We start from the raw sequence: 57,671 nt of genomic DNA, 5'->3' as shown, positions 1-57,671 counted from the left end.
TTATAAATAATTTATGTTGCGAAAGGCTTTTTGATGAAGCTTTCAATTTGTACTGATGTTATGGCCAGTTTATCGTTTGTCGAGATGCTGGATAAATGTGTAGCCCTTGGGATTGAAGGTATTGAGATGACGGGTGGTGGCTGGTCCAGAGCCCCCCATTTTCGTGCAGATGCATTGTTGGCGGATAAGGGATTGTTAAAACAAAAGCTGCACGAAATTAAAGTGCGTGGTTTGGAAATTGCTGCTTTAAATTGTTCGGCAAATCCATTGGATCCAGGGGATATGGGAAAACGTCATTTAAAAGAAATGGAAGATACCATCCGTTTGGCTGGTGAAATTGGCGTAAAGAAAATAGTAACAATGTCAGGACTGCCAGAGGCCGCACCTGGGGATACCGTGCCAAACTGGCTTGTCTATACCAAAAGTTGGCCTAATGAGATGCCAGAGCGTGATCGTTATCAATGGGAAGAACGTGCGTTTCCACTGTGGCATCACTTGGTGGAACTGGCCGACACGGTTGGAGTAGAGAAATATGCGTTGGAAAATTTTTCTGCCATGCTGGTTTGGAATCCAGAAACGCTCTTTCGTTTGCGCAATGCTGTTGGGCCAAAAATTGGAATGAATTTAGATCCTTCACATTTGATATGGATGGGGGCAGATCCGATTGCCGCAGCACGGGCGTTGGGGGATGCAATTTATCACTGTCATGGTAAGGATACGCGCATTGAACGAGGCCTGGCAGACGTAAATGGACTTTTGGAGCTTAAAGAGGTCACAGATGTCGCTAATCGCAGCTGGAATTATGTAGCGGTGGGTGCTGGAAAAGATTTGCAATGGTGGAAAGAGTTTTTTTCAGTTGTAAGAATGGTTGGGTATAACGATTGGGTCAGTCTGGAAATGGAGGATTTTACCATGTCTACAGATGCAGGTATTCAGACCTCTGTTGATGCGTTAAAGGCAACAATTAGTCGCTAAATATTTTATAGCTTTTATAGTGGGGAAACTGGCAATGGCCATTGATAAGAAACGGTTTTGTTTAAATCGTAAAATTGCACCTATGTTGGATATTCCAACCTTTTTCAAACTGGTTCACGAAATTGGACTCAATAAGGTTGAGTTACGTAACGATATGCCCAGTGGCAAGGTTACAGACTCATTAACCCATCAGCAAGTTAAGGAATTGGCCAACTCGTACGATATTCAAATTATAACGATCAACGCAATTTATCCTTTTAATCGTTATGATGATCAGGTACGTAATTTGACCCTATCTATGCTTAAAGAGGCACAGGCGTTGGATATCAATGCTGTTATTTTATGTCCATTAAATGAAGGTGTTTCAATACCTCAGGATAAAATTATCTATGCATTGCAAGAGTTAGGAGAATTGTTTAAACAATATGGCATTGCAGGACTTGTTGAACCGCTTGGTTTTCCAGAAAGCTCTTTGCGCTCTGCATTTCAAGCTCAGGAACTTATAAAACAAGCTAATGTTCCTTTTAAATTAGTTGTTGATACGTTTCATCAATATTTATACCCAGACTCTAAACAAGATATGCAAAAACTGGATGTAAATTCCATTGGATTGGTGCATTTGTCAGGGGTGAAGGCTGATTGTACAGTGCAACATCTTCAAGATGAGCAACGCGTTATGTTATCCCAAGGTGAAAAATTAAATAGCTGTGAGCAAGTCAAAATTCTGGAAGCAAAGGGGTATCAGGGAATATACGCTTTTGAGCCTTTTTCATCAGAACTAAACCATTGGGATTACGAAGATATCAAGCGTGAAGTTACGCAAAGTATTCAGATGCTTCAATCTTATTGCGCGTAATATTATATTAATTATCCTAGGATAAGCAAACGAGGTCTTTTCCTTAAATGGTTTATCCTTTTTATTTGTGATTATTATGATAATCTTTTCTTGACTTATTTCCATATTTCTATATTTATCGAAATATGGAAATAAAAAATGCAATTACTGCTTTAGCAGCCCTTGCGCAAGAGTCTCGTCTTGCCATCTTCAGAACGTTGATTCAGGCCGGTCCCGAAGGGATGCCTGCGGGGCAAATCGGTCAGCACTTACAAATCCCCCCATCATCTTTGTCATTTCATCTTAAAGAACTGGTCCATGCCAACATGATCATAGCGCAACAAGAGGGGCGATTTATAATTTATCAAGCGAATTTTAAAACAGCCAAGGCGCTAATTGAGTTTTTAACTGAAAATTGTTGTGCAGGTCATCCTTGTGATGATTTGTCAGCGTCTTGTTCAAAGGATATATAAATGTCAAGAGTGCTTACTTTATCGAACCCCACTGTTTTACCAGCATTGAATATAGAAATCGCAAGACAAAGCTCTGTCTTTGATTTAATAAAACAGACTGAAACACCAATTAAAATTTTATTATTATATGGCTCCTTGCGTGCCAGATCTTATTCAAGATTAGCCATAGAAGAAGCCGCCCGTATTTTACAATTTTTTGGTGCACAAACACGCATTTTCAATCCAACAGATTTACCTATGCCCGATCAAGTGCCTAATGATGATCATCCTGCTGTTCATGAATTGCGGGAATTGGCATTATGGGCAGATGGTCACGTATGGTGCAGTCCTGAACGTCATGGTCAAATTTCCAGTATAATGAAAGCACAAATTGATCACCTGCCTTTACAAATTGCTGGGATTAGACCGACCCAAGGTCGTACTTTGGCGGTGATGCAAGTTTCTGGTGGGTCGCAAAGCTTTAATTCTGTGAATAATTTACGGATTTTAGGGCGATGGATGCGTATGTTCACCATTCCTAACCAATCCAGCATTGCCAAAGCATTTCAGGAATTTGATGAAGAGGGACGAATGAAGCCTTCGGCATATTATGATCGTATTGTTGATGTGATGGAGGAATTGATAAAGATAACGATTTTGCTGCGTCCTCATCAAGCCATGCTGATTAATCGTTACTCTGAGTGTAAAGAAGCTGGAAAAATTGTCGATCCTAAAACAGATTTGCCTTCAATTGCGATCAAACCTCAATAATTTGTTATTATTTAAAGAAGATGTTCCATGAAAATATTTGAACGTTATTTAACGGTTTGGGTTTTGGTGTGTATCTTTATTGGTGTTGGGGCAGGCAAGGTTTTTTCTGACTTTTTTCATCGACTGGCAGCAATTGAAATTGCACATGTAAATATACCAGTAGGAATATTAATTTGGATTATGATTATTCCTATGTTGATGAAAATCGACTTTCGCTCTTTGTCACAGGTTGGGGCACATTGGCGTGGCATTGGTGTAACTTTATTCATTAACTGGGCAATCAAACCATTTTCCATGGCTTTGTTGGGGTGGTTTTTTATATATGTGGTGTTTGCCCGCTTTTTGCCAACGGATCAATTAAATAGTTATGTGGCAGGGTTAATTCTATTGGCCACAGCACCTTGTACTGCAATGGTATTTATATGGAGCCGATTAACCAACGGCAATCCGTATTTTACATTATCCCAAGTCGCATTAAACGATACGATTATGATTATTGCTTTTGCACCAATTGTTGCTATGTTGTTGGGATTATCCTCCATTACGGTGCCTTGGGATACACTACTGATTTCTGTAACAATTTATATTATTATTCCCGTGATTATCTCTCAAGGATTAAGAATATTTTTATTACGTAAAGGGCAGAATCTTTTTGATTCCTTTATGGGGATTATGGGAAACTGCTCTATGGGGGCGTTATTATTAACGTTAATTTTATTGTTTGCTCTACAGGGTAAAGCAATCATTCAGCATCCATTTATTATTTTGATGTTGGCAATTCCAATTTTAATTCAGGTTCTTTTTACTTCCAGCCTAGCCTATGGATTAAATAAATGGTTTGGGGAAAGTTATGAAGTTGCATGTCCTTCTGCATTAATCGGAGCAAGTAATTTTTTTGAACTGGCAGTTGCCACAGCAATCAGCCTATTTGGATTTCATTCTGGGGCAGCCCTTGCAACGGTTGTTGGGGTATTGGTAGAAGTCCCAGTCATGTTGTTTGTCGTTAGGATATTAAAAGCTTCTGAACAATGGTATAAAGCATAAACTCACGATATTTGACAAAGGATACAAAATGACAACACAAACCGTCGATACAGACACGATGCTTGTTAAAAATATTATTGGCGCGATTGATGAAGATGGGGTTAGAGAGGAACGCCATCCTCCTTCAGAGTCATCGTCTTTGTGGAGGTTAAATTTTGTATTAAGAGTGTGGAAAGAAGTTGATGGTCACAATTATGAAGAAAATTTACGTATTCAAAAAGATCTGAACAAGGAGGATTTTGACGCTTTATTTGAAAAATTACGGGACAAGGATTTAGTGTATATAACGGTACGATTTTTAGATTATCAAACGGCAGAATTGATTGCGTTAAATGAAACTATTAACGATGAAGAATTAAGTAAGAAATTCTTTGAGGACGATATAAAGCCGCAAATTATTCATCATCCACAATGGGGAGCCTTTGTTTTTAATAATGTTGTCAAGTGGTTCGAAGGGCACGCTTCGTGGATGGATCAGAAAGTAACATTATATGTAGATGCTACTGACGAAGATTCCTTTTCTTACTTGTTGGACCAAAACCAGCCCTTATTTGCTGAACAATCCCAATGGATGGAGAGAATATTAGCATTTACTGTGGCTAAATTATTACCATTAAAAAATGATTCGTGGCTGCATGAAGATCAAGATCCCCTAACACCACAAGAATTTATAGATAAATTAGAGCTAGAAACGATTTTGTTAGACAAAGATGGTTCTTTTTATTTCACGTTTAATGATCATGACTTATTTTGGGGACATACAATTTCAACTTTGGGATCGTTAGAGCAAGGGATTACAGATTCTTCGATATAAAGCGATTTGGTGTTGAAAAAATTAACCAAGTAATATGATGAGATATATGAAGGTTAGTTGCTATTTTTAAAGTGTGGCACAAGTTTTTTCAGTATTGGCAAATCGAAACCGAGACATTAAAATTATGGATCCCTGTTGCTTTTGCAGCTGGATGTTTAATTTACTTTTTATTGCCAGTTGAACCATCCCTTTATTGGGGGATGGCTTTTTTTGTTTTTGGGACTGTTATTATCGTTGGGATACGTTGTTATGCGACCTCGTATCTTGGTCTGTATCAGTTAGGTTGGTCAGTGACATTGGTGGCGGCTGGATTTTGTCTTGCTTGGATACAAACCCATCAACAATCCCCTTTTTATCAAGTCCCTACACGGTCAACGATGATTCAGGGACAAGTGAAAACTGTTGAATACTTGCCATCAGGAAAAAGAAGGTTGGGCGTTCAGCATGTGCGTTTTTTAATAGCCCCCGAAATGGATCAGCAGGAATGGCAGCGTTTGATCGTATTTACGCTTTCAAAAAATGATCATCAATCTATCCAAACTGGAAACTGGATCAAGGCAAGGGTGTTGTTACAACGCCCATATTCCCCACAGATTGTTGGAGGATATGATTTACAATTTAAAGCATGGTTTTCAAATATCGGTGCTTATGGGTATGCTTTACAGCCCATTCAGATCATTTCTAAACAATCGCCTAAAACGATCCGTTCTTTACGTGAAAATATCGCCTATCATATTCGCCAACAGCTACCAAATTCTTCAGGGGTTATTGCTCAAATTTTATTAACGGGTATGAGTGGGGAGCTGCCTGCCTCAGTGCGCCATGACTTTGCTGCATCTGGTTTGGCACATTTATTGGCAATTGCGGGATTACATTTGGGAATTGTAATGGGAACTATTGGATACATAACGCGGTGGTTATTATTGCGCAGCCAATATTTGACTTTGTATTTACCCGTAAAAGAAATGGCCATTGTCACGGGATGGTTGAGTGGTTGTGGATATTTAATTTTAACAGGATTACATTTACCAGCGATGCGCAGTTTGATTATGGCCTCTGTTGTTGTGATTGCATTACTTTATAAGCGTCTTGTAATTTCTAAGCATAATTTAATGCTTGCTGCTTTATTTTTATTATTGCTGTCTCCAGCTTCAGTGTTGGATGTATCTTTTCAAATGTCAATGGCCGCCGTCATGGCGTTGGTTTCAGGATACAGATGTTGTTCTTTGTTTGTAACAAAATGGGCGGGGTACGAGCCATCGATAAGACGTTTTTGTTTAGTGTGTATTATTGAACCTGCAATCGTCAGCATTTTAGCAGGAACAGCCGTTGTGCCAATTATTATGACATATTTTCATGAGATCGATTTATATTTCATATTTGCCAATATAATAGCAGTGCCACTGACAGCTTTGTGGATTATGCCCTTAGGTTTATTAGCATTATGTATGATGCCGTTAGGTTTTGATAGCCCTTTCCTACAACTTATGGCTTGGGGGATCAAAGGGGTTATCATTTTAGCAAAAGCAGTATCAGGGTTACCTTATGCCAGTATCTCGATACCTTACTTTCCCCCATGGAGATTAGCGTTATATTTTTTAGGGTTATGTATGTTATGTTTATGTGTTACGAAGCTGCGTTGGTGTGGATTAGGAATTATTTTAATTAGCCTAGTATTTGTTTTCTGGTCTAACAAACCTGATATTTTAACCGCGGCCAATGGACGCATGATTGGAATCAGACAAGAAAATCAATTGATATTTTTATGTCAAGGGGGATGCGATCGTATAACAAAAGAGCAATGGCAATTAGTACTGGGATTAAAAAATGTTACGACGATTCCCTCAAACAGCATTGCAAGTTGCAATGACAAATATTGTTATTTTTTTAACCAAAAAATACTGGCGACTTTTAAATCAATTGATGATTTAAGTACTCGCGTGGAACTGTGTCGGAAGACGGTTCTTGAAGTATCTTTTTTGTGGGGAAAATCGTCTTGCGCTGACATAATTACGATTGACAAACAAAGTAATTGGACAAGTGGGGCGCACAGTATTTGGTTGAATCCCCTACTAATTCAAAATGACTTGGAAAATAGAGGAAAGCGTCCTTGGGTTATGGAACCTATTCAACGAGGTATGCCCAACATGCCCGTGGCACAAACCGAATAATTAAGGGACAAGATTTTTATTAGAGTAATGGCATACTTGGGTTGCAGGGCAACGCCAGCACTCTGGTTTTCTGGCCTTACAAACATATCTTCCATGTAAAATTAACCAATGGTGAGATTCCCTTAGATATTCCTTGGGAATACGTTTGATCAGAGCTTTTTCAACTTCTAATGGATTTTTACCAATGGCTAGTCCCGTGCGATTACCCAATCTAAATATATGTGTATCAACAGCCATAGTGCTTTGGTTAAAGGCAATGTTTAATACGACATTTGCGGTTTTACGTCCAACCCCTGGTAATGCCTCTAATGCCTCTCTTTCTCCAGGAACTTCACCATGATGAATATCTAATAATTGTTGCGATAGGGCGATAACGTTGCGCGACTTGGCACGCCATAATCCAATTGAATTAATGTAACTTGCAACTCCTTCTTCACCCAAGGCAATCATTGCTTTGGGCGTGGAGGCAATAGAGAACAATTTTTCTGTAGCTTTATTAACAGATGCATCTGTTGCTTGGGCTGATAATACAACCGCTACTAATAACGTATACGGAGTTGTATAGTTTAATTCACTTTTGGCATCTGGATTTGCTTTAGCTAGAAGTTTGATGAATTTTCGAACTTCTGCTAAAGTCATCGCTGGAGTTTTTTTGTTGGGTTTGGACGGTGTCGAAGCCATGATTAAATAAAGAACGATTAGCCCATAAAACCCAAAGGTCTACCACCCATAATATGGAAATGAAAATGAGGCACTTCTTGGCCAGAATCTCTGCCAATGTTGCTGATAATACGATATCCGTTATCACCAAGCCCTAACTGTTTGGCGACTTTGGCAACTGCACGGGTAAAAGCAACCATTTCCTCTGGTGCTGCACGTTCGGCAAAATCTGCAAAAGAAATATAAGGGTTTTTGGGAATAACCAACGCATGGACAGGCGCTTGGGGGGCGATATCGTGAAATACCAACACGAATTCGTCTTCGTAAATTGCTTTACAAGGAACTTCTTTTTTTAGGATTTTAGCAAAGATATTCGTAGGATCATATTTAGAGCAAGTTGCAGGCATTATATTTTCCTTGGTTAATATTAAGAGGGAATAGAACGAGATGCTTTTTCAATAATTCCACTGGTTCCTTCGCGGCGATGCAGTTCTGCCCAAACATCCTGGGGGGAAACATCGGTGCTGACCCACATGACTAATAAATGATATAAAACGTCAGCACTTTCTTTAATTAACTCTGCTTGATTACCTGTGGCACATTCAATAAGACATTCAATTGCTTCTTCACCGAATTTTTGCGCTGTTTTATGAGGACCCTTTGCAAGTAGTTGTGCAGAATAGCTGGTGCTAGGATCTGCATTTTTGCGAGAGAGAATAGTATTGTAAAGCTGTTCTAAAATATCGGCATTTATTGGTGGGCTCATGGGTAATTACTTTTTGATCTTATAAGTTATGATATCATTTTAATAATCGTACTGGAATATTTGCATCTGCCAAGGATTTTTTTACCTGAGCAATAGTAAATTGTCCAAAATGAAAGACGCTGGCGGCCAATAACCCTGTTGCGCCTGTTTGTGCACCTTGGGCAAAGTGATGCAATTCACCAACACCGCCACTGGCAATGACAGGCACTTTAACGGATTTACAAACTGTTTTTAAAAGGTCCAGATCAAACCCTTTCCCTGTTCCATCGCGATCCATACTGGTTAACAACAATTCTCCAGCACCTCTTTGTGCCATTTGCTGGCACCATTCAATCGCATCTATCCCAGTGGGATTGCGCCCTCCATGGATATATACTTCCCATGATCCTTTTCCATTTGAACGCGCATCAATAGCAACAACAACGCATTGGCTGCCAAATTTATTTGCAGCATCATTAATAAGTTGTGGCGTTTTTATTGCTGCGGAATTAATTGCACATTTGTCTGCCCCAGCCAAAAGCAAGGCCCGCATGTCATCTGTGGATCTGACACCACCACCAACCGTTAAAGGTAGGAAAATTTTCTCTGCTGTGCGGCTAACAACGTCTAAAATAGTGTTTCTATTTTCATGACTGGCCGTGATGTCTAAAAACGTTAATTCATCTGCCCCCGCTGCGTCATAGACCAGTGCTTGTTCAACAGGATCACCCGCATCGCGCAACGAAACAAAATTAACCCCTTTGACCACACGGCCGTCTTTTACATCAAGGCAAGGAATGACACGTGTTTTTAGCATGTTTCCAAAACTTTCAATGCTTCAGCAATCTGTATACGGCCATCATATAAAGCACGTCCAACAATAACCCCTTCAATTCCTGGTTCTGTATTTGCTGTTTGACGTAATTCCCGTAAATGATCCAAATTACCAACACCACCACTGGCAATAACGGGAATGGTCAAATGGTGGGCAAGATTAGCAGTAGCATCAAGATCCAGCCCTGAAAGCATACCGTCTCGTTGGATTTCAGTGAAAATGATAGCTGCAGCACCACTGTCTTGAAGGCGTAGAGCTAAATCTAATGCCTTCATTTCTGAGGTTTCTGCCCATCCTTCAGTGGATACAAAGCCAGCTTTAGCATCAATCCCAATGACAATTTGATTAGGAAATGCTTTGCATGCATCATAAACAAGTTTGGGATTTTTTACAGCGACACTGCCTAAAATAATACGAGTGATCCCTTGAGATAACCAAAATTCAATGGCTTGCAAATCTCTTATCCCACCGCCCAGTTCAACAGGAACGTTAGCATTTGAAATAATTGCTTGTACTGCTTCGATATTTATAGACTTTTTTGCAAAAGCACCATCCAAATCGACGACATGTAACCATTTACATCCCTGATTTTGCCATTCTTTTGCTTGAGTTCCAGGATCATCAGAATAAATTGTAGCTTGATCCATTTCCCCTTGCCGCAGTCGAACGCATTGTCCACCTTTTAAATCAATCGCTGGATACAAGGTCAGTGGATGTGGGTGAGTAGAGGGTGTCATAAATATGGTTTTTCCTGATTAAGAAGACGGAAGATTTAAAAATGATTTATATAAAAGCAATCCTTTAACGATCTGTCCATTAATACGTTGATAATAGGGGTGTGTTGCCCAATGATGATATCCATTTTTCGTGTAAAATTGAAACAATTTTGTTTGGGTTTCATCTAGAATAATATTGATAATTGGATATCCTAACTGGGTAACGGTTTGCTCTGTTTTTGTAAGCAGGCGGGGGCCAATTCCAATATTAATCGCATAAGGAGCAACCGCGAATATATTAATATGGGCGGAAATATGGGGTGAATTCTCTTGCTTGGGCGGAAAGTTAACCTCGCAAATTCCAACGATATTGCCATCCATACGACTGACAAATATCTTTTTTTCTGGAACTAAAAAAGCGCCTTTGAAATAACTTTCAATAAAATGACGAGGAGGGGGCTTGATCCATTTACAATGATATCCAGCCAGTATGGCAGCTTCTAAGGTTTCACTGACAGAGTGTAAGTCATCTTCATTATCAAGATTAGTAATTTGTTCTACTTGTATCTTGGGTAAAAGGTTAGAAGTAAGATGGTCCATTCTGTTTAAAGCTTTACGATAAATTATGATTGGGTGAATGTTTCCATGTTAAAAAGTTTGATATAATTCGTAAACCAACTTTTTGACTTTTTTCAACGTGAAATTGAGTGCCAATCATATTACGTTGAGCAACAATTGCAGGTACAATTCCATCATAATCGGTTGTGGCAATAATATTTTTATGATCACCACGGGTTAGAGCATAAGAATGCACGAAATAAGCGTGATCTCCTGGTGTAATCCCCTCTAATATGGGGTGACAGCCGGCAGCGAATTGCAGTTCATTCCATCCCATTTGGGGTAAAGGTAGATCATGAACGGGCATTTTTGCGATTTCACCTTTAATCCATCCTAGGCCTTGGGTTATTGTATGTTCCAATCCTCTTTCTGCCATTAATTGCATACCGACACAAATACCAAGGAATGCAACCCCTTTGCTGGTTGCTTGGTTCAGGGCATCCAACAAGTAGGGGACGGACTTTAATCCATTCATACAATCAGCAAAGGCCCCTTGACCTGGCAAGATAATACGATCTGCATTCAAAATGGCCTGAGGGTCGTTTGTAATTTCAATATTAACAGGCAAATTAATCATCTGTGCTGCGTATAAGGTCGCCCGTTTGGCAGAGGCTAAATTACCACCATTATAATCGATAATAACAACATTTGATGGATTGCTAGTCATATATATATCTTTTGTTGAAGATCGGGATGACGATCAAGAAGACGCAGCAAGGCTGATTGTTTATTTTTACCTGTAATAACGGTCTTAATTTTCCACCCTGATAGTTGCAATTCGGTTCTCTTAAATTGGTATGCAAAACAAGCCATTCCAAAATGAAAGATTAGTAAAATAACGAATGGTGGATGCAACCAAAATCGTAATGAACAATATATACTAAGAAAAATCAATCCGTGGATCCAGCTTTTTTGCAGTAATAACCCAATTGCGCCTAAGACAAGAACCAACCAAGAGAACCCTTCAGGAACCAGTTTAATCTGATCTGGATATGAGGGATTTGTATAAACTGTAAAAAAATTCACAATACACCTTTGGTCGAAGGAATATGGTTTAAAGCACGTGGATCGAATTCACATGCTTTGCGTAATGCGCGGGCCGTGGCTTTGAACGTGGCTTCAGCAATATGATGGGAATTGCGACCTACATGAGAGATAGCGTGCAAATTAATATGCGCACTCATAACAAAACCTCGAAAGAATTCTTCAAACAACTCGGTATCCATCAATCCAATTTTTTGAGTAGGAAATACCACATTCCATGCCAGATAAGGCCGCCCTGAAATATCAATGACAACTTCACTAAGAGCTTCGTCAAGAGGGACAGTTGCTTGCCCAAAGCGACTAATTCCCTTTTTATCACCGATTGCTTTGCGAAATGCTTCTCCCAAAGCAATTCCTGTATCTTCGACACTGTGATGATAATCTATATGCAGATCGCCTTTTACGGTAATATCCATATTAATCAGACTGTGTTTGGACAAGGCTGTTAACATATGGTCAAAGAAACCAATTCCAGTGTCAATGTTGGATTGCCCCTGACCGTCAAGATTCAACATAAGATGAATATCTGTTTCCGAAGTTTGACGGTGAACGGTGACTTGTCTTGGACTGTTCATAATATAAAGTGTCTTTATAGGTTGGTAAAAACGGTTCTGTATAACTGAAATATAAAGGCAAGAAAAAGAAAAGACAATCTTCTTAAAATAGAATACTATAAGAAAAATTATATTTTATAGACTATCGTACAGATTTAAGCCCTTTTTTGTTTTGGATACTGATCGTCAAAATAACGTTATTGTACAAGGGAATACTCGTAGTGGATTGGAACAATGACTAATCTTGAATTTTTACTTTCTCGCTTTTCTTGTGGTTCTTTAAAAGATCCTGCGCCAAATAATGAAGAATTGCATCAAATTTTATCTGCTTCTATGCGTGCCCCCGATCATGGTCGTTTACGTCCGTGGCGATTTGTGCTTGTCCCCAAGGAATATAGGCAGCAATGGCTTGATAGAGTTGAACATGCAATGCGTCAACCGGAGTATGATTATCCAGAATCGTATATTCAAAAAGTTAAGCATAATTTTTCATGCGCCCCTATGGTGATCGCGTTGGCAATGCGCCAAATCACAGAAAAAACAAGCGTATCAATTGATGAACAATTAATGGCTGCTTCTGCTGCGGTTATGAATGTTTTAAACGCTGTTCATGCATTAAAATTTGGGGTGAAATGGGTAACTGGCCCAATTGCCAATCAAGGGGTCGTTGAAAGTTTGGGGCTGCAAGCCCCATATAGAATGATGGGTTTTTTATTTGTTGGTACTCCTTGTGGGGAAAACGAAGCGCCACCAAGAGCGATGGTTGATGATTATGTTGCTGTATGGCAAGGTCGTCCTGTGCAGTTTAAAATTGATAGTGAAAATTAAGATTAGCATAAGAATTCATTTCTGAAATAAAGTTCGATGGAGCAAGAAAAAATGTCAACATCATTAGATATGCATGACGTTGTAATTATTGGTGGTGGACCTGCTGGATTAAGTGCTGCCTTGTCATTAGAGGCTTTGGGATTAAATGTAATCCTTTTAGATCCAGCTCCTTTAAAAATATTACAAAATCCGTCTTTTGATGGTCGTGAAATTGCACTGACCCATCACTCCGTATCTTTGATGAAGGCAATGGGCGTATGGGATCGTATTAATCCACAAGATATTTCATTGTTAAAAGAGGCTCGTGTTGAAAATGGTGATGAAAATCATCCTTTAATCTTTGATACAAAAGGAAAAGATGAGGAATCTTTAGGGTATCTTGTTCCTAATTATTTAATTCGCCAAGCCTCTTTTGAAGAGGTTCGAAGCCGTTCAGGGATTACTGTTTTAGCAGAGGATTCTTGCCATAAATTACGTTGTTTTGTTGATTACGTAACCATAGAACATAATGGTGGAACAATGCGTGCGAAATTAGCCGTCGTTGGAGACGGTCGTTTTTCCAAAGTCCGAGACAGTCTGGGAATAGGATATCATTTGCACGATTTTCATCGTCACATGATGGTTTGTCGAGTAAAACACGATTTGCCGCATAATGGTGTGGCTTTACAGTGGTTTGACAAAGGACAAACAATTGCATTGTTACCCTTAAATGGGAATGTTTCATCAATCGTTTTATCATTGCCCCCTGAAGAAATGAATAAAGTTCGTGCATTGGACGACGTAACTTTTAATGCTGATATGATGCGTCGTTTACAAGGACGTTTAGGAACGATCGAAGTTATTTCATCACGCCATGTTTACCCGCTGAAAACTGTTTTTGCCAATCGTTTCGAAACACGTCACACTGCATTAATTGGGGACACAGCTATTGGAATGCACCCCATTACTGCACATGGATATAATTTTGCCTTACTTGCTCAAGAGATTTTGGCCCAAGAGGTTAAAAATGGTCTGAAAAGAGGCGAGGATTTGGGGAATGCTAAACAGTTGCGGTTATTCGAACGGCGTTTACGCATGAAAACAATTGGTATGTTCACAGTTACTAATACTATCGCAACCCTTTACACCCGTGAAGAAAAGGGCCTATGGCATCTAAGGCAAGCGGGGTTGCGGGCAGCTAATCTTTTGAAACCGATCAAGGATCGCGTCGTTGATCGTTTAATTGATAAAGGAATGCACTTACCTTTTTCAAAGTAAATAAAAGGCAAGTCTATTCGTTTCATTTATTCAAAAATTTGGTCTGCGTAAATTGTTAAGTAGATATGATATATTAAAATCATTATAAGTATGCAGAAAATGCTGGCTGTTATTTTTTTATATTTAATTCTTTTCCTTCTATAATAAGATATTAGACAGAAAGTTAAGATAACAGCCAACCAAAATAAGGTAACATTGAACAAGAAGTCACGCATAATCTATAATGTTGATTTTTTTATAACTCTGTTTTACGGCGTTGTTGTCTTAATACTGCTTCGATCCAATCATTTAGTTCCCTGGTCGTTTGTTCAGCACTTTCGAGATCAGGATAAAAATCAGGAAAACGTAAAGATAGCCAACGCCACGCCACTAATCGTTTGTGGCGTTTTTCGGCACGTTCAAGCTCTTGACGGGTGGCACGGCTGGGGTGGGGTAATTTACCCATGGTTGGGGCAGGGATAGATTTTCCAGCCGCATGATCTGCTGCCCAGCGGGTTAAACGTTGAATGCCATTATCCCGATCATCTACAGGACATACCGAGTATGTCCAACGGTCTCGCAATTCTAGGCCCTGTACCCCCTCTAAAGAGGAGGCAATAGCAAAGGTTTCTTCCATTTCTGCCAATCGATAATTGGGATCATCCGCACGTAATACGGCGCGTTTTAAACGGGTTAAAACACCAAACAAACTGTCAGAGTTAATTTCCTTGGCAATCGCGCTAACAATCGCACTGTCGGGTTGGACGAGGGGACGTAGATCTTTTTCTTCGCCAGGGGGGGCGTCTAATTGGCGTTTAATGAACGACGGATCACCAGCCCCAGCAAGCAATCCAACAGTTCCTGTTTCGTGTTTTCCATATCGCCCAGCACGTCCACCAATTTGTTTAACTTCTTGCGATGTTAATAAACGGCGGCTATTTCCATCGAATTTATAAATTGTACTGAATATAACCCGTTTAATGGATAGGTTTAATCCCATTCCAATAGCATCTGTGGCAATTAGAATATCTGCTTCACCATCGTTAAATCGTTTTGCTTCTGCCCGTCTGACTTCTGGGCTTAATGCACCGTAAATAACAGCAACATGATGCCCTTTTTGCAGCAATACTGCCCGTAAGTCCAAAACCTCACGGCGGGAAAAAGCAATTAACGCATCACCAGCTTGTAATTTTGATAAGGAAATTGTTTTTTCTGCAACTTGTAACGCACTTTTGCGTTGTAAGGAGATTTCTTCACAAGGGTCATCGCAAAGTTTGGCAATACGTTTAACAATGGGAATACATTCGGGGGAACCTAAGACAAAGACCTGACGGGCAGGGACGCCCATAATCGCAGCCGTCCATGCTGCCCCACGATCAGGGTCGGTTAACATTTGTGCTTCGTCAATTAATGCCACATCAACAGGATTATCCATCGGACACATCTCGACAGTCGCAGCTAAAAAACGACTGTTGGGGACAATAATCCGTTCCTCTCCTGTTTTAAGGGAGGCTTCAATTCCCCGATCGGCCAAAGCTTCTTTGAACTCATGGGCTAGCAATCGCAGGGGGGCCAGGGCAATGCCGCTTTCACTTTCTGCCATTGTTTTAAGTGCAGTATAGGACTTACCACTATTTGTGGGGCCTGTGACCAGTATTATACGTCTTTTTAGACTGCGTGCAGTGATAAAATGAGCTGCATACCGATCCATGGCTGCAACGCTGGCCAAGACTTTATTTTTAATATTTAAATCGCCCAGATTAATATATTTATTTTTTTTATCTTTGCCCACAGATCCATTGCGCCAATGCGTAATCTGAGGTCGTAATGCTTTGATTTCTTTTGGATCAAATCGCCATATATCTTTACCGTGTTTTTTAATTTTTTGAGCGACTGGGATTTTGTTTTCAGCAATCCACTTTAAAGCCTCTTTGTGCGAGCAATGCAATAAAGGGGGGATTTCTTTAAAGGAAACTAGGCTGTTTTCCCATTCTTTTTGTTTTTTTATTTCATCGCGTTTACGATCGCGAGCAATTTGGTGAATTTCTTTATCTATTTGACGTTGTTTTTGATCTTGATAAAGAGTTTCTTCGATAAATAGGTTGGCCTCTTCACTGTCTAAATCAAATGCTGCAGCAACATCTTGTGCCATCATATGGATTTGTTTGGCATTTAGCGCAGGTTTGCCGCTGTCTAATAAATCTGCATGCAGTGTTTGAAAGGATTCTATGGCATTATGACCATTTTGTCGAATACGGTTACTCAGTGATTGCTGCAAGGCATCCGATAGAACCTGATCACTGGGGTCTGGATCATGAATATAGGAAACTGCCCACGCGATATCTTCAGACTGAATCCAAGGTTTATCCATTTTTTGAACAAGACGGTTCAGTTTTTTGGCCCAGTCTTTTCTGCGAACGGTACAAAGAAGTTTAATAAAGGTTGGGGCAAGGATATAATCTGTATCTTGTGCCAGGTTTCGGGCAATCAGGCGCACCATGCGTGCTTCTTCCTGAGCAGAAAGGATTAAAGAGGTTTCTTGTAAAGCTTTTTGTAGAGCTGTTTCAGCAGGAGATAAATTCATGGATGTCCATAGATAAAGGCATGGGAAAGGAGGGGGATTATAAATATGCAGGCAAAATTGATTATTAAAATATAAAAAACTATTTTGAATACAATAAGGAATGTCTATAATACATTGATTTTTGTTTTATTACTGTAAATTTTTTAACAAAGATTATCATATCCATATTTTATAAAATAAGTTGTGATAAAATTAAATATGAAAAATTAAACTGTGCATATTTAAAAATTTATTCATTTTCGCTAGGGAATACGGTAAAAATACTTTATCATATGTTTATATAGTATTTTATACGTAAAAATTAGGTTATTTTGTAGGAGACCCACTTATAATGTCTGAACCTGTAGTCATTGATGATTCATTTCGTCTGACCGACCCCACCAAGGAATATAGCCATTTGAATGCAGAAAAAGTTCTGAGCGTTCATCATTGGACAGATCGTTTATTTTCTTTTACTTGCACTCGTTCCTCTAGTTTGCGCTTTGAAAATGGTCAATTTTGTATGATCGGGATCGAAGTTAACGGTAAACCTTTATTACGTGCTTATAGTGTTGCTAGTGCTAATTACGAAGAACATCTTGAATTTTTATCGATTAAGGTTCCAAATGGTCCATTAACCTCCCGCCTTTGTCATATGCAGGTTGGAGATACGGTTTTAATTGGACGTAAACCAACAGGAACATTGGTATTATCGAATTTGCAACCAGGTCGTAATTTATATTTCTTTTCAACAGGTACAGGGCTTGCACCTTTTATGAGTCTGATTCGCGACCCAGACGTCTATGAAAATTACGATCATGTTATTTTAACCCATGGCGTCCGTACCAAAGGTGAATTGGCTTATCGTGACTATATTCAAAATGAGTTGACTCAACACGAATTTCTTGGCGAGGATGTTTCGAAAAAGTTGATTTACTATCCTACTGTTACCCGTGAAGACTTTCCTGTACGTGAAAGGATTACAACGTTAATTGAAAATGGTAAATTATTTACGGACACAAATTTGCCCGTTATTGATCCTGAACATGACAGAGCGATGATCTGTGGATCACCTGAAATGTTGGTTGAAATTAAGTCAATTTTGGAAAAACGCGGTTTCGTTGAAGGAAATGGAAATTCACCAGGTTCCTTTGTTATTGAAAAAGCATTTGCGGAGCAATAGTTAATATGACCTATGACTACGACCTTATTGTTATTGGTGCGGGTTCTGGTGGGGTGCGATGCGCGCGTATTGCTGCCTTGCACGGGGCTCGTGTTGCGGTTATCGAAAAACAACATTGGGGTGGAACCTGTGTTAATATAGGATGCGTTCCTAAAAAGTTGATGATGTTTGCAAGCACTTTTGGCGATCTGGTCGAAGATAGTCATGGATATGGTTGGCATACGCAAAAGGGGCAGCATCATTGGAAACAGTTAATCCAAGCTAAAGATCATGAAATTGGCCGTTTAAACGGTATTTATGTATCGATGTTACAAAAGGCTGGGGTAAAATTATTCACAGGTGCTGCCAGTTTTCAGGATGCTCATACCGTTAAAATTCAAAAAAGCAGCCTGTCAGATAAAGCATTTGAAGAAGAAACAATTACAGCAGAACGAATTTTAATTGCGACTGGATCCTCGCCATCAGTGTTGGATATAGAAGGCAGCGAGTACGGAATTACGTCTGATCAAGCTTTTTACCTATCCGAGCGACCACAACGAGTGGTGATTATTGGATCTGGATATATTGGCATTGAATTTGCTGGTATTTTTGCGGGTCTGGGATCTCAAGTTGAAATGATCTATCGTCAAGACATTCCCTTACGCGGATTTGATCAGGATATGCGACAGGCTTTACACGATGCGATTGCCGAACGTCATATCAAGCAACACACTGGGCGTGTTCCTGTTAAAGTGGTCAAAACTGGTGATACGTATCAGGTTCATTTGGATAATGGGGACATCGTTGAAACAGACTGTGTTTTCTTTGCAACGGGTCGTCACCCCAATATTTCTGGCTTAAATTTGGATAAAGCGGGTATAGAAGTTACAAAAAAAGGCCAAATTATTGTAGATGATTACTTTACTACCTCGGTTGCCAATATTTATGCAATTGGTGACGTGATTGATAAGATTAATTTAACCCCAGTCGCAATTGCCCAAGGTCATGCGCTGGCAGATCGTTTATATGGTGGCAAGACACGTATCAGTGCCTATGATGCAACCCCTAAAGCTGTTTTCTTTAATCCACCTTTAGCTAGTGTTGGCCTTAGTGAAGAAGAAGCTGTCAAAAATGGTGATGTTGAAGTCTTTATTTCTCAGTTTACGGCGATGAAATATTCGTTTACAGAGCGTAAGGTAAAAACTTATATCAAGATGATTGTTGATAAGGCATCGCAAAAAGTTGTTGGGCTACATATGCTTGGGGATGATTCGCCTGAAATAATGCAAGGGTTTGCTGTGGCTATTGCAGCAGGGTTGACCAAGGCTGATTTTGATCAGACCATTGGCATTCACCCTTCTTCAGCAGAAGAACTTGTTACTTTGCGTCAAGTAACAAGAATAAGCCCAAAACAATAGAATGAGAGATGGCTTATCTAGGGGTAAGCCATCCGTTCCCTGTGGAATCCCCTAATTTTCCGCCACCCATTGGGCCACTTTCTCTATAGGCAGTCCCAAATCGGGATAAATTTGCCCCGCTAACTGGGTCTTTTGCTTCTGATAATGCTTGTTGATGTTCTGGATCTGGGCCTTTTTCCATATTCATAGACGGGGCATATGTATAACCAGGAGGGGGGGCTCTGTGCCCACGAACAGTGATATGCTCACCACCATTACTTCCACGATCTTGGGTATGGGTTGTGGTCGATTGTCCAGAAAGCCCTGGTAAAGTTGCTGCATTGCCTGCATTAACAGACATATCTTGGGCATAACCATTTGTGACAAACAAAGGGGTTGCGATCAAAAATCCATATATGCTTGTTTTAAACCAGTTCATTTCATTTGTATCCTTTTCATTAAAGCATAGTATGGTCGTAAAATACGAATAAATCAAGGTGCGTCTGTGGTAGTTTTGTATGATTTGATTGGCTATTTTGATTATAAAATTATGATTTAAGTGTCTATTTTACGATATGTTTTATTTAAATAGGATCATAACCCTTACTAGGATTAGGGTTATGTAAATAGGTTATTTATTATAGGTTAGAATTTGTAATGAAATTTATTTGTCTTGGTTAACGATGATTAAACCGTCGAGCAAGATAGTCACCAACCCATTGAATGGCTGAAATCATAACAACTAATAAAACAATGACAATTCCCATAATATCAGGGCGAAATTGTTGATACCCATATTGAATAGCATAATCACCCAAACCCCCCGCACCAATGGTTCCAGCCATGGCAGAAATACCGATAATTAAAATAATGGTTACGGTAAAACCAGAAATTAATCCAGGCAGTGCTTCGGGTAAGATAACTTCACGAATGATGGTTTTACGACTGCCTCCCATGGCCTTGATGGCTTCGATTAAACCATTATCCACTTCTTTTAAAGAAACTTCTGCAATACGTGCAAAATAAGGGATGGTGGTAATTGTCAAAGGTACGATCGCGGCCTCTGTTCCGATGGCTGTGCCAACCAGATAGCGCGTGACAGGAATAAGTGCAACCAGCAAAATAATAAACGGGATAGAGCGAAAAATATTGATAATAACGCCTACAATCTTGTTTAAAATAGGCATAGGGTATAATCCCCCTGGTGCCGTAATAATTAAAAAAAGAGCGATTGGTATTCCACCCAGAAGAGTTAAAAAACCACAGGCAACAGTCATTTCAATGGTTTGCCAGATAGCTAAATATAGTTGTTCCAACTGATAGGGAGAGATGTGACTGATAGCGCTAATATATGTATTAAATTGATCAATACTAGAGGAGAACATAACCAATACTTTCAACAGTTTCAACGCCCATACCAGTCAATGCCTCAATGGTTTGTCGACTGTGTTTGGCCGGAACAGCAAGAAATAAGGTGCCAATAGGAATCTCACGAATATGCGTTATACCGCCTTCTAATAAGATGGCAGAGATATTGTGCTCTTTTTGTAAGGCCGCAATTAAGGGTCTTCTAACAATGTCACCTAACATAACAACACGTAAAATAGCATAATCGTTAGGTTGAGCATCAGCGTGTAATTTCTTTACGATGCTGTCGGGTAACGAGGGTTGTTCTTCGGTTAATAATTGTTGTGTGGTTTCAGTTTTTGGATGAGAAAAAACGTGCGTGACAGGCCCTTCTTCGATAATTTTTCCCTGTTGAAGGACGATAACACGATCAGCCAACAATCGAATGACGCTCATCTCGTGCGTAATCAAGACGATTGTTAATTTAAGCTGTTTGTTAATATGTAATAACAAATCAATAATTGATCGAGTTGTTTCAGGGTCTAGAGCAGATGTTGCCTCGTCACATAATAATAATGCTGGATCTGCTGCCAGAGCTCTTGCGATACCAACACGTTGTTTTTGGCCGCCAGATAATTGTGCAGGATAATGATAAGCCTTATCAGGAAGCCCCACAAGTTCCAGCAAATCTGCGGCTTTTTTATAACGTTGTTCTTTGGAATAACCAGCGATTTTTAGTGGTAACGCCACATTTTTAAGAATGTTTTTAGAACTAAGTAAATTAAAATGTTGGAAAACCAAACCTATGCGTTGACGTAAGGGTAATAGTTCCTTGTCGGGAAGACTTGACATATCCTTCCCCTCAATTTTGACCTGACCTGTATCGGGTTTTTCCAAACCCGCAAGACATCGCAGTAACGTTGTTTTTCCAGCTCCAGAATGTCCGATAATACCCAGTATCTCTGCTTTTTTTACAGAAAAAGAAAGATTGGACAAGGCTATATGATCGCCAAAGTGGCGACATACATTTTGGAATTCGACAACGGGGACATCAAAATCAGACGCAGCAGCGGATTGTGTAGTCATTTTAATTTGAACATAACTCTGAAATAAACAAAATATGGCTTACCAAGCAGGCAAGATAGCACCATGAAATTTATTTTCCATTGCTTTTTTCACTGCATCAGAGTGAAAACTTTCAACAAGGGTTTTAAACTCTGGACGGTTTTCATCCCCTTTACGTACTACAATCACATTAGCATAAGGATTGTGCAGGCGGTCCTCTTGCAACAAAACAGATTTTGGATCAATGCCTGATGAAATAACGTAATTTGTATTAATCGATGCCATTGTTACATCATCAAGTGATCTGGCCAATTGTGCAGCGTCTAATTTGATGAATTTAAAATGATGTGGATTTTCTGCAATATCTGAAAGACTGGGCAGAGCAGGTGCATTAGGGCTTAGTTTAATTAATCCCTCTTTAGCCAGTAAGATCAAAGCACGTCCCTGATTGGAGGGGTCGTTTTGAATGGCAATGGTTGCACCATCTGGTAATTCTTTGATTGATTTGATCTTATGTGAATAAAAACCAAGGGGTTCAACCCATGTTTTCCCAATAACGGATAATTTATAGCCACGTGCTTTAACTTGAGCATCCATGAATGGAATATGTTGGAATGCATTTGCGTCAATGTCCTTTCCAACCAAGGCTTCGTTGGGTAAATTATAATCTCCAAAATCCACCAATTTGACGGCTAAGCCTTTTTTCTTGGCCTCATCGACCGCAATTACAGCAAGTTCTTTTTCTGGTCCAGGGATAATTCCAACCTTTAGTGGATTACTATTTTCAGATGCAGCTTTGGTTTGCAAAGAAATAATCGAACAAAAAGCCAGGGCAACAGCACTTGTTAAGAGCGCTCTACGAGAAGGACGAAAAAACATAAGCACCAAATCCTATAGGAGAAATAAAAAGAAATTTGTAAGTTTATTATGAAATCAGGTTTATATGTATAGAAAAATATAAAAAAAACAATAGTTGAAACCATGTTAATTCAGATGTCATCTTTTGCACAACGAAACGTTTTTTTCAATTTTTTCAATGAAATTGTAATTTAAGGATAGGAAAAAGAAAAAATTACGGTAAAATATTTACAGCTTTTACAATTGAATCAGAAAAAAATTTGTGATTGTATTCATTAAATAAAACGCTATTTTAATATATTTAAACTTTAAATTAATGATTGGGATATGTCCGATGAGTGAACCATCTTCGAACTCTAGGTTAAAACATTCTTCTTGGACGCCAGACAGCTGGCGCTCTTTTCCAATTAAACATGTTCCACATTATCCTAATGCAGAAGCGTTAAAGGAAACAGAAAAAAAGCTTCATCGCTATCCCCCATTGGTGTTTTCTGGTGAAACACGCAGATTAAAAAGACAGTTGGCTTTGGCATCTAAGGGGCAGGCCTTTGTATTACAAGGGGGGCCTTGCGCTGAGATTTTTGACGAGTTCACTGCCGATATTATTCGGGATGTTTTTCGTGTATTACTGCAAATGGCAATTGTTTTGACTTATGGTGCCAAAGTTCCCGTGGTTAAAATAGGCCGTATTGCAGGACAATTTGCAAAACCACGTTCTTCTGATATAGAAACCCAAAATGGTGCCAGTCATTTATCTTATCGTGGCGATATTATTAATGGGATTGATTTTAGCGAAGCTTCACGCACGCCTGATCCAAAACGAATGGAAATGGCTTATTTCCAATCTGCTGGAACTTTGAATTTGATCCGTGCTTTTGCTACGGGGGGATATGCTAATTTGCACGAAGTGCATCATTGGAATCTGGATTTTGTGGAACGTTCGCCGTTAGCTAAACGTTATGGAATTTTGTCAGAAAAGATTGATGAAACTTTGGCTTTCATGCGTGCTTGCGGATTGACAGGTCAAAATACACCTCAAATTCAAGAAACCGATTTTTACACATCGCACGAGGCCTTGTTATTGCCTTATGAGCAAGCCCTAACCAGAATAGATTCGACATCGGGTGAATGGTATAATTGTTCTGCACATTTTTTATGGATTGGGGATCGTACGCGCCAACCAGATGGGGCACATGTTGAATTTTTGCGTGGCATTAAAAATCCAATCGGTATTAAAGTGGGGCCCAGTGCCAATATTGACGATTTATTAAAGTTGCTTGAGATCTTAAACCCAGAAGATGAGGCAGGTCGTATTTCTTTAATCGTGCGTATGGGGGCAACGAAAGTAAAAGAGTTGCTGCCACCTTTTGTTAAGGCCATTAAAGAGTCGGGAAGAACTGTGACTTGGTTGTGTGATCCAATGCATGGCAATACTATTTCAACCAGTGATGGGGTGAAAACACGTCCTTTTGATGCAGTCCTATCCGAAGTTATGGGATTTTTTGATGTGATATCATCCGAAGGGGCTATTCCTGGGGGGATACATATTGAAATGACCGGCGCCAATGTAACAGAATGTATTGGCGGGGCTCACCACTTGACAGAAGCCGACTTGGGGCAACGTTACCAAACTTTTTGTGATCCACGTTTAAATGCTGAACAATCTTTAGAAATGGCATTTTTAGTTGCTGAAGAATTAGCAAAACGTAATTTTGCACAATCTAAAGATAAATAATCATTTAGCATTTGAAAGTGGTTTTGATGAGTTTTCAAGAAAACGATAAAGAACTAGATGGTTTATTTTCTAAAATGGTTGCTACAACCCAACCAGAAAATATGGATTTGGTTTCAGATCGTACAGATGCTTATTTTAATCGGACGCAAAATATTATTAAACATTACGGTGATAAGGAGGTGGTTTATGCCATCTTCTTACGCCGTCCTGTCGTATCTGCACCGCGATTAGTGTTGCGATGGCTGGATAATATTTTTGAAAAAGAAAAAATTAACGCAACCTATTACGTTGCTTTTCCAGAAGGTGAATGGGTTGGGGCTGGTTTGCCAATTTTATATTTAAAAGGATCGTTTGAACAGTTGGTTCCTTTGGAAACGATCTTGTTGCAAAAACTTGGTGCCTGTTGCGTTGCTGCGTGCAATGCATTTCAAATGGTGCAGGTTTTACCAAATGCAGATTTCATTGCTATGGGTGCTCGCCATTGTGCTGGTTATGAAATGCAGGAGTTGGTTGAATATGCAGCATGGGTAGGGACAAAAGCAGCTAAAAGACAAAGTAAAGCAAAAGGATTTATTGGAACTGCCAGTACCAGTACAGCCAAAATATTCGGTTTGGGTACAGGGTTGGGAACTATGCCCCATGCGTTGATCGGATATGCAGGATCAACAGTGCGAGCTGCTGAAATGTTTCATGAACAGCACCCTGACCAGATATTAGGCGTGTTAATCGATTATTTCGGTAAAGAAGTCACGGATGGATTAGAGGTTTGTCGTCGTTTTTCTGACTTAGCTGCGCAAGGGAAAATTATGTTGAGGTTGGATACCCATGGCGGAAGATATTTAGAGGGCTTAAACCGACAATTTTCATATGCCCTGATTATGCGCCATGCACCTGAAACGTTGCAACGTTACTGCTCTGAAAAAGAACTAACTCATTTAGCGGGAATGGGCGTTTCAGCAGCAGCTATTTGGTGGATGCGCGAAAAATTAGACGAAGCTGGATACGACAAGGTTAAATTAATTGCATCTTCAGGGTTCGATTTTACTAAGTGTCGCATGATTGCAGAAGCAAAAGCCCCCGTTGATTGTATTGGAACGGGTTCGTTTATTCCTAGTTTGTGGAATGAAACCTATGCAACAGCGGATATTATTGCTTATAATGGCCAGCCTTTGGTTAAACAGGGGCGTGAGTTTTTAATTAATTTTGCACGTCAACACGTTCCTGGTTTATAAGAGCAAATATTTTTTAAATCATAAAGTATGAATTAGGAGAAGTTTCATTGGATCATCAAAAAAGCGAGCAAAAAGGGTCGTCAGAAGAGTGCGTCGTGCATATTCTTGACCTGTCCAGTGAGGCTGATGATAAGGTTGTTGAGATCCTTTCGGGATTTTACAATGTAGAACATGCAAATGCGTTTGCTCATGCGTATGTTCGTGCTAGTGTAGAGCGTTGTCGTATTCCAGCGGCTTCCAGCCAGGAAATTTTTGATGCTTGGTCGGCTTTTGGTGAAGATGCAAAGGTAGTTGCTCAAGACAAAGCAGATAGTCAGGTGTGGGATTCAGCCAATGAAATTATGTATTTTATTGAAAATGTTGCAACCCCTATGGAATGTGATTGGCGTTCAATTGATCCACGTCGTTTGGTAAATGAAGATGATTTTCCAGAAGACGAAGAATAAGTTATTCCCTTATAATTTTTTAAGAATTAAGTTTTGAAGATGAAGTTACGTTTTGCCCCAAGTCCTACAGGTTTAATGCATGTTGGAAATGCGCGATTAGCTGTTGCCAATGGTTTGTTTGCCCGCCGTCATGGGGGTAAATTTATGTTGCGTATTGATGATACTGACGTTGAACGCTCAAAAGAAGAGTATGTACGTGAAATTCACAAGGCACTGGAATGGTTTGGATTGGGATGGGATGAATATATGCGCCAATCCGAACGAATGGAGCGGTATCATCTAGCTATTGAAAAATTAAAACAGTCGGGGCGTTTATATCCTTGCTTTGAAACCAAGGAAGAATTAGATTTTAAACGGGAATTGCGCCGCCGTCAAAACAAACCCCCCATTTATGACCGTGCAATGTTGAAGTTAACCCCAGAACAGCGTGCCGAAGCCGAGGCAAATGGGAAAAAACCGCATTGGCGTTTTTTACTGTCTAATCGAGAAATGAAATGGAATGACATGGTTATGGGACCATGTCGGGTCAAGTTAACCTCAATCTCCGATCCAATTATGATTAAAGCAGACGGAACCGTTTTATATACCTTAGCATCTGTAGTAGATGATTTGGAAACGGGAATTACCCATATTATCCGTGGTGAAGATCATGTTACGAATACAGGGGTGCAAATCGATTTAATTGAAGCATTGACAGGCCAGCCAAATAAAATCGAATTTGCGCATTTACCGTTATTAATGGATGCGGATGGTGGAAAATTATCAAAACGTTTGGGCAGCGTTTCTTTAAAAGAGTTGCGCGAAGATGGTCTTGAATCAAAAGCGATCGTTTCTTATCTTGCACGTTTAGGGACCTCTCGTGATCCACAATTATTAAGTATAGACGAATTAGCGCAAGACTATGATCTTTCAACTTATTCGCGTTCACCTGCACGCTTTGATATTCAGCAAATGCTAATATTGAATAAAAAGTGTCTACACACTATGACATTTGACGAGGTGAAAGGACGCCTGCCTTCTTCAATTACCGAGGAATTTTGGAACGTTGTGCGTCCAAATATCGATATTCTTAGTGAGGCACGATATTGGTGGGATTTGGTGCATGAAGATATTATTCCTGAGGTTGAAGAAGAAGATAAACCATATTTGAAATCAGCTTTGGATTGCTTGCCTCCAGTCCCTTGGAATGAAGAAACATGGGGGCAATGGACCAGTGCATTAAAAGAGATAAGTGGCCGTAAAGGTAAGGCATTATTTCATCCATTACGAATGGCTTTAACCCGCGAAGAAAAAGGACCAGAAATGAAGGGACTATTGCCCTTGATGGGTCGTGAGCGTGTTGTGCGTCGTTTACAAGAGGCTGTGACGCATTAGATTAAGGCGATTTTTTTCTAGAAATAAGAAGGGTTTAGAAAATTACCTAACCCTTTTTTTTATGCAGTATGAATTAGCGGTTTACTTTGTTTTTGATAGTGATGGATAGAATAAAAATGGGTAATCCGCAGATGGCTAGTATTGATCCAACCATGCCAATTGATGCCCATCCGAACCCTGATGAAATTGCAAATCCCCCAGTCCAGACACCTATAGCATTTGAAAGGTTAAAGGCTGAATGATTCATTGCTGATGCCAAGGTTTGTGCTTTGGGGGCAATATCCATTAATCGTGCTTGAAGTGTTGGAACGAGTGCAAAGCCTGTGCCTATTAAAAATAAACAACTTCCAACTAGAAAAGATGAGTGGGCAGTTAAAGTGAATATAGCAAGGAAAAGGGCATTCCAAATTAACAGGCCAAAGATTGTCTTTATCAGGGACTGATCCGCAAACCAAGCACCAATAATATTTCCAATAATCATTCCTAATCCCCACAGTGCTAAGAAAAAAGGAACGTGAACTTCGGATTGATGAGTAACATACATTAACGTTGGTGTGATATAGCTATAAACCGCAAACATTCCACCAAAACCAACAGCAGCTGTTGCTAAGGTCAGCCATACTTGCACAGAGTTAAAAGTAGAGATTTCTTGCAATGGTGAAATTTTCTGGTCAATTTTAATTTGTGGAATGGTCAGGGGAAGTAGGGTTATTAATAATATTCCTCCGATACTGATCAAAGTGAATGTAGCCCGCCAACCCCATAATTGTCCCATCCATGTGACTAATGGAACGCCTGCTAAATTTGCGGCAGCCAGTCCCAGCATAACTCTGCCAATGGCTTGGGTGCGTTGGTGAGATGGCACTAATGTTGTTGCAACCAATCCAGCGGTACCATAATAAGCCCCATGGGGTAAACCAGCAATAAACCTGGCAATGGCCTCTAAACCAAAATTAGAGGCCATTGCTGAGGCTGCATTGCCAATTATAACAAGAAGTGCCAATATATAGAGCAATCGCCGACGTTCCATATTGGCACCAATAATAGCCAGTAATGGAGAGCCCACAATAACACCACAAGCATAAATACTGACTAAATGACCTGCAGTAGGTATAGTGACATCAAATGTTTGCGCAATATTGGGTAATAACCCCATTGCGGCAAATTCACCTGTACCGATAAATAATCCACCCAAGGCTAAAACAAAATGTGCTATCCACGTATTTGTGTCCTTATTGGTGTTGATTGAAGTAATAACATTCATATTGATCACTCTATATTTAATCCTGCTTGAATATTTCACGAAAATTAAATGGAGCGCGCTTTAACAATTTAAGTAACGAATAGAATTATCTTTTTCAATGAACTAAAATTGTACATAGTGTTAATCTGAAGTTATCGCTTCTAAAAATTGTTTTAAGTAGAAAAACTCTTTTATGAATAGCTGAGGGTATCATGTTGTCATTAACGCGCAGTGACTTGGGTGATTTAAATTTATTCCGACTTATCGCAGAAGAGGGTGGGTTTCGCAAAGCGGCGGATAAATTGGATATTTCTGCGTCAGCGTTAAGTCGTGCGATGCGTAATTTAGAAGAACGCCAAGGTGTCCGTCTATTTCATCGAACCAATCGTCGTATAATGTTGACACCAGCAGGGCAGGAATTGTTAAATGCTGTTACCCTTGGTTTTGCAGAAATAGAAACGGGGTTAGAAGCGCTTAACCGTTACCGTGATCATCCTGCGGGACTTTTAAGAATTAGTGTTCTTAGCGATGCTGCAAGACTTGTTTTGGCACCTATTCTTGCTAAATATAACATAATGTATCCCAATGTTAGGCTTGAAATAGCTGTGCAGGATAATGTGATCGATATTATTAATAATGGTTTTGATGCGGGTATTCGCTACGGAGATATTATCCCAGAAGATATGATTGCTTTGCGGCTTTGTAATCCTTTAAATTGGATTATTGTTGCATCCACAGATTATTTAAAATCAGCCCCACCATTAAATACGCCTCAAGACCTTTATCATCATCAATGTATTGGAACCAGAATGGGAAATGGTAAAATTTATCATTGGGAGTTGGAAAAGGGAAAAGAAAGGCATGTTATTTCAACAGAATGGTCAATGATTGTAAATGAAACCATTCTTTCAATTGAAATAGCCCAGAATAATGGCGGTATTTGCTATAATTTGGAATGTAGAGTGGCAGAACAATTGGCAAATGGGACCTTGGTTAGGGTTTTACCTGAATGGGGATCAGTAGGGGAAGCTTTTCATCTGTATTATTCTAATCGTCGTCAGTTACCAAAGGCATTGCGTGCCTTACTTGATTTGATAAGAACCCATCATTTCAACCTTTAGTCTTAGAAATAAATTATATAGGAACGATAATTTTGATAAAGTTTTTTATAAAAACATTTAAAATCTTTACATAATTTGTTAAAAGATCTTTTCTTCAATTTAAAAAATCAGTTGTTACTCTATGTCAAACCCTTTAAAAGTTGAACTCTTAAGCCCTGCTGGGACGTTAAAATCCATGCGTTATGCCTTTGCTTATGGTGCTGATGCTGTCTATGCTGGCCAACCGCGTTACAGTTTAAGAGTGCGAAATAATGAGTTTAATCATGAAAATCTTAAAATTGGGATTGATGAGGCTCATGCTCAAGGAAAATGTTTTTATGTGGTGGTAAACATTGCCCCTCATAATGCAAAATTAAAAACATTTATTAAGGATTTAGAACCTGTTGTAGCAATGGGACCGGATGCTTTGATAATGTCTGATCCTGGATTGATTATGATGGTTCGTGAAGCATTTCCAGACATGGCAGTGCATTTGTCTGTTCAGGCCAATGCAGTCAATTGGGCAACGGTTAAATTTTGGCGGCAACTGGGGCTAACACGGGTTATTTTATCACGTGAATTATCTTTAAAAGAAATTGAAGAAATTCATCAACATGTGCCAGACATTGAATTAGAGGTCTTCGTGCATGGGGCTTTGTGTATGGCCTATTCTGGGCGATGCTTGTTGTCAGGGTATATTAATCATCGAGACGCAAACCAAGGAACCTGTACGAACGCATGTCGCTGGAAATACGGTGTTGAAGAAGGCATTGAAAACGAGATTGGGGAAATTGTTTCCAAGCAATCCGAACAAGAGGATGGATGCTGTCAACAGGCAGAAGACATTCAACCAACATTAGGTGAGGGACCTTCAACGGACAAAGTCTTTATTTTGCGTGAAGGTACCAGACCTGAGGAAGAAATGACCGCTTTTGAAGATGAACATGGTACTTACATCATGAACTCTAAAGATTTGCGTGCCATTCAACATGTGGAACGGTTGGTCAATATAGGGGTATATTCTTTAAAAATTGAGGGACGCACGAAATCTCATTATTACGTTGCTCGTACAGCGCAGGTTTATCGCAAAGCAATTGATGATGCGATTGCTGGGCGTCCATTTGACTCAAGTTTGATGAATACGTTGGAATCTTTGGCGCACCGTGGTTATACAGAAGGGTTTCTTCAACGTCATAAACATAACAATTATCAAAACTATGAAACAGGTTCTTCTGTTTCTATCAAGCAGCAATTTGTGGGAGAGTTCACAGGGCAACGACAAAATGGTTTAGCCGAAGTAACTGTAAAAAACCGCTTTGAAGTTGGGGATCGCCTAGAAATGATGACCCCTAATGGAAATATCAGTTTCGTTCTTGAAACTATGGAAAATACCAAAGGTGAGGCAACGAACATAGCCCCTGGTAATAGTCACACAGTCTACATTCCCATTAAAGAAGATATCAAATTGGAATACGCATTACTAATGCGGTATTTGGACGAAAAGTAAATAGATCTCTTTATATATTAAGCAAGAGAAAGTCAGCTTTAATACAGAGGCTGACTTTTTTTGATTAATTCACATTATTAAACTCAAATAATATCGTAAATTTTAATTCATAAAAGTCATACTTATATAAAGAGCTTGTGACCGTATGTTTATAATATACTGAATATCATTATAACAATTTTCGAATACTTATCGTTTCATATAACAAAAGATTGTTTTGCTATAATCCATAAATATTGATCTTATATTGCAAAGAAATAGATTAAGGATTTAAAATGGGTGGCTTGAATATTCAAATAACAACGGCACCTTGTTGTTGGGGGGTGGATGATGTTCATAATCCAAATATTCCCGATTGGTTAAACGTTTTTAAAGAAGCATCTTTGGCAGGGTACAAGGGGTTAGAGTTAGGGCCCTATGGGTATGTCCCTAATGATATTGAACTAATATCAAAATTATTAAAACAATATGATTTATTCATAGTAGCTGGGACGATTTTTAATGATTTAGTTTCATTAAATAATAGAGAAACCCTGTTGCATCAAACAAAACAGATTTGTAAACTTATATCCCAATTGCCTCAACCCGAAGCTTTTAATCGTCAGCATTATAAAACGCCGTATTTAACGGTTATGGATTGGGGCCATGACGAACGTGATTTTGCCGCAGGGCACAGTGATCGTGCCCCTCGTTTATCTAGGTCAGTTTGGTTGGGGATGATGGAAAATATTCGGTTAATCGCTGATTGTGCTGCTGATTATGGGGTAAGGGCGGTTATTCATCCCCATGCCGGTGGATATATTGAATTTGCAGATGAAATTGAGCAATTGGTTAAAGATATCGATATTCAGGTTGCAGGATTATGTATTGATACAGGGCATTGTTATTACGCGGGAATGAACCCTACTGATACGATCCTAAAATACCACGATCGTATTGATTATGTTCATTTCAAAGATATTAACTTGGACGTATTTAATGAGGTTATGCAAGAAAAAATCAGATTTTTTGATGCATGTGGTAAAGGGGTAATGTGTCCGATTGGTAAAGGTGTCTTAGATTATATTCAAATTAGAGACGCTTTAAAACAAATTGGATATGAGGGCTTTATCACTATTGAGCAAGAGCGCGACCCTAAACAAGCGCATGGCAGTTTAATTGATGTTAAAGCCAGCCGTGATTATTTAAAAGATATTCGATTTTTATAAAAAATATTCATGAGATTTTGACAAGACATGATAATTTAGGACACTTTTTATAATCAATAGGTAGTATATTAATGTCATTTAATTTCAGAGATGCGTCCGTTCAGCAACGAACACTAGAGTTTCAAAGGGTGGCTCGGTTAAATAACATTAGTTTTAATGCACATCAAAAATACTTTGATCTTTTAACATCATCGCTAGGTAATGATGAAGAAATTCGCCGTATCTTAACGGGGTATACGCTTGCTGCGGATAAGTATTTAGGGCAAAGTTTATTGTTTTTGTTAAAAAATCGAATGATCTTTGTCATAAGAAGATTGTTTATTTTTCCAACAATTAAGACGATATATTTAGAAAAAATAAATTCGCTGGAATATTATAGCTTTACAATAAGAAAAGGGATTGATGTTATTGATAATAACGAACAGATCCAATTTGTGGCTTATCAAAATAAAGACACAATTCTTGAATTTATTTATACAGCACATGCCTTAATCGAGGCTTTACGCCAACAAAAAGTAGTGTCGGAAGATCGTGTTCCCACGAATAAGGACGTAATTTCAGACCTTGAACGTTTAGGGATTCTTTTGGAAAAAGGAATTTTGACACAAGAAGAGTTCGCACAGCAGAAGGCTAAGATATTAAACGATTTTTAGAATGACATGATATCAATTTTCTAGATGGCCATGTGATAATAATTAGACAAATGATGATCAAAGTAATTCCCATCCACCCTGTGGGAGATAGCTGTTCTTTGACAATAGTAACCGCAAGAAGAGTTGCAACCACAGGTTCCAATAAAGTAATAGTGGTTGCAATGCTGGCTTTTACATTTTTTAAACCATAACCAAAACCAACATATCCTAAAAACATCGGAATACACGCCATATAAATACCAACACTGATATTTTGCCAAGAGGTTAAAAAAGAGCCGCCTGTTGCTATTAAAACAGGCATTAATAAAGTACCACCTATACCAAATATACTGCCCATAGCAGCCTGAGACGGAATATTATTTTGAATCAATCGCCGTGCAGCCCATGAATAAAATGCATATGTGAATCCAGCAATTAAACCCATGACGACACCAATAAACATTGTTGAATTGGTCTGGGATATTATGTGCCCTGATTGTTGATGATGGGGGTATGATAATAATGCAATGCCTATACATCCAAATATTGCCCCAGTCCCCCATTTTAAAGTGATTTTCTGACGATCCAATATCGCTTCAATAAAGGCGGTGATAATAGGGGCTGAACCAATAGATACAACATTGCCAATAGCAACCCCAGCCATGTTCATGGATTTATAAAAAGCCAACGGGTAAATCGCAACGGCAAGTCCACCCAATACGATATAAATCCACTGTTTACGCAAGGCAGATTTATATTTACAAATTATACGACTGTGAAATCCAGCTTGTAATAACCCCCCAAATCCCATGGCAGCGGCCCCGATGGCAATAGCACTGACAGTAGGGGCAAAGGTAGCAGCAACCCCAGTGGTTCCCCATAAAAATGAAGAAAATATAATACAAACTATACCGTATATATATTGTTTTGAATGATTACGATTGTTCATGATTGATCTAGCAAAGAAATAGCAATTTGTTTGGCTTGAATGATTAAGTCGCTGTTCCCCGCTAACCCAGAGCGTGTAATGGCACCTTCCAATAAAAATGACAAGTGCTTGGCTAATATATCGGCCTGACTACGGTTGTAATCAGAACATTCACATAAATGATCGTAGAGGAGTTTTTCAATTGTTTCCTTGTGATTTTTGACAATCTTTCTGCCTGGGGCGTTGGCGGGCAATTCTGCAGCAGCATTTAATAATCCGCATCCTCGAAATCCATGATCGTACCCACGTTCAGCATGATCAATATAAGCATCAAAAACGGCTAGTATTTTTTCAACAGATGTATTGGCATGGCTCAGTCGTTTTTCGTATAAATTCAGCCATTCTTGGTGACGAATGTCAATGTATTGCGTAATTAAATCTGCTTTTGAGGCAAAGTTATTGTAAAGGCTTTTTTTGGCAACATTTGCTTTTTTAACGATGGTATCGATACCTGTGGCTGTGATGCCATGTTCATAAAACAAGTTAGCAGCCGCATCTAATATTTTTTCTCTGGCATTTTTGATAGGTGGGGTCTTTGAGTGTTTCATAATATATCCATTACAACAGTATGTAGACCGATCTACCTATTTAGATAATAAATGTCAACTTTGATCTGCATTTAAATGTCGTATCGGATTTTTTCAATTAAACTGTATTTGATTTGAATTATAGCTATTTTGTAGAAATTAGTATAAACGACTGACACATTCGTAGTAATGATAGGGATAAGTAAAGAGGTGCATCAATGAATATCGAATCATTGTGGTGGATATGGGTTGTGATAGGGGTGGCTTTTTTACTTATAGAATTATGCACCACAACCTTTTTTGCATCATGGATGGCTTTAGCAGCAATTGTTCCCACAATTTTATCATTCGTTTATCCCAATTTATCGATTGAATTACAAATCCTATTTTGGGTCGTCGCAGTGATTATATGCAGTGGGTTGTGGGTATGGTTTTCTAAACGTGATACGCCTCATCACAGTTTTGATAATGAAATCGTTGGGCAAATCGGAATTTTAGCAACCGCATGTGATGATCAACAAAATGGGGTAATATTGCTACAAAAACCCATTCAGGGAATGTCACAATGGTCTTGTATTTCTAACAGTTATATTCCCGCAGATACGCGTGTAATCGTTACCGAAAAAATTAATCCTACCTTGCTGCGTGTCGATTTTCAGAAAAAACAAACAATATAAATGTGTATAGGGAATTTTGTATGAGTACAGGGTTTGTCGCAATTATTATGATATTAATTGCTGTAGTGGTAACTTTATCCAAAGGCGTTCGTATCGTTCCCCAAGGTCAGCAGTGGATTGTCGAAAGATTGGGTAAATACAAGCAAACATTGGGCGCGGGATTAAATATTGTTGTTCCTTATATCGATAGGGTTGCTTATCGTTTATCAAACAAAGATCAGATTCTAGAAGTTCCCAGTCAGGATGTTATTACTCGTGATAATGCTGTTGTTACAGTGAATGCTATTTGTTTCGTAAAAATTGCCGATCCACAAAAAGCAGCCTACGGGGTCGAAGATTACGAACAGGCAACATCCAGTCTTGCAATGACGTCGTTGCGGGCAACAATTGGTAAAATGGATTTGGATGAAAGTCTATCTTCCAGAGATATTATCAAGGCTGAATTGTTGGGTGTTATGGCCGATCAAATGACGGACTGGGGATTAATTTTACGCTCCATAGAGATTCAAGATATTGCCCCTTCGGCCTCGATGCAGGGGGCAATGGAGCAACAAGCCGCTGCAGAACGTCAACGTAAAGCCATTGAAACAAGAGCAGCAGGAAATAAACAGGCCGCTATTTTAGAGGCAGAAGGGATCAAACAGTCCACGATTTTAAGGGCTGAGGCCGAACAAGAATCTGCGACAAGGCAGGCCGCTGCTGCCATATCCTTGGCAGAGGGAACAAAAAAGGCCAACCAGCTTCTTGCAGAAAGTATCAGTGGTGAAGGAGGGCAGGCCGCCTTAAATTTCCAATTAGCAACACGTTATGTGGATGCCTTGTCCGCTTTATCCCAAAGTAATAATACTAAAATTGTTGCGATGCCCTCAGAGTTATCGCAATCAATAGGTAGTTTAATCAATGCAGGGGTTATATTGGGAACAACAACAGAGAGTGTTGGAGGGAAAAGTCAACTTAAGGAAAAAAACAGCACAAACTTTTCATGGAATACTGAAAACAATTTCTCTTAGCTTAAAATTAAAGCAATTTTTATCGACATAAAGCAAAGGAAAATAAGGTTTTTATACACTTATCAATAGTTACGCCTTTGCTTTATAAGTGGGGTGGGTAATAGCAGCTGCTGAATGTAAAAAGTATCAATAGCAAGGTAGGAGTGATTTTATTTATAGCTTTTATACTATTTAATAGACGTATTAGTAATATTAAGTTTTTTCATCCAGTTTCGAAAGACCCTTGAACTTTTGTTCGCTTTGTTCATCTTATTGTTATACAGGTTTATCATTGGGGACGGAATTTTCTCTATTTTATCCTATGGATTGTGATCATTTTTTTAATTTATACTTATTAATAAGTTTCTGCATCTCTTTAGTAACGTGCCCAGTTGTAATATTCTTTTGCTATTGGTTAATATATATCAAAAAGTATAGTTACGGGCTTATTTTTTCATCGATAGGTGGCACAAATTTAAGAGCTTCACATGCAATGCTGCTAAAATTTAGTTTTTTTTATATTTTAATCAGTTTTCGCACAAAATGCTTAAAGTTTTTTATAGCTTACAGGTAAATCATAAAGATGTGTTTATACTTCTTAACTAAATTGATTATCCAGAACGCAATAACCGCCCAGAATCATTTTTACCAAATATTCGTAACAAACATTCTATTGCCTCTTTATGGGTGGGTGAAGCTGTTTTTTCGTGTTCTATCCACAGTTGGGCCTGTTGCCATGCGGGGTTGATCCACTGCTCTAATCGAATTTCGTCTACAACTTTAAAATCTGGTAATCCAGATTGCCTACGTCCAGTGACCTCTCCGCCGCCACGAATTTTAAAATCTTCGTCAGCAATTAAAAAACCATCCTCAGTGTCTCGTAATAAGGCAAGACGCTTTTTTGCCGTATAATTTAGCGTATCATCATGTAACAACAAACAATAAGATTGTTTTGAACCCCGTCCCACACGCCCGCGTAGCTGATGCAATTGTGCCAATCCAAAACGTTCGGCGTGTTCAATGACCATAATATTAGCGTTGGGAATATCAACACCAACCTCAATAACGGTGGTTGCAACCAGTATTTTGGTGTGTCCTTGGGCAAACTGATCCAGTGCATTCTGACGTTCTTGGCTTTCTTGTTGACCGTGGGCCAGACCAACCTGATGATCGCCAAAATAATGTTTAAGTGCGTTATAGCGGTCTTTGGCGGCTGCTAGATCCATAACTTCACTTTCTTCGACCAAAGGACACACCCAAAAGATTTGGCAGCCTTGATGAAGGGCGCGTTCTATACCTTGAATGACTTTGTCCATGCTACTGAGGGTATGCAGTGTGGTTTGTATAGGTTTTCGCCCCACAGGTTTTTCGGTCAAGCGGCTGACTTGCAGTTCCCCCCACCGTGTTAATAGCAAGGTTCTGGGAATAGGGGTGGCAGTCATAACCAAAATATCAGTATTTTCGCCTTTATCACCTAGTTTAATCCGTTGCTCGACACCAAAGCGATGTTGTTCGTCAATAATAACTAAAGCCAGATTATTAAATTCTACCCCTTCTTGAAATAAAGCGTGTGTGCCGATGGCTATTTTCCCATTGCCAGCTTTGATCTTTTCTAGAACCTCTTTACGGGCATTTCCTTTAACAGCACCACTAAGGTAAACACTTTCAACGGGGGCTAGCTTTGAAAAAGTATGGAAATGCTGTTTTGCCAAGATTTCTGTTGGGGCCATAATAGCGACTTGGTAACCGGCTTCAACTGCATGCAAAGCGGTGATAAGTGCCACGATTGTTTTTCCTGCGCCAACATCCCCTTGTAATAATCGTAACATGCGAAAGGGACGTTCCAAGTCTTGCTTGATCTCATTTATCGCTTTTTCTTGGGCTTGGGTAAGGGGAAAGCCAAAGTTTTTAAGGGCTTGAGTAGTTAAATTATGATTGCCAATTAAAGATCGGCCAGAAATTCGTTGGACAGAGTGTTTTGCCTGTCCAATAGCTAATTGTTGAGCAAATAATTCATCAAAAGCCAATCGTGAACGTGCGCGGCTGGCCGCGGCTTCGTAAGATTGATCATCAAACAAATTAGGAAAATCCCCAGGGAAGTGTAATAAATGAAGTGCTTCTTTAAAAGTTGGCCATTGATGTTGTTTGATTAGTTCTATATCCAGCCACTCAGGCAATACAGGGCAGCGTTTTAATGCTAACCTTAAGGCTTTGTAAAGATTTTTGTGAAATAATCCCGCAGTTAAAGGCCATACTGGTTCAATTAAGGGAACAGCATATTCATTTTCAATGGGCTCAAGGTAATGGGGATTGGTAATTTGTAAGCGATTATTGTATGTTTCAAGCAACCCAGAAACAATGATAGAGGATTGTGCTTGAACCTTTTTTGCTTGCCATTGAGAAAAAAAGACCAATTCTGCTGTACCCGTTCCATCAGTAACATTGACGCGCCAAGGTTGTTTACTGCGTTGGGGTCTTTGAATATGGGTCGTTTGCACTTTAATGGTTACAATTTTCCCAGGGATTGCATTTTTTAATTGAGGGCGATATCGTCGATCAACTAAATTATCAGGCAAGTGAAATAATAAGTCGACAATTCGATCCCCTCCCACCGCATGTTTTATAAGTTGGCTTAACTTTGGACCAATTCCTTCTAAATCATGTAAAGGTGCCAGTATTGGGGCTAGGGAAAGATGTAGGGTTGCAGAAAGAGGGGGGGTAACCATGGATTGGCTCGGCTAGAATAAAAAGAATGTTGTCACTATAGAATATCTTGTATTATGGAGCAAAAAGAAAATATGTCCCCTTTAGAGATTCGCAAACGTCGTATTTTATATCAGGCCAATCATCGCGGTACGTTTGAAGCAGATTTGTTAATTGGTTCTTTTGCCAAATATTATATCGATCATATGAATGAACAAGATTTAGATGAATTAGAGCGAATTATGACATTCGAGGATGCAGATTTGACTTTATGGCTTACAGGATTTAAGTCAATACCAGCGGATGTTAACAGTCCAATGGTGCAGCAAATGGTTCAGTTTGCTAAAACAATACATTCTAATAACAATAAGTAAGGAGACGATGGATGGGGGACGCCTCTTCAGAACAGCAACGTCATTTTTTGCCAATATGGGGTGTGCCTGATGGGTATGACGCGTTTTTATTACGTCGTCATGCGCTGGAATGTTTTACTAAAGACAAGAAGACCCTGGTCCATGTGGCGCGTAATGACACAGAAATGACCAGATTGGTTGACTATCTCAACTTTATCGATCCAACCTTAGAAGTATTACGTTTCCCTGGTTGGGATTGCCTTCCTTATGATCGCGTATCTCCCAATAAAACTATTACGTCTGAACGGGTTGCAACCCTGACACGTTTACTGGAACCCGTTACAACGCCACGAATTGTTTTAACGACTGTTTCAGCATTAATTCAAAAAGTTGCACCGCGTTCTGTGTTTTCAGGTCGTGCTTTAAATCTTAAAAAAGGGGACAGTCTAGATCAAGAGTTCTTGGTCGAGTTATTGGTATCCCAAGGATACAATCGTACTGACACGGTGATGGAGGCTGGGGAATTTGCAATTCGTGGACACTTGTTTGATATTTATTTAGCGGGTGAGGATGAACCCGTGCGTCTGGATTTATTTGGGGACGAAGTGGATTCAATTCGTTGTTTTGATCCACTAAGCCAACGCTCAACCCGATCAATTGATGCGTTAATTTTACGTCCTACAGCGGATTATTCTCTTGACGAAGAAAGTATTGCACGATTTCGAACCAGATGGCGCGAGTTATTTGGTTCAACCGCCACTAGCGATCCACTGTATGATGCAATTTCTAATGGCAGGCGTTATCAGGGGATTGAACATTGGTTACCCTTGTTTCATGAAAAGATGGAAACTTTTTTTGATTATGTTCCCAATCTTTCTTTATCCTTTGCTCATCAAGCTGAGGAAAGTTTGCAACCTCGATTGGAAATGATCACTGATCATTATGAGGCTCGAAAATTACCTGTAAGACCAACAGAAGTTCCCTATCGTCCATTGTCTCCATCCTTTCATTATTTAAATCGTGAAGAATGGGATCATTTAATTGGCCAGTATAAAGTATTTTCATTTCAACCTTTTGCTAAACCCGAAGGGGCAGAAGGCGTTGATGTGGGGGGCAGACCTGGTATTATGTTCGCCAAAAGTCTAGCACCTTCTGAGCGTGAGAATGTATTTTCCCTTTTTGGCAAACGTGTGGCTGAATGGAATTCAGCAGGTCGTAAAACCCTAGTCGCTGCTTGGAGTAAAGGGTCAAAGGAACGGATCACTACTTTATTAAAAGAACACAAAATTCTTACCCAATCGATTGAAACTTGGCAAGAGGTACAACAATTTAAAGGGGGTGCGGTTGGTTTATTAACTCTTGGCTTGGATCATGGATTTGTCGCTGAAGATTTTGTTTTGGTTTCCGAGCAAGATTTACTGGGTGAACGGATTTCACGTCCCCAACGTCAACGTAAAAAAACCGAACAATTTATTGCAGCCGCCTCTGAAATCAGTGAAGGGGATTTAGTTGTTCATCAAGAGTATGGCATAGGTTGTTACCAAGGTTTAATTAATTTAGAGATCGGTGGGGCACCCCACGATTGTCTTTCTTTGATGTATCAGGGTGAGGAAAAGCTTTTTTTACCTATTGAAAACATTGAGTTATTAAGCCGTTTTGGATCGGATCAGTCAGGTGTGGCATTAGATAAGTTGGGCAGTCCAGCCTGGCAAAAACGTAAAGCCACTATGAAGGCCAGAATACGGGATATGGCTGACATTTTATTGCGTACAGCTGCAACCCGTTTGATGCGCGAAGCCTCAGTCGAAATACCGCCCGAGGGGTTATGGGAAGAATTTTGTGCACGTTTTCCTTTTATCGAAACTGAAGATCAATCCAGAGCCGTTGCAGATATTCTTCAGGATTTATCCTCTGGTCGTCCGATGGATCGTTTGATTTGTGGGGACGTCGGTTTTGGTAAGACAGAGGTTGCATTGCGCGCAGCCTTTATTGTGGCAATGGGGGGATCACAAGTGGCGGTGGTTGTGCCAACAACATTGCTTTCTCGTCAGCATTATCGAACCTTTATTAAACGTTTTGAAGGGTTTCCCATTAAAATTGCACAATTATCACGGATGGTAACGGCCAAGGAAGCAACCCAGGTAAAAAAAGAGATTGCAGATGGTTCTGTAAATATTGTGATTGGGACGCATGCTCTGTTGGCCAAAAACATTCAATTTGCCAATTTAGGGATGTTAATTATTGATGAAGAACAACATTTCGGTGTTGCGCATAAAGAGAAGTTAAAGGCATTACGTGAAGATATTCACGTCTTGACGCTATCAGCAACACCTTTGCCACGTACGCTACAGCTTTCTTTAACTGGGATGCGTGAAATCAGTTTAATTGCAACACCACCGGTAGATCGATTGGCTGTGCGAACATTTATTATGCCTTTTGATCGTATTGTTATTCGTGAAGCATTGCAACGTGAACGTTTTCGTGGGGGACAAGCTTTTTGTGTGGTGCCACGATTACAAGATTTGCAACCCCTACAAGAACAATTACTAGATATTATTCCCGATTTACGATTAGTGCAGGCCCATGGGCGATTAACCCCGACCGAGCTGGAACGAGTAATGACAGAGTTTAGCGATGGAAAATACGATGTATTGCTGTCGACCAATATCGTTGAAAGTGGTTTGGATATGCCATCGGTAAATACATTGATTATTTACAAGGCAGATCGATTTGGTCTGGGGCAACTTTATCAATTGCGTGGTCGCGTGGGGCGCGGTAAACAACGAGGGTATGCTTATTTAACATGGCCGCAAAATCATTTTCTATCCAAAAACTCAGAAAAACGTCTGGAGATTATGCAATCGCTGGATAATCTGGGGGCGGGTTTCACTCTTGCATCACATGATTTGGATTTACGTGGGGCAGGGAACCTGCTGGGGGAAGAGCAATCCGGCCATATTCGCGAGGTCGGGGTTGAATTATATCAAAAAATGTTGGAAGAAACCGTGGCCGCCCTACGAGCAGAGAAAAATAACCAAACCATTGAGGACCAAGATTGGAGCCCTAACATCGTCTTGGGGCTGCCAGTATTAATTCCCGAAACATACGTTATTAATTTACCTGTAAGGCTTGGATTATATCGTCGCATTGGAAACATGGTCAATGAAGATGAAATTGAGGCCATGCGTGCCGAGTTAATTGATCGTTTTGGTGCAATTCCTGATGAGGTATCGAACTTGTTGGATGTAATGAAATTAAAGCGATTATGTAAAGAGATCGGTGTACATCGTCTTGAGGCTGGTCCCAAGGGGGTTGTGGTTCAGTTCTTTAATGGAAAATTTAAAAATCCAAATGGATTGATCCAATGGGTTGCAGGAATTGGGGATGGATATATGAAATTGCGTCCTGACGGAAAATTGGTTTATTTACGTGAAACACCTTTTGCAAAACGGATTCAACGTTCTTATTTTCTTTTGAAAAAATTAAGGGAAATTTATTATAGTTCATAATTATATTAAATATTATGAAAACTATTTACTATTTGGATAGTAAATAGTTTTTTTTATCTTTTAAGTTGAGTAAAACAAGCCCTATTCATATATAAAAGTAACTATATTTCTATAAAATAAAATTGTCACTGTGTAATAAATTTAAATCAAAGTTCTTTTTATTGTATAGTATTTTTTATTTTAATACCTATATATCTTCCTATTGCTTTTTATATTTATTAATTGGGTTCAGAAGTCATGCTGCAAAAAAACATTAATGATCTTTTAGTTTTTTTAGTCGTAGCCAAAGAGCGTAGTTTTACCAAGGCAGCATCCAAGTTAGGCGTCTCTCAATCTGCATTAAGTCATACCATGCGTAATTTAGAAGCACGTTTAGGCATTCGTTTATTGATGCGCACCACTCGAAGCGTCGCACCAACAGAAGCTGGAGAGTTATTACTTAAAAACATTGCCCCACGAATACAAGAGATGGAGCAAGAACTAAATAGGGTGGTTGAATTTAAACAACAACCAGCAGGAACCATTCGTATCACCACAGACGAGCATGCCGCAAATTTTGTTGTATGGCCTAAGTTAAGAGGGTTCTTGCGTCAATATCCCGACATTAAACTAGAAATTGATGTTGATTTTGCTTTAAAAGACATAGTGAAAGAACAATATGACGCAGGGGTAAGATTTGGTGAGTTGGTTCATAAAGATATGATTGCTTTTCCAATTAGCCCAGCTATGCGCATGGCAGTTGTTGCATCCCCTGCCTATTTAGAAAGAAAATCAATCCCCAAAAAACCAAAGGATTTATTGCAACATCAATGTGTTAACTTGCGCCTTCCGACTTCTGGTGGTTTATTTGCGTGGGAGTTTGAGGTTAATCAAAGAGAAGTAAAGGTACATGTTGAAGGGCAGCTGATTTGTAATACAATTACACAAATGTTACAGGCAGCATTTGATGGTTTTGGTTTTAGTTATGTCCCTGAAGATGAAGTAAATATGGCTATACAGCAGGGGCGTCTTATAAGAGTATTAGAAGATTATTGTCCTTATATTCCAGGATATTATTTATATTATCCCAATCGTCGTCAGCATACTTATGCTTTTTCATTATTTTTGAAAAATTTTCAAAATCATAAATAATTAAGAGATTGTGGACATGTCAAATTGATAATATGTGTTTTGAAGCATATACTATCAATTTGGCTTTTGGTAAGAAGTGACATCGCAATATTTAAGGTAAAAGCTTATAATAATTCTATTCTTAACAGCAATTAATATATATAATCTGAATAAAATATAATAATTTAATATATCAAAATATTGTTGAATTTGGATAGACCATAATGAATGATCTTCTTATTGCTCGTTTTATACATGTCTTGTCTATCGTTATCTGGATTGGTGGAGTTTGTATGGTAACAACAGTATTGTTACCAACAATTAAACGATACTTCCCTGTCAATAATCGGTTAGAAATGTTTCATAAAATCGAGTCAAGATTTGCAATGCAAGCCCGTATTGTGGTTTTGTTAGCAGGGCTTTCTGGGTTTTATATGGTATGGCGTATGGGTATGTGGAATCGTTTTGAGTATCCAAATTTTTGGTGGATGCATGCTATGGTATTGGTATGGCTGATTTTCATGGCGATGCTATTCATCTTAGAACCTTTTATTTTGGATAAAAAGTTAAAAGTCATGTCTGTTCAGCAGCCTGAAAAGACATATATTAAAGTGCAAAGGTTGCATTGGATATTACTTATACTTAGTATTATCACCATTATTGGTGCTGTTATTGGCAGCCATAATTTTTAATTTTATTTGGCGCGGATAATCAATGCATCAGGAAGTTCAAAAAATTCTAATCAACATTAAAAAAATGCCAAAGGGGTGGCTAGATGCCTTTTATCACTATGCAACTTACAAAGGGCGAACCAACCGATTAGGTTTTTGGTCTTTTGCAATTCTTAATGCCTTTATTTTATTAACATTGTTCATTATTGATGAATTATTAGCGTTAATTTATCGTATTTATATTTATAGATTTTATATTGATATCCATCTGTTATTCACAATTTATGCTTTAATTAGTATTGTGCCTTCAATTTGTTTATGTATACGACGATTACACGATCTAAATTTAAGAGGATGGTGGCTAATTTTATTAATTGTACCATTTCCATATATGTATATAAATTATATATTTCAATTAATTTTACTGATCGCTGTAAATTATCCCAGCGACGAATATAATCGTTTTGGTCACAAACCAGAAAAAGATTTCACCATTTAAGGATTTTCCTACAGATGGGGTGTCTGTAGGTGAATCTGTCTACCATATGGGAATAGGCACATTATTAACCTTAAATAAATTCCCTTGCCATTGTATATTCCATTTTAAAACATTGTCACCCGCTGATGTGCCCGCAAATTTGGCCAAAATCAAGCCTGTCTTTAATTTTGTATTCTTTATGTTGCTGCTGGCATCAATCAAGGCTTGCATATCACGAATGGTAATTACACCTTTAGCAGCTTTTAATCTGGCCTTATTATTTAGCTCTACCGTGCCGTTCGCTGTAATAGTGCTGAGGGCATTGCTGACGACAAGATTGTTGATGGTTACTGGAATTTGTGAATTGGTTGCTTTATTACTACTACTGGTTGCAGCCAGAAGTATCGGAAATGTTTGGGCTGTTGTTGTAAAATTAACATCCCCTTGGGTTGGAATGAATGCACTGTTTTTTGAATATTGAGGAGAGGTCACAAGCCCAGAAAAACGAACTTGTGCATTAACGTTATTACCTTGCTTTGTGATCTGCATAAAAATCTGGCTGATTTTATACGATATTTTATTATTGCGTAGGGTTACATTACGCCACGTAAAATTAATTTTTTCATTATCTTTTGAATTGTCTAGAAGAGGTTTGAATGTGTCACTGTAATATTGTTTATTACAGTCTTTCATTTGATGATTTAATACGATCGCCAATATTCCTGTTGAGGTTACATTGGTTATTCTTTGAAATTGATCATTAGACAAATCAAGATTATTTTTGTTTACTGTTAATTCCTTTGTAATCATCTTGACAGTTGGATTATCAGATGCTTGAACAACGTAATTATCAGCAGTCAATGAATTTGTACCAAGTTGGCTAGAGTTACTACTAATATTTGAACAAAAACTGTGCCATGATTGTGATGCATGGGCTTGGTAAGGATTGAGGGAAAAGGTAAAAGTCATTCCAAATAATATGGGTAGAACGATATTCTTATTCATAATGTTAATTTTTACAGTAATTATTGATATTGCTTACAAATTATATAAAGGAATTGTGGAATATTAAAGGAATATTTACATTTCCAACAGCTCATCAATTTTATTTTATTTTATTTTAAGGTTATGTTTTAATGTTAAAATTGGTTGATCCTTTTCTTATTTCTTTAATATCAACAGTTTTGTTGGCCAGTTTTTTCCCTTGTTATGGTTCAGGCGTGATTTTCTTTGATCATCTGGCCACGATTGCCATTGCACTTATGTTCTTCCTACAGGGTGCGAGATTATCTCGTGGTGCTATGCTTGAGGGATTATTACATTGGAGACTGCACTTATTAATTTTTGTATGCACCTTTATCATGTTTCCAATATTGGGAATAATGTTGCATTTACTTTTTCCCCATCTGCTGATGCCTGGATTATGGAGTGGGGTGATTTTTCTGTGCTGTTTACCGTCTACGGTTCAGTCCTCTATTGCGTTTACATCCATTGCTAGGGGAAATGTACCCGCTGCAATTTGCTCTGCAACGGCATCTAATTTATTAGGGGTGTTCGTCACCCCTTTATTAGTTGGTATTATTTTTAGCAGTAACCAAGGACATTTACAACCAGGCGGCAGTTTAGATATTGTGTACCAATTATTATTGCCCTTTATAATTGGACAATTATTACAGCCATGGATTGGGGATTGGGCATTACGTAACAAGCGTCTTTTATCTTTTTCCGATAGGGGATCTATTTTAGTTGTTGTTTATAGTGCCTTTAGCGAAGCGGTTAATATGGGGCTGTGGCATAAACTGGATGTCGAGCAACTGGTTTATGTTTTATGTATTGATACGGTGCTATTATTTTTGGTTTTAGGGATCACGGCATTAATAAGTAAAGTATTAGGTTTTTCATTGGCTGATCGAATCAGTATTGTTTTTTGTGGATCGAAAAAAACGCTGGCTTCTGGGGTTCCGATTGCGAATGTTCTATTTCCAACGTCAGCAGTTGGGGTAATCGTTTTACCTTTGATGATTTTTCATCAAATTCAATTATTTGTCGTGACAATTTTGGCCAGATACTGTGCAAAACTGCGTGATAAAGAAGATGAAACCAAAGAGGATATACATTAATTTTGCAAAATCTTAAAATTATGCTTGCCAAGACATAAGAAAATCGGATATGTAGTTTTTACAAAATGGAGAGGTGGCCGAGTGGTTGAAGGCAGCGGTCTTGAAAACCGCCGTGCGTTAATAGCGTACCGTGGGTTCGAATCCCACCCTCTCCGCCATTTTATACAATATTACCCCCATAAAATTAAATATGATTCTTTTAAAAACATGCTTTCTTTAAGCATTTTATTTATAAGTTTAGAACCTTCTATTATTTTTTATAATTACTAGAATGTTAAGATAGTTGAGAACGTAAGAGGGACATTTATTTTGAAAGCGGTTTTCGTAAAGGGGATAATTAAGTTCACTATAATCTTTTAGATAAAACTGTAATTTGTATTCATAGAGTTTTCATGCGATATGGCAAGATCAGAAAACATTTATCTTTTTTCTATATTACTTTTGATCTAAAACTATCCCTATGCCCATAGCATTACAAAATTTACTTGCACATTCTGTCAACAAACAAGAAATTAAAGAAGCTAAGGAGCCAGTTTTAATTACCTGATAGTGCAATATTTTAAAAACAAAATCTCATTGTAAAAGATAATATATAGATGCTCTATTTAATGTTGATTGGGTGGTTAATCGTGGGAATGAGTTAAACGTTACTAACGAGAGCAATGTTGGAATAGACCTAGTTGCAGTAACGTTAGATATAAATATCATGTCGTTCAACGTAAATTATAGACTAGATAAAGCCAAATAGACAGTTTTTTACAGCATCAGGCAAGAAATATTTTTCTCATTATATTATAATGACAGCAACGAATAAATAGATAAAATATGCTGAGAAAGCCTTAAAAGATATTGCAAGATTAAAAAAATGGCTTTTGATGCAGAGTAACGTTGATGATAAATCGTTGTGGTGATGGCTGGACACGTAATAATGGTGTTATATTTAGTTTCTAGCTCGTCATTGTCTAGTTAAAGTATGAGCGAGTGGACGCGAGACAGTTGCATAGAGATTAATAGATTTACTATTTGCCCTGATAATAAAGTTGGTAAAAAGATGTCAAATTGCCGTTATTTATAAGCACATTACAGCATTACAAATATTTCAAAGGTAGCATATGATTCTATTGTCAATGGTAAATCTGCTTCTGAAAGGGTTACGAAAAGCCAAAGTGTTATTGATAATAAAAAAACAGAGATTACAAACAATGCTAGTGACTGGGCAATCGAGACCATAAAAAATGCAAAATATCTTTTAGAGTTTTTTTATGTGTATTTATTGTCAGCTTTAAAATTAATGAAATTGTTAGAAATTTACCAATGTTAGAAATATAAATTAATTATAACAACCGAAACAATAAGATCAAGCCCTTCAGATAAAAGGTTTGACCACAACAGAAAACTATAATAATTGTTTGGAATTACATAATGTAACTAAATCTTTTCGTCTTGTGCCTTATGTTAATAACAAAATATAGCGAAATAGATTTTGTATTGAAAAAAACTTTTAGTTTAAAGGTAAATTGTCAAAGCGATACGTTATATTACTTTATGGCGGAGAGAATGGGATTCGAACCCATGGTACGCTATTAACGCACACACGCTTTCCAAGCGTGCGCCTTAAACCGCTCGGCCATCTCTCCAGTAAGATTGCCTTTATATAAAACAGAACATAACGAATTTTTTCAAAGAGGCAAGAAAAATTTTTCTTTTAGAGAAAAATTTTGTAATTCGTAACAATACGTACGCATCAAATCTATTCCAGTAGCGTTTGTTAGTATTACAATTTAATTAAAGTAAATATATACGGGGATTGCTTATTAATATTTTCAAAAAATTACATAACGAAAAATAAATCCCGCAATCTTAAGAAATGAGGGGTTAAAGTACGATTTTTACTGATCATTATAAAAGTCAATTTTTTATTTTAAGTTTGATTCTGTTATAATATTAATCGATACTGTTTAATACAGAATAGCAATATTACATTAACAAAATGTATTGTAATGAATCTTTACACTTAAAGTAGTTATTAAAGAAGGGAGGCGGATAAATGAAATTATCCTGATAGATGCTCAAGCTGGGATAATAATATACATCTATATCCTCCCGAGTTGCGTGGTTTATAAATTATATATGGAAAATTTTCCAAAATCAATTATTTAATAGGAATTATTTCCTATTTTGCTAAAAAGATATTTTCTCGACTATGTTATAGCAACCAGTAACCAGTGCTTGTATTTCAATTGTAGGTGGATCGTCCAAATTACCGATTAAGGTATTACTATAATGCTTAAGGGTTGGTTTTGGCAGAATAATTGGTTGTAAAAACTCAGGATTGTCACTTTTTGGCCACAGAAAGAACTGTCCGTTTTCCCTGATTTGAACAATTTTTAATGTCATTTCATAATGACTATATAAAGAATCATGTTTAGTTACAACGACGCAGTCGCCATTTTCTGGTAAACGTTCTAATTCTTGAAAAGGGGTGACGATTACTATTGATCCTGTGGGATAGAGCAAATTCATAGAATCATCTTTGATGATTAATCCATAACGAGAAGTGGATAAGAATCTAGAATCTTTTGGTATTGTTAAGGGGATATATCTAGATGGAGGCCAATCTTTATTCTTCTTCCATTGTTTTGCATTCAGTTCGCCTCGAACATAAATTGTCTCTGTAGGTATGGCATATATCTCTGTATCTTCGTCATTCTCATTATGAACAGGTTGATTTTGCAATTCCTTTTGAACGGATTGGTCAATGGGATCTAAAAAATAATTAACGTCTATATTTAATGCTTTTGCTAATTTAAAAAGATTTTCTGCCTTGGGTGAATTTTTGGCGTTTTTAAGTTTTCTGATAAAATCAGGACCTAATCCTGCATTAATACCTGCTCGACTAGGTTTTACCTGTTTTTCTTTAAGAATATTATGTATTTTATCTAGTAAAACTTGGTTTTTCATAGAACATTTTTACTCATATTTATTCGCTTATGTCATTCGTCTTTTATTCCGATATTTATTATAAATAGGAATAAATTCCTTAATTTAAACCAAGCGATGAATTATGATGAAAAATGATTTTGTGTAAGGTAGGAATAATTTTTTTAAACCAGAACGTACCATAATGATTGTGGGCAAGATATTATGCCATTAGGCATGTTTACCAAAAGTATATATAATATGTGATTTAGATTTACCTATCGTTGCGAGGTAACTTGTCGTCTACAAGTCCAGTTTCATTAAGATATCTATTTGTTTATCATTTCCGACCATAAAAACATGACTATCAAAAGAACGAAAACCATTCTTTTTATAAAACTGAATTGCCTTGTTATTATGTTCATATACACCAAGCCAGATATAATGCAGAGAATTTTGCTTGCCAATTTGTATAGCATGTTGAAGTAAAGATTGACCCAAACGTTGTTTTTGAAAATTTTGTAAAATATATATCCTCTCTATTTCGAGTGCCTTGGGATCTTTAAATTCAGTTTGTGCAGAATTAAAGTTAATTTTTAAATATCCTGCTAATTTTTGGTTATATATTGCAAAATAAAAGCAAGAATTTTCATTTTTGATTTCAGTAGATAATTGTTGTCGTTCAAAATTATTGTTTAGATAGGATTGCATATCGCTTATAGAACATGAAGAGGCAAAAGTTTCAAAAAAAGTTTGTCTGCTTATGTCTTGTAATTGAGGTAACTCGTCAAGAGTTACACGTATTATTTGTAATGAATTCATAAATTTTATTCTTTAAGTTTTTTTTGGAAAAAGATGGGACAATTGAATTTCATTATTATATATAGTGCGTTTAATAAAGAAATGATTTAGATATTCATATTAAATTAAGTTTTTTAGATGGATTTTCCTATGGTTCTAAATCATAAAAAAAAGTGGCTTGCAGCTATTTTCTTTGTTTTTGTATTTTTGGTTTTGTCAGTAATTGTATGTGGTTTGCGTAATAATACATTCAATGCTGATTTAATTGTTGTTCTGGGTAATAAAGTTTTTCCGGACGGCGATCCGAGCGAAGCGTTGGTTGCACGTTTGAATGAGGCCATAAGAATATATGATGACGGTTATGCTCCTTACATTTTGGTTAGCGGTGGAACAGGTATAGAGGGACATGATGAATCTGTTGTGATGAAACAATATTTGATAGATCATGGTATCCCTGAAAAGAACATTATAAATGACGGGAAAGGGGTGAATACACGTGCAACTGCGCAAAATACAGCAATATACATGAATGATCATCATATGAAATGTGCTATTGTTATTTCTCAATATTATCATATTGCGCGTATTAAATTAGCTTTTAACATGGCTGGAGTTAAGTGTTTGGGCAACGCTGCACCTTTTTACTTTACTTGGGAAGATTTTGTAAAAGTTCCTAGGGAAATGATGGGGTATGTATTTTATTATTTTCGTTTGAAATAAATAAAATTTGATTTTACTTACTTTTATATAACTATTATTGATAACATTATATTTGTGAGTAGTTAACCATTTTAATATTGTAATTTTTACAACCATAGGTTTTAAAAATAGTTATTATCTCGATAGAAAAAAATAGCTAGAGAATACAATTTATTATGACATAATAGTTAATCGTAAAAGTAGTATTTGCTATTTACTTTATTTCAAAGGGTGGTATATTGACTATTACAGATTGCTTTTTCTATCTGTATATTTACGCATTTACACTATGTTTACTTACATCTAATTTATAATAAATAAATTAGATGTAAGTTTTTTTTATAGAAAATCATAGTAATATTTATAAATTTTGTTGTTTTATTATGAATATAGCAGGTATTTCTTTCAAATTTAGTGGAAGAAGATTTGATACTGATTATAGTATTATGCTTGGTAATTTGTAAAAGTTATATTCAGTAACTTAAAAATATTTTTTACCCGCTCTTATTTTGTCGTATAAATACGAAATTATTCAAAAGGCGACAATTATTATTAGTATGAATGGTATTTATTTTTATCAGAGGACAAAAGCGGGATGGCTAATACTATAGGTATTTTATTAAATATTAAAAATTTAGTTGGTTAAGATACCAGAAATGTAGTTTAACGTAACGAAAGTGCAAATTCTTGTAATAACTCATGGTGAAGTAAAGCAACATGGGTAGAAGATGCGAGTTGTCGAGCAGACGTTGTATACGGTGCATTAGATACAACAGCAGTATAATGGGCATGGTAAAAACTTTTGGCAGCATTCACCTCTTGAACGGCTTTATTACCGACAGGCTTGCTGTATAATTTGCACTGCAGAATAAGGATAACATCATTTTTCATAGCAATCACATCTGCACCTTGATCACCACTTGCTGTTGTAACTTGTGCATCCCATCCAATTTGACATAATAGATCAGCGCAATATGCTTCGTAATCTAAGGGTTTCATTTTCGGAGAATATATATGACGTTGTTTATTTTTACTCTTAACTTTCTGATTGGCAGAGCGAGGAAAGTTTTTGGCTGTTTGAACAATTGTCTTAAAAATTGATTTTTGAATGTAAGGGTAGAAAGATTCTAATTTTGTTTCGTGTAAAAGAGGTTTTATTTTTGTTTTGATAAAACGATTAATTTCTTGGAACCACTTATCTTTTATTAATGAACCATATTCATCAGTATAAATTAATTGATCCCTTCTAATATATAATATTTTTGCGTATTTTTGTATTTCACGATTAGCAATTTTTGTGGCTTTTCTTCTTTTATAATAAAAAATCAATAGAATTAGTAATTTTTTGCATAATTTCCAGCATGGTTTCGTTAAGAAAAACAACAGAGTCAATACACCCATACCATATAATAGTTTATTTTTACTTTCGGAAATACTAGGAAAATAAAATGAAGTTATAAAATTACGTTCTTGGGTAAAAGGAGTAGGTAAGTTACTGATATTATGGTCGTTAATATACTTAAGTAAAGCAGTTACAACTTTACTGGTTCCCGCCAATGAAACAGGAATAATATCGTGGTTATAGGTAATATAGGCGGTATCTTTTGATGTCAGTTCATGCAAAAACTCCTTGAGTTGTATAATTGAAAGGCTTTTGTTAAAAATCAAGTAACCAGGTCTCATGTTAAGAGTTGATTTAGGAAGTTTTATAATTTGCTGCCCTATAGTCAATGTCAGTGTTAGAGCAGTATGATTTAGGAGTTGATCTTTTCGTTGTGTGTAAACTTGTAGAATAGCATAACGCTGAGGCATCAAAATTAAAGAAATAGTATAGTTATTTTCTGATCCTGAGATAATAAACTGTTGGGTGGACGTGTTTGTACTACTTTGCCAAATAGGGGTACGTTGAATGGTATATGTATTTGCAAAAGATACGGGGGAATATACGAAACAACAATATAGGATAAAAATAGAAGGTAAAAATTTAAATTTCATAAAAAGTCTTAAATTATTATAGGTATTTCTATTTATTTTATACCTAAAGTTGCGGTTAATTTAGGGAAGATTTTGGAAACTGTAAAGTAAAAAAACTCTAGAGATTTAAACGAAATGCCCTGTTAAGTTACCCTATTAATTTATGTATCAGATACACCATGAATATTAAGAGGTAATATAAATCATATTTGGAGGATATATTGAGTCTAAAAGTCTGCATTTCTTAAATATATTCATCTACTCACTAAGTTGTTTTATGGAAAAGGATAATGGTATGATTTAATTAACGTTGATTAACGCAGGTAATGCTATTTATCGGGTATAATACCAGATAAAATTGAATCCATTATTATGGCTGTAGTATTTACAGTTGTTGTACTGCTTTGTATTTTGATCACAAGAGAGATATAGCAATGTCGTGAAATTTATTTTGAACTCTTGTGCCAACTATAAGAAACCGATGCTAAATGGACCAAAACATGTTGCCTTTAAGCTAGACGATATCAATTCTGTAACATTAGTGCAGCATATTGTTGATTGAAATGTGTAGATAAAAATATAGTTTAATTATTTATTTGAAAGAATATTACTTTATAGTATAATATTATAAATAAAAATATCAATTTTAAATAAGATATATTTTAATGAAAAAAATTTTATGTGTAATATTACTTCAAGTAAGTATTTTTTCTTTGTCTACAGCGATGGGTGCACCCAATAATTATTATCAAAGTCAAGTATTAATGGGGCCTGTTTTCTCTATTGGTGGGACACAAAATAACTATAAATCTCCAGGTCAGAATATAGATCCTTATATCAACCCTCATTCATTATTATTAGGGGGGCAGAGGATAGAAGCTGCTGATGGTGGGCCAGAAACCCCAGCAAGTAAACTTGCTGCTTATGGTTCAAATTCTTCTATTATATTGAGAGGGCATCCTGATGGGTTGATGGATCTTGGTTGTCTGACTTGTACGGTAATGACCAACAATTCAGTTTTTAATTCTAGAGCTGCGTTAACAGGAAATTTAACTGCTATTGAAAACATAGCGAATGATCCTTCTTTTGATACTGTTTTACATTATGATGAAACCAGTAATGTAGAACCCATTCTAACTTTAAAAGGAGTAACGTATGATGCTAATCATATATTCTTACCATTAGGATCATATCTTACCCCTGAACAGATGGCACGTATTCATCCTAATCAGTATATCACAACGAATTCTATTTCACTGGATGTAAAGCAAAAAGATATTAGAACGCATGATAATGGTTTGTTTGATCACACATCTGCACAATCCCTTAACCCCCATAATTACTATGTATCAACAGTTAAAAGTGTGGCTGAGGATGGAAGTAGTATTGTAGTCAATGGGTGGGGTATACAAGGAGGAAACGAAACAGGTCATTCATGGATGAAAGGGGATGTTCCTACGTCTGTATATGATACTGTTCGTAGCAATTTCAAAGAAGCTGTTGCAATGATAGGATCTCCTACTCAAACGGGTGGTAGAAATTTGTATGTGACGTATGATCCGATTGCTAGACCAGATAGCTCAATTGATTATGTTAACGGTGATGAATTTAATATGCATTATAATGGAGGTCAATCAAATGAAGCGACGATGAGGGGTATTGTAATTGCTTTTGATTGTGGGGGGGCAGCATTTGACGGTAAAGGCAAATGCTATCATCCAACTTACGACAGTGTAGGTTTATTAATTAATGGTAATAATCTTCCTAATGGAATTATAAATACGATACCGAGTTGGGGAAATGAATATAAAGGTTGGAATTTTTATATTCCTGGTTCGGCAGCACCAGAGAGGTCAGGTGGAAGACATACGTCTTTTGAAAGTTTTACCCCAACATTAGACGCAAACAATCAACTTATTACGCGTTCGTGGGTTCAAAGAAATGATACTAACATATCAGAAAAAGAAACATGGAAAAATTACCAAGTCGATTTGGGTTTAGTTGTGAATGGCACCCGTTGGAATAGTGAGGCAAATAGTGGTGTTCAAATGGGATATATTTCATTTAATTATTCATTAGATAATGTAGGTGGGGTTTGCTTAATTGGTAATAATACGACGTCTTCTGATACGAATGTTCCTGGACTATGTATTCGAGCCAACGGTGAAGTTTATAGTGCCTCGACGTTTCATCTTGCAAATAATTCTATAATTATGGGGCATAGTGAGCGAGGAAATAATAAAATAGGAGCTATATTACAGCCTAATACTGATGGTGATTGGTATGTCGGAACACAAGTTGCTGGTGGTGCTAATATACGAGGTATTAATGGAATATATGCAAAAAACATTAATGCGCCCATTAGTAAAATTACATACCTTCAAGATGTAGCATTGATTAGAGCACAAACAACTACACAAACATTTAATATGATTAAAGCTTCAGTACATTTCCCTTCAGATCATGTATTTTGTGGTGATTGCTTAAATAAAGGACAGGCTGTAGGACAAGGCACTGGTCGATGGATATTTATGGATACTGCCAAAACCTGGCGTAGTGATGATGGCGCGATAGCTGTTAATTAAAAAAATCATCTCTAGCGTCAATATGAGTATAATTATTAATGATTACACTCATTTATTTTAAATAATACTGATCAAGATAAAGAGGTGGTAGAAATCCCTGCTATTAAAATAACATCTCGACATTACTATTAAAATCAATATAGGAAAAATATGGATAACTCATACAGCCTTAACCACAGGTAATTCATCCCATCGGGTCGTATATCGTTGACTTAAGTGGTTGCGTTTTAAGTTCCATGATGCTGTGGATTTGGTTGCTCCAAAAGCGATTTTATTACGTCCCATTTTTTTATTAATATTATCAAGGGTTTGCATTAAGATTTCACTACGTTTTTTTGCTTCGTCAGTATTTGTGTTACTGAAAATATTAAGCTGATTTTTATCTTGTCCAACGATGTCCAGCATCATGATACCAGCCTTTTGATATAGGTAGTTCTTTTTGTATATACGACGCAGCCCATTTTGTGCGGCTTGGATAATTTCCCTTGTATCACTGGTTGGATAGAGAAGGGGAATGGCAATAGAGGGATGGTATTGTGATTTTATTTTGTGAAACCGATTGGTTTTTAAAAATACTAACACAGCTTGTGCCAAAGAATGTTGTGATCTTAATTTTTCAGCGCCTCGACTGGCATGAATACGAACGATGTCTTCTAAATCATGAAAATCGTTCGTTGCATTTCCAAAACTGCGAGAAGTCATGATATTTTTCTTAAGGGTGTGTGTGCCTTCTAGATCTATACAAGGGATGCCACGTAACTCTAAAATAGTGCGCTCCATGACTACTGAAAATTGCTTCCCTAAAAAGTGTGCATCGCAATTTCTAAGTTGCCAAGCAGTTTGAATGCCCATATTTGATAACTTTACAGATAGCCGACGGCCAATGCCCCAAATTTCAGTGACAGGGAATTGTTGCAAGATTGATGCAAATGCAGGATGGTCAGGGTTTAAAAAATAAACACCTTGATAATCCGTATTTTTCTTTGCAACATGATTGGCAATTTTAGCCAAGGTTTTAGTTAATGAAAGACCAATTGAAACAGGTATTCCCGTACATTGGTGAATAATTTTTCGTAAAGCAATACAATATTCAGTAGCATTTTGTTTATTTTGCAAATGCAAAAAAGCTTCATCGATAGAATATAGTTCTGTATCGTAAATATATTCTTGTACGATAGAGAATACCCTCTGACTCATATCGCCATATAGCTCGTAATTTGAACTAAGTAATGTAATTTTCTTTTTAATATGAGGTGGTATTTTAAAGGCGGGCATACCCATTGGAACATAAGGTTTCAGTTCGTTTGATCTGGCAATAACGCATCCATCGTTATTGGAAAGAATACCGATAGGTTGACCTTCCAGTTTGGGGTTAAAGGCACGCTCGCAAGACGCGTAAAA

At 37.7% G+C, this 57,671-nt stretch carries 53 protein-coding genes and 2 tRNA genes (2 of these 55 running past the window's edge); 31 read left to right on the top strand and 24 right to left on the bottom strand.

Annotation, left to right across the window (positions count from 1 at the left end; genetic code table 11):
• The 8 genes from QJV27_RS03835 to QJV27_RS03800 form a co-directional block, all read left to right on the top strand.
• Positions 1-10, top strand: the 3' portion of a protein-coding gene (locus QJV27_RS03835; protein ID WP_281447652.1) for a Gfo/Idh/MocA family protein. It extends 1,163 nt beyond the left edge of the window; the window shows 10 of its 1,173 coding nt (coding positions 1,164-1,173); its start codon lies beyond the left edge, outside the window; the stop codon is at positions 8-10.
• Positions 11-33: 23 nt separating this feature from the next.
• Positions 34-975: a sugar phosphate isomerase/epimerase family protein gene (locus QJV27_RS03830; protein ID WP_281447651.1), complete on the top strand. Its 942-nt coding sequence runs from the start codon at positions 34-36 to the stop codon at positions 973-975.
• A gap of 34 nt (positions 976-1,009) precedes the next feature.
• Positions 1,010-1,831: a TIM barrel protein gene (locus QJV27_RS03825; protein ID WP_281447650.1), complete on the top strand. Its 822-nt coding sequence runs from the start codon at positions 1,010-1,012 to the stop codon at positions 1,829-1,831.
• A 125-nt stretch (positions 1,832-1,956) separates the two neighbouring features.
• The gene (locus QJV27_RS03820; protein WP_281447649.1) at positions 1,957-2,283 is read left to right on the top strand and encodes an ArsR/SmtB family transcription factor; all 327 of its coding nucleotides are present in this window, start codon (positions 1,957-1,959) and stop codon (positions 2,281-2,283) included.
• A complete protein-coding gene (arsH, locus tag QJV27_RS03815) occupies positions 2,284-3,033 on the top strand; it encodes an arsenical resistance protein ArsH (RefSeq protein ID WP_281447648.1) in 750 nt (249 codons plus the stop codon).
• Between the two features lie 27 nt (positions 3,034-3,060).
• Positions 3,061-4,077, top strand: a complete 1,017-nt coding sequence (arsB, locus tag QJV27_RS03810; protein ID WP_281447647.1) for an ACR3 family arsenite efflux transporter — start codon at positions 3,061-3,063, stop codon at positions 4,075-4,077.
• Positions 4,078-4,105: 28 nt separating this feature from the next.
• A complete protein-coding gene (locus QJV27_RS03805) occupies positions 4,106-4,891 on the top strand; it encodes a DUF2262 domain-containing protein (RefSeq protein ID WP_281447646.1) in 786 nt (261 codons plus the stop codon).
• A 71-nt stretch (positions 4,892-4,962) separates the two neighbouring features.
• Positions 4,963-7,062 carry a ComEC/Rec2 family competence protein gene (locus QJV27_RS03800; protein ID WP_281447645.1) on the top strand — a complete coding sequence of 700 codons (2,100 nt, stop codon included), beginning with the start codon at positions 4,963-4,965 and terminating at the stop codon, positions 7,060-7,062.
• Here QJV27_RS03800 and nth read toward each other — a convergent pair whose 3' ends face one another.
• Genes nth through hisB form a run of 9 tightly spaced genes read right to left on the bottom strand, consistent with a single transcriptional unit; the run spans position 7,063 to position 12,255 of the window.
• Positions 7,063-7,743, bottom strand: a complete 681-nt coding sequence (gene nth, locus QJV27_RS03795; RefSeq protein ID WP_281447644.1) for an endonuclease III — start codon at positions 7,741-7,743, stop codon at positions 7,063-7,065. It lies immediately after the preceding gene.
• 17 nt (positions 7,744-7,760) lie between these two features.
• Positions 7,761-8,129 (bottom strand): histidine triad nucleotide-binding protein, encoded by a 369-nt coding sequence (locus QJV27_RS03790; RefSeq protein WP_281447643.1) that lies wholly within the window; start codon positions 8,127-8,129, stop codon positions 7,761-7,763.
• Positions 8,130-8,149: 20 nt separating this feature from the next.
• Positions 8,150-8,488 (bottom strand): phosphoribosyl-ATP diphosphatase, encoded by a 339-nt coding sequence (locus QJV27_RS03785; protein WP_281447642.1) that lies wholly within the window; start codon positions 8,486-8,488, stop codon positions 8,150-8,152.
• A gap of 34 nt (positions 8,489-8,522) precedes the next feature.
• Positions 8,523-9,284: an imidazole glycerol phosphate synthase subunit HisF gene (hisF, locus tag QJV27_RS03780; RefSeq protein WP_281447641.1), complete on the bottom strand. Its 762-nt coding sequence runs from the start codon at positions 9,282-9,284 to the stop codon at positions 8,523-8,525.
• Positions 9,278-10,039 carry a 1-(5-phosphoribosyl)-5-[(5-phosphoribosylamino)methylideneamino]imidazole-4-carboxamide isomerase gene (hisA, locus tag QJV27_RS11115; RefSeq protein ID WP_346771184.1) on the bottom strand — a complete coding sequence of 254 codons (762 nt, stop codon included), beginning with the start codon at positions 10,037-10,039 and terminating at the stop codon, positions 9,278-9,280. Before hisA ends, hisF begins: the two co-directional genes overlap by 7 nt.
• Positions 10,040-10,057: 18 nt before the next feature.
• A complete protein-coding gene (locus QJV27_RS11110) occupies positions 10,058-10,618 on the bottom strand; it encodes a GNAT family N-acetyltransferase (RefSeq protein WP_346771183.1) in 561 nt (186 codons plus the stop codon).
• Between the two features lie 13 nt (positions 10,619-10,631).
• Positions 10,632-11,303: an imidazole glycerol phosphate synthase subunit HisH gene (gene hisH, locus QJV27_RS03770; RefSeq protein WP_281447640.1), complete on the bottom strand. Its 672-nt coding sequence runs from the start codon at positions 11,301-11,303 to the stop codon at positions 10,632-10,634.
• Entirely contained in the window at positions 11,300-11,662 is a 363-nt protein-coding gene (locus QJV27_RS03765; protein WP_281447639.1) for a hypothetical protein, read from the bottom strand. Before QJV27_RS03765 ends, hisH begins: the two co-directional genes overlap by 4 nt.
• Positions 11,659-12,255: an imidazoleglycerol-phosphate dehydratase HisB gene (hisB, locus tag QJV27_RS03760; RefSeq protein WP_281447638.1), complete on the bottom strand. Its 597-nt coding sequence runs from the start codon at positions 12,253-12,255 to the stop codon at positions 11,659-11,661. Before hisB ends, QJV27_RS03765 begins: the two co-directional genes overlap by 4 nt.
• A gap of 213 nt (positions 12,256-12,468) precedes the next feature.
• Here hisB and QJV27_RS03755 point away from each other — a divergent pair, with 213 nt between their 5' ends.
• Entirely contained in the window at positions 12,469-13,062 is a 594-nt protein-coding gene (locus QJV27_RS03755; protein WP_281447637.1) for a nitroreductase family protein, read from the top strand.
• A gap of 51 nt (positions 13,063-13,113) precedes the next feature.
• Entirely contained in the window at positions 13,114-14,319 is a 1,206-nt protein-coding gene (gene ubiM / locus QJV27_RS03750; RefSeq protein WP_281447636.1) for a 5-demethoxyubiquinol-8 5-hydroxylase UbiM, read from the top strand.
• Positions 14,320-14,554: 235 nt separating this feature from the next.
• On the opposite strand, the gene QJV27_RS03745 is transcribed toward ubiM, so the two are convergent.
• Positions 14,555-16,882 (bottom strand): helicase-related protein, encoded by a 2,328-nt coding sequence (locus QJV27_RS03745; protein ID WP_281447635.1) that lies wholly within the window; start codon positions 16,880-16,882, stop codon positions 14,555-14,557.
• Between the two features lie 331 nt (positions 16,883-17,213).
• Between QJV27_RS03745 and QJV27_RS03740 the strand changes: the two genes are divergently transcribed.
• Complete coding sequence (locus QJV27_RS03740) at positions 17,214-18,044, top strand: ferredoxin--NADP reductase (protein WP_281447634.1); 831 nt, start codon at positions 17,214-17,216, stop codon at positions 18,042-18,044.
• A gap of 5 nt (positions 18,045-18,049) precedes the next feature.
• Positions 18,050-19,441 (top strand): glutathione-disulfide reductase, encoded by a 1,392-nt coding sequence (gene gorA / locus QJV27_RS03735; RefSeq protein WP_281447633.1) that lies wholly within the window; start codon positions 18,050-18,052, stop codon positions 19,439-19,441.
• 13 nt (positions 19,442-19,454) lie between these two features.
• Here the strand turns inward: gorA and QJV27_RS03730 are convergent, their stop codons facing one another.
• The 4 genes from QJV27_RS03730 to QJV27_RS03715 form a co-directional block, all read right to left on the bottom strand.
• Entirely contained in the window at positions 19,455-19,859 is a 405-nt protein-coding gene (locus QJV27_RS03730; protein ID WP_281447632.1) for a hypothetical protein, read from the bottom strand.
• A 238-nt stretch (positions 19,860-20,097) separates the two neighbouring features.
• Entirely contained in the window at positions 20,098-20,751 is a 654-nt protein-coding gene (locus QJV27_RS03725) for a methionine ABC transporter permease (RefSeq protein ID WP_281448965.1), read from the bottom strand.
• A 40-nt stretch (positions 20,752-20,791) separates the two neighbouring features.
• Entirely contained in the window at positions 20,792-21,853 is a 1,062-nt protein-coding gene (locus tag QJV27_RS03720) for a methionine ABC transporter ATP-binding protein (RefSeq protein WP_281447631.1), read from the bottom strand.
• A gap of 39 nt (positions 21,854-21,892) precedes the next feature.
• Positions 21,893-22,711 carry a MetQ/NlpA family ABC transporter substrate-binding protein gene (locus QJV27_RS03715; RefSeq protein WP_281447630.1) on the bottom strand — a complete coding sequence of 273 codons (819 nt, stop codon included), beginning with the start codon at positions 22,709-22,711 and terminating at the stop codon, positions 21,893-21,895.
• A 313-nt stretch (positions 22,712-23,024) separates the two neighbouring features.
• Here QJV27_RS03715 and QJV27_RS03710 point away from each other — a divergent pair, with 313 nt between their 5' ends.
• The 4 genes from QJV27_RS03710 to gltX are packed head-to-tail and all read left to right on the top strand — an operon-like array spanning position 23,025 to position 27,477.
• Positions 23,025-24,425, top strand: a complete 1,401-nt coding sequence (locus QJV27_RS03710) for a class II 3-deoxy-7-phosphoheptulonate synthase (protein WP_281447629.1) — start codon at positions 23,025-23,027, stop codon at positions 24,423-24,425.
• Between the two features lie 26 nt (positions 24,426-24,451).
• Positions 24,452-25,657, top strand: coding sequence for a beta/alpha barrel domain-containing protein (locus QJV27_RS03705; RefSeq protein ID WP_408869614.1), 1,206 nt, complete (start codon positions 24,452-24,454; stop codon positions 25,655-25,657).
• Positions 25,658-25,704: 47 nt separating this feature from the next.
• Positions 25,705-26,103 (top strand): hypothetical protein, encoded by a 399-nt coding sequence (locus QJV27_RS03700; RefSeq protein WP_281447628.1) that lies wholly within the window; start codon positions 25,705-25,707, stop codon positions 26,101-26,103.
• A 39-nt stretch (positions 26,104-26,142) separates the two neighbouring features.
• Complete coding sequence (gene gltX, locus QJV27_RS03695; protein ID WP_281447627.1) at positions 26,143-27,477, top strand: glutamate--tRNA ligase; 1,335 nt, start codon at positions 26,143-26,145, stop codon at positions 27,475-27,477.
• A 73-nt stretch (positions 27,478-27,550) separates the two neighbouring features.
• On the opposite strand, the gene QJV27_RS03690 is transcribed toward gltX, so the two are convergent.
• Positions 27,551-28,741: an MFS transporter gene (locus tag QJV27_RS03690; RefSeq protein WP_281447626.1), complete on the bottom strand. Its 1,191-nt coding sequence runs from the start codon at positions 28,739-28,741 to the stop codon at positions 27,551-27,553.
• A 191-nt stretch (positions 28,742-28,932) separates the two neighbouring features.
• Between QJV27_RS03690 and QJV27_RS03685 the strand changes: the two genes are divergently transcribed.
• The 4 genes from QJV27_RS03685 (at position 28,933) to QJV27_RS03670 (ending at position 33,188) form a co-directional block, all read left to right on the top strand.
• A complete protein-coding gene (locus QJV27_RS03685) occupies positions 28,933-29,841 on the top strand; it encodes a LysR family transcriptional regulator (RefSeq protein ID WP_281447625.1) in 909 nt (302 codons plus the stop codon).
• A gap of 121 nt (positions 29,842-29,962) precedes the next feature.
• Positions 29,963-31,327, top strand: coding sequence for a prephenate-dependent tRNA uridine(34) hydroxylase TrhP (gene trhP, locus QJV27_RS03680; protein WP_281447624.1), 1,365 nt, complete (start codon positions 29,963-29,965; stop codon positions 31,325-31,327).
• A gap of 275 nt (positions 31,328-31,602) precedes the next feature.
• Positions 31,603-32,535: a TIM barrel protein gene (locus QJV27_RS03675; RefSeq protein ID WP_281447623.1), complete on the top strand. Its 933-nt coding sequence runs from the start codon at positions 31,603-31,605 to the stop codon at positions 32,533-32,535.
• Positions 32,536-32,606: 71 nt separating this feature from the next.
• Complete coding sequence (locus tag QJV27_RS03670) at positions 32,607-33,188, top strand: SHOCT domain-containing protein (RefSeq protein ID WP_281447622.1); 582 nt, start codon at positions 32,607-32,609, stop codon at positions 33,186-33,188.
• Here the strand turns inward: QJV27_RS03670 and QJV27_RS03665 are convergent.
• The gene (locus tag QJV27_RS03665; RefSeq protein WP_281447621.1) at positions 33,166-34,116 is read right to left on the bottom strand and encodes a DMT family transporter; all 951 of its coding nucleotides are present in this window, start codon (positions 34,114-34,116) and stop codon (positions 33,166-33,168) included. The two genes, QJV27_RS03670 and QJV27_RS03665, sit on opposite strands and share 23 nt — an antisense overlap.
• Complete coding sequence (locus tag QJV27_RS03660) at positions 34,113-34,703, bottom strand: TetR/AcrR family transcriptional regulator (RefSeq protein ID WP_281447620.1); 591 nt, start codon at positions 34,701-34,703, stop codon at positions 34,113-34,115. Before QJV27_RS03660 ends, QJV27_RS03665 begins: the two co-directional genes overlap by 4 nt.
• A 197-nt stretch (positions 34,704-34,900) precedes the next feature.
• Between QJV27_RS03660 and QJV27_RS03655 the strand changes: the two genes are divergently transcribed.
• On the top strand, positions 34,901-35,359 hold the full coding sequence (locus tag QJV27_RS03655; RefSeq protein ID WP_281447619.1) for an NfeD family protein: 459 nt from the start codon (positions 34,901-34,903) through the stop codon (positions 35,357-35,359).
• Between the two features lie 20 nt (positions 35,360-35,379).
• Complete coding sequence (locus QJV27_RS03650) at positions 35,380-36,369, top strand: SPFH domain-containing protein (protein ID WP_281447618.1); 990 nt, start codon at positions 35,380-35,382, stop codon at positions 36,367-36,369.
• A gap of 590 nt (positions 36,370-36,959) precedes the next feature.
• Here QJV27_RS03650 and recG read toward each other — a convergent pair.
• Positions 36,960-39,074 carry an ATP-dependent DNA helicase RecG gene (gene recG / locus QJV27_RS03645; RefSeq protein ID WP_281447617.1) on the bottom strand — a complete coding sequence of 705 codons (2,115 nt, stop codon included), beginning with the start codon at positions 39,072-39,074 and terminating at the stop codon, positions 36,960-36,962.
• A 72-nt stretch (positions 39,075-39,146) separates the two neighbouring features.
• On the opposite strand from recG, the gene QJV27_RS03640 reads away from it, so the two are divergent.
• The 5 genes from QJV27_RS03640 (at position 39,147) to QJV27_RS03620 (ending at position 45,193) form a co-directional block, all read left to right on the top strand.
• Positions 39,147-39,425, top strand: coding sequence for a succinate dehydrogenase assembly factor 2 (locus tag QJV27_RS03640; RefSeq protein ID WP_281447616.1), 279 nt, complete (start codon positions 39,147-39,149; stop codon positions 39,423-39,425).
• Between the two features lie 11 nt (positions 39,426-39,436).
• Positions 39,437-42,913 carry a transcription-repair coupling factor gene (mfd, locus tag QJV27_RS03635; RefSeq protein ID WP_281447615.1) on the top strand — a complete coding sequence of 1,159 codons (3,477 nt, stop codon included), beginning with the start codon at positions 39,437-39,439 and terminating at the stop codon, positions 42,911-42,913.
• Positions 42,914-43,150: 237 nt separating this feature from the next.
• A complete protein-coding gene (locus QJV27_RS03630) occupies positions 43,151-44,044 on the top strand; it encodes a LysR family transcriptional regulator (protein WP_281447614.1) in 894 nt (297 codons plus the stop codon).
• 203 nt (positions 44,045-44,247) lie between these two features.
• On the top strand, positions 44,248-44,715 hold the full coding sequence (locus QJV27_RS03625; RefSeq protein WP_281447613.1) for a hypothetical protein: 468 nt from the start codon (positions 44,248-44,250) through the stop codon (positions 44,713-44,715).
• 22 nt (positions 44,716-44,737) lie between these two features.
• The gene (locus tag QJV27_RS03620) at positions 44,738-45,193 is read left to right on the top strand and encodes a DUF805 domain-containing protein (RefSeq protein ID WP_281447612.1); all 456 of its coding nucleotides are present in this window, start codon (positions 44,738-44,740) and stop codon (positions 45,191-45,193) included.
• A gap of 39 nt (positions 45,194-45,232) precedes the next feature.
• On the opposite strand, the gene QJV27_RS03615 is transcribed toward QJV27_RS03620, so the two are convergent.
• Complete coding sequence (locus tag QJV27_RS03615; protein ID WP_281447611.1) at positions 45,233-46,177, bottom strand: hypothetical protein; 945 nt, start codon at positions 46,175-46,177, stop codon at positions 45,233-45,235.
• A gap of 131 nt (positions 46,178-46,308) precedes the next feature.
• On the opposite strand from QJV27_RS03615, the gene QJV27_RS03610 reads away from it, so the two are divergent.
• Positions 46,309-47,292 (top strand): bile acid:sodium symporter family protein, encoded by a 984-nt coding sequence (locus QJV27_RS03610; protein ID WP_281447610.1) that lies wholly within the window; start codon positions 46,309-46,311, stop codon positions 47,290-47,292.
• Positions 47,293-47,359: 67 nt separating this feature from the next.
• Positions 47,360-47,450: transfer RNA gene (locus QJV27_RS03605), tRNA-Ser, on the top strand.
• A 1,388-nt stretch (positions 47,451-48,838) separates the two neighbouring features.
• Here QJV27_RS03605 and QJV27_RS03600 read toward each other — a convergent pair.
• The 3 genes from QJV27_RS03600 to QJV27_RS03590 form a co-directional block, all read right to left on the bottom strand.
• Positions 48,839-48,929, bottom strand: a tRNA-Ser gene (locus QJV27_RS03600).
• A gap of 544 nt (positions 48,930-49,473) precedes the next feature.
• Positions 49,474-50,253 (bottom strand): LexA family transcriptional regulator, encoded by a 780-nt coding sequence (locus QJV27_RS03595; protein ID WP_281447609.1) that lies wholly within the window; start codon positions 50,251-50,253, stop codon positions 49,474-49,476.
• Positions 50,254-50,514: 261 nt separating this feature from the next.
• A complete protein-coding gene (locus QJV27_RS03590; RefSeq protein WP_281447608.1) occupies positions 50,515-51,033 on the bottom strand; it encodes a GNAT family N-acetyltransferase in 519 nt (172 codons plus the stop codon).
• A gap of 129 nt (positions 51,034-51,162) precedes the next feature.
• Here QJV27_RS03590 and QJV27_RS03585 point away from each other — a divergent pair, with 129 nt between their 5' ends.
• Positions 51,163-51,732 carry a YdcF family protein gene (locus QJV27_RS03585; RefSeq protein ID WP_281447607.1) on the top strand — a complete coding sequence of 190 codons (570 nt, stop codon included), beginning with the start codon at positions 51,163-51,165 and terminating at the stop codon, positions 51,730-51,732.
• Positions 51,733-52,374: 642 nt separating this feature from the next.
• Here QJV27_RS03585 and QJV27_RS03580 read toward each other — a convergent pair.
• Positions 52,375-53,706: a restriction endonuclease gene (locus tag QJV27_RS03580; RefSeq protein WP_281447606.1), complete on the bottom strand. Its 1,332-nt coding sequence runs from the start codon at positions 53,704-53,706 to the stop codon at positions 52,375-52,377.
• Between the two features lie 644 nt (positions 53,707-54,350).
• Between QJV27_RS03580 and QJV27_RS03575 the strand changes: the two genes are divergently transcribed.
• Positions 54,351-56,270, top strand: a complete 1,920-nt coding sequence (locus QJV27_RS03575) for a hypothetical protein (protein ID WP_281447605.1) — start codon at positions 54,351-54,353, stop codon at positions 56,268-56,270.
• A gap of 159 nt (positions 56,271-56,429) precedes the next feature.
• On the opposite strand, the gene QJV27_RS03570 is transcribed toward QJV27_RS03575, so the two are convergent.
• On the bottom strand, positions 56,430-57,671 hold the 3' portion of the coding sequence (locus tag QJV27_RS03570) for a Y-family DNA polymerase (protein WP_281447604.1). 27 nt of this gene lie beyond the right edge of the window; 1,242 of the gene's 1,269 nt are visible here — the last part of the coding sequence; the start codon falls outside the window, past its right edge; it ends in the stop codon at positions 56,430-56,432.

This window comes from Commensalibacter oyaizuii (assembly GCF_029953265.1).
GTDB classification, from domain to species: Bacteria; Pseudomonadota; Alphaproteobacteria; order Acetobacterales; family Acetobacteraceae; genus Commensalibacter; species Commensalibacter oyaizuii.
The sequence above is the reverse complement of the archived record's forward strand: the minus strand, read 5'-3'. Positions and strand labels throughout refer to the sequence as shown.

What these genes read in the sequence shown, in the direction of transcription:
- QJV27_RS03830 (WP_281447651.1), top strand. Translation starts at nt 34, where the DNA reads ATGAAGCTTTCAATTTGTACTGATGTTATGGCCAGTTTATCGTTTGTC.
- QJV27_RS03825 (WP_281447650.1), top strand. Translation starts at nt 1,010, where the DNA reads ATGGCCATTGATAAGAAACGGTTTTGTTTAAATCGTAAAATTGCACCT.
- QJV27_RS03820 (WP_281447649.1), top strand. Translation starts at nt 1,957, where the DNA reads ATGGAAATAAAAAATGCAATTACTGCTTTAGCAGCCCTTGCGCAAGAG.
- arsH (WP_281447648.1), top strand. Translation starts at nt 2,284, where the DNA reads ATGTCAAGAGTGCTTACTTTATCGAACCCCACTGTTTTACCAGCATTG.
- arsB (WP_281447647.1), top strand. Translation starts at nt 3,061, where the DNA reads ATGAAAATATTTGAACGTTATTTAACGGTTTGGGTTTTGGTGTGTATC.
- QJV27_RS03805 (WP_281447646.1), top strand. Translation starts at nt 4,106, where the DNA reads ATGACAACACAAACCGTCGATACAGACACGATGCTTGTTAAAAATATT.
- nth (WP_281447644.1), bottom strand. Translation starts at nt 7,743, where the DNA reads ATGGCTTCGACACCGTCCAAACCCAACAAAAAAACTCCAGCGATGACT.
- QJV27_RS03790 (WP_281447643.1), bottom strand. Translation starts at nt 8,129, where the DNA reads ATGCCTGCAACTTGCTCTAAATATGATCCTACGAATATCTTTGCTAAA.
- QJV27_RS03785 (WP_281447642.1), bottom strand. Translation starts at nt 8,488, where the DNA reads ATGAGCCCACCAATAAATGCCGATATTTTAGAACAGCTTTACAATACT.
- hisF (WP_281447641.1), bottom strand. Translation starts at nt 9,284, where the DNA reads ATGCTAAAAACACGTGTCATTCCTTGCCTTGATGTAAAAGACGGCCGT.
- hisA (WP_346771184.1), bottom strand. Translation starts at nt 10,039, where the DNA reads ATGACACCCTCTACTCACCCACATCCACTGACCTTGTATCCAGCGATT.
- QJV27_RS11110 (WP_346771183.1), bottom strand. Translation starts at nt 10,618, where the DNA reads ATGGACCATCTTACTTCTAACCTTTTACCCAAGATACAAGTAGAACAA.
- hisH (WP_281447640.1), bottom strand. Translation starts at nt 11,303, where the DNA reads ATGACTAGCAATCCATCAAATGTTGTTATTATCGATTATAATGGTGGT.
- hisB (WP_281447638.1), bottom strand. Translation starts at nt 12,255, where the DNA reads ATGAACAGTCCAAGACAAGTCACCGTTCACCGTCAAACTTCGGAAACA.
- QJV27_RS03755 (WP_281447637.1), top strand. Translation starts at nt 12,469, where the DNA reads ATGACTAATCTTGAATTTTTACTTTCTCGCTTTTCTTGTGGTTCTTTA.
- ubiM (WP_281447636.1), top strand. Translation starts at nt 13,114, where the DNA reads ATGTCAACATCATTAGATATGCATGACGTTGTAATTATTGGTGGTGGA.
- QJV27_RS03745 (WP_281447635.1), bottom strand. Translation starts at nt 16,882, where the DNA reads ATGAATTTATCTCCTGCTGAAACAGCTCTACAAAAAGCTTTACAAGAA.
- QJV27_RS03740 (WP_281447634.1), top strand. Translation starts at nt 17,214, where the DNA reads ATGTCTGAACCTGTAGTCATTGATGATTCATTTCGTCTGACCGACCCC.
- gorA (WP_281447633.1), top strand. Translation starts at nt 18,050, where the DNA reads ATGACCTATGACTACGACCTTATTGTTATTGGTGCGGGTTCTGGTGGG.
- QJV27_RS03730 (WP_281447632.1), bottom strand. Translation starts at nt 19,859, where the DNA reads ATGAACTGGTTTAAAACAAGCATATATGGATTTTTGATCGCAACCCCT.
- QJV27_RS03720 (WP_281447631.1), bottom strand. Translation starts at nt 21,853, where the DNA reads ATGACTACACAATCCGCTGCTGCGTCTGATTTTGATGTCCCCGTTGTC.
- QJV27_RS03715 (WP_281447630.1), bottom strand. Translation starts at nt 22,711, where the DNA reads ATGTTTTTTCGTCCTTCTCGTAGAGCGCTCTTAACAAGTGCTGTTGCC.
- QJV27_RS03710 (WP_281447629.1), top strand. Translation starts at nt 23,025, where the DNA reads ATGAGTGAACCATCTTCGAACTCTAGGTTAAAACATTCTTCTTGGACG.
- QJV27_RS03705 (WP_408869614.1), top strand. Translation starts at nt 24,452, where the DNA reads ATGAGTTTTCAAGAAAACGATAAAGAACTAGATGGTTTATTTTCTAAA.
- gltX (WP_281447627.1), top strand. Translation starts at nt 26,143, where the DNA reads ATGAAGTTACGTTTTGCCCCAAGTCCTACAGGTTTAATGCATGTTGGA.
- QJV27_RS03690 (WP_281447626.1), bottom strand. Translation starts at nt 28,741, where the DNA reads ATGAATGTTATTACTTCAATCAACACCAATAAGGACACAAATACGTGG.
- QJV27_RS03685 (WP_281447625.1), top strand. Translation starts at nt 28,933, where the DNA reads ATGTTGTCATTAACGCGCAGTGACTTGGGTGATTTAAATTTATTCCGA.
- trhP (WP_281447624.1), top strand. Translation starts at nt 29,963, where the DNA reads ATGTCAAACCCTTTAAAAGTTGAACTCTTAAGCCCTGCTGGGACGTTA.
- QJV27_RS03675 (WP_281447623.1), top strand. Translation starts at nt 31,603, where the DNA reads ATGGGTGGCTTGAATATTCAAATAACAACGGCACCTTGTTGTTGGGGG.
- QJV27_RS03670 (WP_281447622.1), top strand. Translation starts at nt 32,607, where the DNA reads ATGTCATTTAATTTCAGAGATGCGTCCGTTCAGCAACGAACACTAGAG.
- QJV27_RS03665 (WP_281447621.1), bottom strand. Translation starts at nt 34,116, where the DNA reads ATGAACAATCGTAATCATTCAAAACAATATATATACGGTATAGTTTGT.
- QJV27_RS03660 (WP_281447620.1), bottom strand. Translation starts at nt 34,703, where the DNA reads ATGAAACACTCAAAGACCCCACCTATCAAAAATGCCAGAGAAAAAATA.
- QJV27_RS03655 (WP_281447619.1), top strand. Translation starts at nt 34,901, where the DNA reads ATGAATATCGAATCATTGTGGTGGATATGGGTTGTGATAGGGGTGGCT.
- QJV27_RS03650 (WP_281447618.1), top strand. Translation starts at nt 35,380, where the DNA reads ATGAGTACAGGGTTTGTCGCAATTATTATGATATTAATTGCTGTAGTG.
- recG (WP_281447617.1), bottom strand. Translation starts at nt 39,074, where the DNA reads ATGGTTACCCCCCCTCTTTCTGCAACCCTACATCTTTCCCTAGCCCCA.
- QJV27_RS03640 (WP_281447616.1), top strand. Translation starts at nt 39,147, where the DNA reads ATGTCCCCTTTAGAGATTCGCAAACGTCGTATTTTATATCAGGCCAAT.
- mfd (WP_281447615.1), top strand. Translation starts at nt 39,437, where the DNA reads ATGGGGGACGCCTCTTCAGAACAGCAACGTCATTTTTTGCCAATATGG.
- QJV27_RS03630 (WP_281447614.1), top strand. Translation starts at nt 43,151, where the DNA reads ATGCTGCAAAAAAACATTAATGATCTTTTAGTTTTTTTAGTCGTAGCC.
- QJV27_RS03625 (WP_281447613.1), top strand. Translation starts at nt 44,248, where the DNA reads ATGAATGATCTTCTTATTGCTCGTTTTATACATGTCTTGTCTATCGTT.
- QJV27_RS03620 (WP_281447612.1), top strand. Translation starts at nt 44,738, where the DNA reads ATGCATCAGGAAGTTCAAAAAATTCTAATCAACATTAAAAAAATGCCA.
- QJV27_RS03615 (WP_281447611.1), bottom strand. Translation starts at nt 46,177, where the DNA reads ATGAATAAGAATATCGTTCTACCCATATTATTTGGAATGACTTTTACC.
- QJV27_RS03610 (WP_281447610.1), top strand. Translation starts at nt 46,309, where the DNA reads ATGTTAAAATTGGTTGATCCTTTTCTTATTTCTTTAATATCAACAGTT.
- QJV27_RS03595 (WP_281447609.1), bottom strand. Translation starts at nt 50,253, where the DNA reads ATGAAAAACCAAGTTTTACTAGATAAAATACATAATATTCTTAAAGAA.
- QJV27_RS03590 (WP_281447608.1), bottom strand. Translation starts at nt 51,033, where the DNA reads ATGAATTCATTACAAATAATACGTGTAACTCTTGACGAGTTACCTCAA.
- QJV27_RS03585 (WP_281447607.1), top strand. Translation starts at nt 51,163, where the DNA reads ATGGTTCTAAATCATAAAAAAAAGTGGCTTGCAGCTATTTTCTTTGTT.
- QJV27_RS03580 (WP_281447606.1), bottom strand. Translation starts at nt 53,706, where the DNA reads ATGAAATTTAAATTTTTACCTTCTATTTTTATCCTATATTGTTGTTTC.
- QJV27_RS03575 (WP_281447605.1), top strand. Translation starts at nt 54,351, where the DNA reads ATGAAAAAAATTTTATGTGTAATATTACTTCAAGTAAGTATTTTTTCT.